Genomic DNA, 54650 nt, shown 5'->3' on the forward strand with positions numbered 1-54650 from the left:
GGGTTTGCTACAGCCTGGCAGTACGATCTATGCCATTGATACCAACAAAGATGCCCTAAAGGCTATTCCGGCTGTGTACAATCAGGTAAAGATTGAAACTCATGTCTTTCACTAGTTTATCAGGTTCGACTGTTGACGATTGACATGACACAATGGTGGGCCTGGGTTATTCTGTTCTTTGCGGAGGATTTCAGCTACTACTGGTTTCATCGAACCAGTCACAGCAGCCGGTATTTCTGGGCTTCGCACGTGGTTCATCACTCATCAATGAAATACAATCTGGGCACAGCGCTACGCCAAACCTGGACAGGCAACCTCTCAGGCGCCTTTATTTTCTGGCTTTGGTTACCACTGGTTGGGTTTTCACCAATAGCCATTATGACTATGATGTCCATTAGTCTACTTTATCAATTCTGGATTCATACCGAACTTATCAACAAGTTTCCAAAACCAATTGAGTTTATTTTCAACACCCCCTCGCATCATCGGGTACACCATGGCTCCGATCTGGATTATCTGGACAAAAATCACGCGGGTGTTTTAATCATCTGGGACCGTATGTTCGGCACGTTTGAACTTGAGCAGAAGCGACCTACCTATGGCCTCACCACCAATATTGATTCCCATAATCCAGTCCGAATTGCCTTTCATGAATGGGTATCTATTGGGCAGGATATTCGACGGGCAGGCTCAATCCGCGCGGCATTGGGCTATATTTTCGGGCCTCCTGGCTGGAGCCACGATGGATCACGGCAAACAACGAAGCAACTTCGGGCAACACAAAAAGGGCTGGCCAATCAGGAACACAAACAAGGCTCTGAAGTTACCCCTGTTTGATTTCTGATTAGCCAGCCCTGTATTCTGCCAGCGATGTGAGTTAAAAGAACCGTGTATTGGTCGTGAAGTTCAGCAACTGCTGTGACTGAAAAACGTTGTTTAGCAAGTTGATGTTATTCAACTGCGCCTGTTGATAGGTCCGAATTTTGTCTAAATAATCGAGCAAACCAATTGAACGGGCGTTGTAAGCCTTGGTTGCTTCTATTGAAATGTTCTGTATACGGTCCAGATAACCGTTGGGACGGGCGCTTAATTCACTATAGTATGTGTTGAGTTTGTCATAGGCATTCAGCACATCGCTTTGTACCACAGTCTGCTGATTTTCCAGTCCGCTCGTAACACTTTTCAGCGTTGTTTCTGCCGATCGGATAGCTCCCTGATTTCGATTTCGAACAGGCAAGTCCATGGCTAGTTGAAACCCGGTGAAATTATCGTAAGCGCTGCTATATTTCTCAAAATATAAGCCCGTTGTTAGGTCTGGTGTGCGCCGGGCCTGCTCAAGTGTCAGGCTGCGTTGGGCATTATTTATCTGTTCCTGCGACAATGCCAGATCGGGCCGATTAGCTTGTGCCGAGTCAAGGGCAACGGCTAGTGCAGGCGGATTCGTTGCAACAGTAGGCAAGTCGGTAGGCATTATAAATGTTCTGGCTGGCTGACGTAATAATATGCGTAAGGTGGCTTGCTCGTCGGCAATTTGGGTGCGATAATTTGCGCTGTTGGCCTGGAGATCCCGCAGAGCTACTTCAAGGCGAGTTACTTCATAAGGGGCCACTCCACCCGATTGCACCGCAATTCGATAGGATTCGAGCAGGCGTTGTTGCCGGGCAAGCTCATCCTCAAATAACTTTAGCCCCTGCAAATCATAATACAGATTGGCGTAGGTTGAATAAAGCTGGTAGTGCAGCGTCCGTAGTACTTCACGAAACGCTAATCGGGCCAGTGACCGATTACTTTCGGCGAGTGCCACTAACTTATTACGTTTACCAGCGAGCAGAATAACCTGTTGAATTTGTACTGCATAATAGCCGCTATTATATTGGCCCGCGTCTTTATCGGCTTGAGAGGGAGGAGCATATTGCAAAAAACGATGCGTTTGCGGGTTATATAAATTACCCTGAAACCACAGATTAGGGTTTGGTCGTAAACCCGCCTGCGTAATGGCTGCGTCGGCAATGTCAATCTGGTAACGCTGAGCCAGCAACTGAAAGTTACGATCCAGAAATTGCTGTTCAAGCTGAGGTAAACTTTGCCGAATGGTATCGGTTACAGAAACGGTAGGCTGCGCAAATACAGATACGGTTCCCAGCCAGAAAAGAAGGAAGCCGATCATGCAGCTAGTAACTAATCGAAAACGGAACATACGTTAAAAACAGAATAGCCTAAACTGGCTGATGTGCCCGCAAGTAGTTCCGCAATGGTTAAGGGGTTGTTAAAGGATTATTAATTCTTTCTTAAAAATCGATTGTTTGCACGGGCCGAATAGGGAATTCTAACCGTGAAGGCAATTTTCCGGTTAGTAGGCATTATGGTTGCTGCTTTTCTCGTTGCCTGTTCACTTTTGGTAGCCCAGCCCGACTCAACGGCTCCGATCGATTCAGTTCGGGCAAAACATCCGGCTTTGAAACCAGCGTTTAATCTCGATTTTCGGGATTCTTTTCTCGAAAGTCAGCATGTCAATGTATTGGGAGTAAATGCGGGGTTTACCTATGGTCGTAAACGCCATCAAGTAACGCTGGGTTATTATTGGATTAATTACGCTACCTACCTGCGACTTATCGACTGGCGACGAAATGCCGCCCAGCGCATTAATCTCGCCTACTATACACGTACCGATATGTGGTTTACGAGCCTTATGTATTGGTGGAATCTGACTAATAATAAACGATGGCTGGTCAGTCTACCTGTTGAACTCGGCGGTGGGGTTGCTTATGCGTTACCGCTTAATCTGAGCCAGAATGTTCAGGTTGATCGGTCACGACGGGATTTTTTCGTACCGCTCCAGATTGGTGCCTACGGACAATGGCGGGCAACGCGTTGGGTTGGCTTGAGCGCCCAGATCGGCTACCGGATTTCCGTCTTCCAAACGGCTATTAACCAGAATTTCAATGGGAGTTATTATAGCATTGGTGTATCAATTTACCCGGCATTGGCGACAGATATCTGGCGGTGGGTACGAAAAAAAGACCGAATTTCGCCTTTGCACCCACCCCAGCCCCGCAAACCATGAGTAGCCATAGAAAGCCTGGTTCACCCCGAATAACGCTGCATCAAGTTATCATGCTCGTGTTATCGGTCTATGTTGTTCTGGCCTTGCTTATTCGTGAACTGGTACCAATGCATGAGCAAACCCGGCAATTGCTCGACCAGATCGACACGGGTATCTGCCTGTATTTTCTCTACGATTTTTTCCTCCGGCTCTATCAGGCACCTAACAAATGGAAATTTCTTCAATGGGGCTGGATTGACTTACTAGCCAGCATTCCCGCTCTCGACTGGTTTCGGCTGGGGCAGTTGGTACGCGTATTCCGAATCCTGCGGATGGTTCGTTCGTTTCGATCTATCCGTGACTTCCTGAATTACCTTTTCCGCAACCGGGCCAATGGTACGTTGGCGGTTGTGCTACTGAGTTCAGTCCTGCTCATGATTTTTGGGGCGGTAGCCATTCTTTACGCCGAACGCGTACCCGAAGCCAACATAAAAACACCTTCCGATGCTCTCTGGTGGGCATTCGTAACCATCACTACAGTTGGCTATGGCGACAAATTCCCCGTCACAACATTCGGGCGACTCATTGCGGCTGTATTGATGGTTGCCGGCGTTGGGCTGTTTGGAACGTTTACTGGCTATGTAGCCAACTTTTTTGTGGAAGATGAGCAGGAACAAACCGACAACGACATGAAAATCCTGATCAGCGAAGTTCGGAAACTACGGAAGAAAATTGAAGAGCTGGAAAAGAAAGTATCGTAAGTTATTAGTGATGAATGACAAAGCAACTCTCACACTTTCATTAATTGTTTGATCCTTGACTGATAAGCCTGCAAATAATTTCTTTTCGTGGTACTGTTGAGAAAAGAAGCAGCTACTAATTTTTCTACCTTTTCTGACTGTGATAACATCAACGTCAACATATCATTAAATACCTTTTCACTAATTCCAGCGTGTTCTGAAAGTATAGCAAATTGTTTGCTGATTTTTCCCTGAGCTAATTTGGCAGGCAATAATCCATCATCCAAAGCAAAGTCTTTATCATCTATATGAATACGGCTATTCAATAGATCATAGGCTGGACTTAGTCTATAATCTCCCATTGGCGTTTCAAGCAACGAGAAGTTTTTCAAATGAGCATCGCCATTTGAAAATAAATAATTAAATAAAAGGATTTTTAACAGCTTCGGCACTTCCAGTTTATACGCCGGCAAATAAGCTTGCATTAATTGAAATAACTCTAAATAACTTCCCAAATATTTGTAATGTTCTCCATGAGTTTGTGGAGTTCTGGCAGCTAAAGATGCAAAATCATCCTGAGCTATTTTTGTGCCTCCTTCGTTTACATCAAAGCGCTTAGTGATGTAGGCGGGTGTGCCATTTTTAAAGAATATCAATGCATTTTCAGCCGTTTCAATACCATATACCTGACGGGCAATTTGCATGGTTAAGTGCTCGTTTGCAGGCATTTGGTCTGTTTTTTTTCCTGAGCTCGGAATTGGCTTTAGTATATATGTTCCCCGTTCTCCCTCGTTGATAAGTCTTAGCTTATTTTTTTCCAGCAACATAGAGAATTTTTCCTGTACTCCTGAAATAGATATGCGTTTTCGATTTTCGTCAAAAATCTCGCCTGTTTCTGGATTAGATGTGGGAGAATCGTAGGGCAATACATGATTCACTTTCCTACTATAAAAAACTCTATTCAAACAGGTCTTGCTGTATGTAGAAAAGCCTTCAGCCAATGTTCCCGGACAATAGTTTATTTGAGGGATAGTCATAGCTCTTCTAGTTTAATAACTCTAACTGCGCCAATTGTATCATTTTTTGCAGTCGCCATCAACAATCCAAAATAATCGTCTTTGTCTATTCTATTATACGTACAAACTACTCGTTTGTTAGATCCTTCTGGAAGCATATTATAGAAAAATGGAAACAAGTAGTTGGAATGATATTCTTGCTTATTTTTAGGTAAAGTAAGACTTATTCCTGGCTTATCGCTTTGTGTGTACCAAGCATCATAATAGCGAAATGTAAACGTACTATCATCGTGCTGGCTTAATATACCTGCTGCTTCATCTTTAAATAATACGTTTGCTTTCCTCATTTGCCAGTAAATACATTTTTAATCTTTAAGCAAACCTCCATGCCCAATACATCGGCTAACTTTTGTAAAGTCTGTAATGTAGGATTTCCTTTTCCACGTTCAAATTGTTTTAACGTTCTTAAGCCAACGCCCGATAACTCAGCCAAGGTTTCCTGCGTTACCTGAAGCAATTTCCTCCGCTCTTTTATAGTTTTTACTAACTCATCAATGTGCATTATAATGCTCTTTTTATCGCAAAAATACAAAAAGCATTACTATTTACAATAAAAAGAGCACTATAATACACATAAGGCGCTCTTTTTTAAGTTCAGCAGTTAACCTCGTTAAAGAATAAATTTAAAATCACCTTCCCTTCACCAAACTAGCTGGTAAATCATACAGCAGCCAGGTTTTGTTTTCGATGGCCGGTGATTTCTGGCGGATCAGATTTATGAAATCTGTAATGCCCAGGGGTTCGTTACCGTTGGCATGAATGAGGACTAAACTGCCCTGTTTGGGCTGCTGATTTTTGGCTAACCAGGCATCGCTGCCGATGGGCAATAACCCAAAAGCCAGTACCCGATCAAAGACAGCTTTATCGGAGACGAGGCCTGGGAAGCGGAAGAATATAGACGGCGTCAGGCCATTTTTGAGCATAGCCTGCTCGTTTAGCAACACTTCATCATTTAGATTAGTGGCTCCTTCGAGCAGGAAATTCATCGGCAGCGGCAACCGGGGATTATACCGATGATGGTACGAATGGTTGACCCACGTAATGTCCAGATCACCCCGACTAACCAGGTTTTTCAGGTAAGCTAAATCCGCCTGATGGCTCTCCATCCAGAGCCCTGTAATGGTAATGGTAACTGGAATCGGCTTCTCTTCGGGCTCAAACGCACGAATCAGTTGCTCAAATACCGAACGAGTTAATGGTTTGGTGGATGGACAAAGATCAATGGTCAGGCTGAAACCACGCTCGGTTGTATCGGCACGCTCGATGCCGGCATCCTGCAAATTGTAGTCCCGCGTCTGCTCTAGCTGAAGTATTCGCGCATAGGGCGTTTGGCTAAGTTGATCCAGCACACTCGTCCAGGGTAATGCTCGAACACTGGCTGGCGGAAGATTGACAACAGCCGTTTTGAGAGTATGCGGATTGAGCGTTAGGTAACGAGTTTGACCGCTCTGCTTCCACTGCCGCAGGATGACCTGATGCGGTTGCGGGTTGGTCAGCCCAAAAAATACGCGATAGTCTGTTAACTGTCCGAGCGCATGGAGGCTGCTCAACACGAACAAACTTAACACACACAAAAAACGATTCATCTCTCGTCTAGAACCCAGTAGCCGTGTACGATGTGGAGACAATCCGATTCCAGTCGGGGTGGCGTTTGAGGTAGGCCGAAACGAATGGGCAAAGCGGCACAATGGTCAGGTTGTGTTGCTCAACATACTCTAACACCCCTTCTACTAACGTCGAGCCAATACCGTGTCCTTCTAAACTTGGATCAACTTCCGTATGGACCAGTGCAAGCGTTTCATCATTTACCTGTTGGTATTCCACAAAGGAAATCTTACCCTCTGTTTCCAGTTCAAATCGGTGCCGGTGGGTGTTGTTATGAATGGTGCTCATGTTCATTGGGGTTTATGTTCTCTCTCTACGCAAAAAAAGGGCTAGTTGTTCAAATGAAGGATCGTAATTTGCGATTGACTTTCGTACAAATGCTGCCATGAACCGCCTTGACCGCCTGACTGCCATCCTGATTCATCTGCAAACCAAGCGGGTTGTTCGCGCCCAGGAGTTAGCTAAACGCTTCGATATCAGCCTTCGAACGGTGTACCGTGATATTCGATCGCTGGAAGAAGCCGGTGTTCCCATTGGGGCCGAAGCCGGTGTCGGCTATTTCCTGACCGACTACCACTTACCGCCCGTCATGTTTACCAGTGCCGAAGCCAGCGCACTCCTGTTAGGTGGCAAGTTAATTGAAAAATGGGCCGACGAGTCGATTCGTACCGAATTTGAGTCGGCACTTTTTAAAATAAAATCGGTATTGAAGCGCACGGATCAGGAGCGATTAGACGATTTGGAAGCGCATATTCACGTGGCAGCACCCAGAAGCCGCCAGCCGTATTCGGATGGATTATTGACGCACATTCAGCACGCCATCGCCCAGAATCAGGTTCTTTTACTCCAGTATCATTCACAATACAACGATACGGAAACAGAACGCGAAGTCGAGCCGGTTGGCCTGCATCACTACCGCATGGGCTGGCATCTGATCGCTTTTTGCCGTACTCGTCAGGATTACCGCGATTTTCGGGTGGATCGTATTCGTCAGCTTACTAATACAGGGCAGCGATTCGCTCGTCCCGAACGCCTGTCTTTACAGGAGTATATTGATCGGATGGGGGCAGACTGGCCGGTAGATAACGCGACCGTTTTATTCCCGAAGTCGGTTGCCCGGTTCATGCAGGAACAGAAATACGCCTATGGCTTTGTCAGCGAAGACGACCTCGGCGACTACTTTCGGGTAAATTTCCAAACGCCTTATATAGAAGGGCTGGCCCGTTGGCTGCTCATGTACGGCAACTCGATAACCATTGAGCATCCTGAATCACTACGAACGATGATGCAACAACTGGCCGATGAGCTACAAACGCATTATTCAGCTCACCCTGTCATTGGCTAGAACCTTACTGACATACTGTTGTCAGTAGACGCCCTGATCTTCGCTATCATTATCAGTCAACGACCATGCGCAACGACCTAATCGTATCTCAATCCATCGACATTACTGCCAGTGCATCCAGAGTCTGGGAAGTGCTGACAACCCCTGACCTGATCAAGGAATACCTGTTTGGTACCGAAACCGTCACCGACTGGAAAGTCGGCAGCGAGATCATCTTTCAGGGCGAATACGAAGAACAAACGTATCGGGACAAAGGTGTTATCCTCGAAAACGTACCCAATAAGCTCCTTAGTTACAGTTATTGGAGCGGCTTTTCCGGCGCAGAAGATAAGCCCGAAAACTATTCGACAATCACTTACACCCTAAGACCCGAGGGAGACCATCAAACCGAATTTACCTGGACGCAACAGGGCTACACCACCGAGGAAGGCTATAACCACTCGGTAAACGGCATGGGCGCGTTTCTGAAGCAGATCAAGGAACTAGCGGAGCGGTAAAACTTTTGTCATTAGTAGTCAGAAATGGTCATTGATTGTCAAGTATCGCTATCAAACAATCCTTGACAATCAATGACCATTTCTGACTACTAATGACAATTTATTTAAACGCTGGAATACCCGTAATTTCCGCCCCCAGAATCAACAGCTGAATGTCGTGCGTACCCTCATAGGTACTTACTGATTCGAGATTCATCAGGTGACGCATAATCGGGTACTCGCCCGAAATGCCCATGGCACCCAGAATCTGGCGTGCTTCACGAGCGGCCCGCAATGCGATTTCAACGTTATTGCGCTTAGCCAGCGAAATCTGTGCTACTGTCGCCCGGTCTTCGTTTTTGAGCGTACCCAATCGCCAGCAGAGCAGTTGCGCCTGCGTAATATCGGTCAACATCTCAGCGAGCTTCTTCTGCACTAATTGAAAGCTGGCAATTGGTTTATTGAACTGAATTCGTTCGAGGGCGTATCGTCGGGCAACTTCGTAGCATTCCATAGCGGCTCCCAAAGCACCCCAGCAAATACCGTAACGGGCTTGTTCCAGACATTTCAGGGCGCTCTTTAGACCGTAAGCCTCGGGCAGTATATTTTCCTTAGGCACCTGTACATCCCGAAAAACCAGTTCGCCCGTACTGCTCGCCCGTAGCGACCATTTGTTATTGATTTCGGCAGTTGTAAACCCTTCCATGCCCCGTTCCAGAATCAGGCCCCGGACTTTTCCGTGATCATTTCTGGCCCACACAATCGCGATATCGGCAATGTTGGCGTTGGTGATCCAAAGCTTTGACCCGTTGAGCAAATAGTAATCACTACGCTCGATAAAGCTGGTTTCCATTCCACCCGGATCAGATCCATGGTTCGGTTCTGTCAAGCCGAAGCAGCCTAACAATTCACCTTTCGCCAGTTTAGGCAGGTATTTTCTCTTTTGTTGCTCCGAGCCGAAGGTGAAAATCGGGTACATCACCAGCGAATTTTGCACCGACACGCACGAGCGCATACCCGAGTCGCCCCGTTCAATTTCCTGCGTCATCAGTCCGTACGAAATCTGGTCCAGTCCTCCCCCACCGTATTCAACGGGAATGGTAGCCCCAAAGGCACCAATCTGTCCAAACTTCTTGACGATATGCTCAGGAAATTCAGCCCGTTGGGCGCACTCTTCGACAATGGGCGTAATCTCACGTTTCACGAACGTACGAACGGCCGACCGAACTAATTTGTGTTCGGCCGTGAGCAGATCATCAATACAGTAGAAATCCGGCGACTCAAAGGAGTCAACCTTATTTCGGGGCGGAGTTAGGGAGGGGGCTTGCATAGGAGTTTAACAGTAAAAGGGCTCGCTTGTTGTAGGAATGGCTATTTTTGTCAATTTAAAGAGGATAGCTTAGAGGCACCAAGAGTAGTTTTCTTGCCCAATGACGGTATAAATTAGCACGTATGAAAATCCATATTTTCGGCGCTTCGGGTTCGGGGGTAACTACGTTAGGAAATGCCCTGGCTGATCAAACCAACTTGCCCTATTTTGACACGGATTATTTTTTCTGGGAACCATCCGATCCGCCGTTTACGGTTAAGCGAAATCCTACAGAACGCAACAATCAGTTGCGTAGCGAACTACAAAAACATAGTAGCTGGATCGTTGGTGGCTCGTTAGTAAGCTGGGGCGATGAGTGGATCTCCGCTTTCGATGTAGCCGTTTTTGTCTGGATACCACCCGATATTCGAATCGATCGGTTGCGAAAAAGAGAGTTTGCCCGGTACGGAAACGTGATTTATGAGAACGAACATCGACATAAATTATACGAAGAATTCATTGACTGGGCATCAGGCTACGACGATCCATCATCAAGCAGACGATCATTGGTCGTACATGAAAACTGGATGCAAAAATTGACCTGCCCAATTCTCGAATTGCGTGGAGATTATTCAGTTCAGGAGCGATTAGAAGCCGTGATAAAGCGACTGGCCGCATACGAATCATAGTTAAAAAGACTGGCCTCTACGCTTTAGCGTCTATGTCTACTCTGCTCATTGATAGTCGCAAAACCCGCACCTACGATGCCATTGTCATCGGCTCGGGTATGAGTGGCGGCTGGGCCGCTAAGGAACTTACTCAACGTGGACTTCGTACGCTGCTGCTGGAACGGGGTCGGGAGGTCAAGCACGTAACCGATTATCCGACCGCCAACCTGAACCTCTGGGAGTTAGAACACCGCGGGCAGGTACCACTCCACATTCGGCAGGAATACTCGATTGCCAGTCGAAACTATGCCTTCCATGAAGATACGATGCACTTTTTCGCCAAAGACAGCGATCAGCCCTATGTGCAGGAGAAGCCGTACGATTGGATTCATGGCTATCAGGTGGGTGGTCGGTCACTGACCTGGGGCCGACAAACGCAGCGGTGGAGCGATTTCGATTTTAGCGGTCCGGCCCGCGATGGTTTTGCCGTTGATTGGCCCATTCGCTACGCTGACATTGCGCCCTGGTATAGCCATGTTGAAAAATTTGTGGGTATTACGGGCAATAAAGACGGTCTGGCTACCCTACCCGATGGCGAGTTTCTGCGACCCCATGAAATGTCGTGCGTGGAGACCTATTTTAAGAAGCAGGTCGCGTCTCATTACACTGATCGGCATGTTATTATCGGCCGGGCAGCTCACCTCACAGATCCTCAACCGATTCATTATCAACAAGGTCGCGCAAGGTGCCAGCACCGAACCCTTTGTGAACGCGGTTGTCCATACGGTGGCTATTACAGTAGCAATGCCTCCACCATTCCATGGGCGCTTCGTACGGGAAAACTCACGCTCCAACCCGACTCAGTCGTCCATTCTATCATCTACGACGAGAAAACTAATAAGGCAACGGGCGTTCGGGTCATTGATGCCAAAACTCACCAGATGACCGAGTACTATGCCCGCATTATTTTCGTGAATGCATCGGCGCTGCACACCAACTTGATTCTGTTGAACTCGACCTCTAACCGGTTTCAAAACGGATTAGGGAATGACAGTGGGTTGCTCGGCACACACATGGCATTTCATAGTTATCGGGGACGGGTTACGGCAACCTACGATGGCAACCTTGACTCTACCACCGACGGTCGCCGACCGAATAGCAGTTATATTCCCCGTTTCCGAAATGTTCATAAGCAGGAAACCGATTTTCTGCGTGGCTATGCCGCTACGTTCTATTCGTCAAGAGCGGAGCTTCAAAATCAGGAAGGCGTTGGCGCATCCTTGAAACAGAATTTGCTCAATCCTACCCTGGGCGATTGGCAGGTGGGTTCGGCAATGATGGCCGAAACCATTCCCAAAGCCAGCAGTACCGTACGACTTGATTCGGTGTTGAAAGATAATTGGGGTATCCCGCAGTTGCGGGTGTCGGTAGGTTACGATGAGAACGACGAGAAAATTCTGAAGGATTTCTTCGGGCAGTTTACCGAGATGTACACGAAAGCAGGCTTCAAAAACATTCGCACGCAGGATACCGGACGATTACCCGGCAGCGAAAACCACGAGATGGGGGGCGTTCGGATGGGTCATGATCCAAAAACATCCTTACTGAATCGCTGGAATCAATTGCACCACTGCAAAAACGTTTTCGTGACCGACGGTGCCTGCATGACCTCAACCAGCACCCAGAACCCATCTTTGACCTACATGTACATGGCCCTCACCGCCAGAGCCGCTAACTACGCTGTGAAACAGATGAAAGCGTTAGCGTTGTAGAGTTTTGCGCAATGTATTGACTTGGTCCGACCAGCCCTGTAAGGGCGACCTGTCAATAGAAAACACAGAGCCAGCCTTTTTCAAAGCGCCGTAGGTGCGGCCTACATCAAGGCAAAATAGGTCGCACCTACGGCGCTTTGGGTAAAATTTAACGCCCATTTCCTATTAACAGATCGCCCTTACAGGGCTTCAATGTGCTCGAAAAGAGGTATATATACTCTTGGTGAGGACACAGACCATGGACCCACCACTAATCGTCTGTTTTTGAGATTTCTCCTGCGTCGAAATGACAAAAAATAACCTACCGCTTACTCGTAGCAGAACTTGCAGCCGACGAACCCTGGCGTAACAACCAGGTTGCCAAGTCTTTAGCGGCCTGGAAATTTTGGTAGATCGCCGGAATTTTACGCCCGTCGACATACTCGTTGTATAACCAGGGGTCGCCTACAGCAAAAACGGTTCCTTTCCCTACTTTGGCAACGCCCATAATTACATTACCCGCGTCGGTTACAGCAGCTTTAGCAGGAGCCTTGACATCAAGGGGCGATAATTCTTTAATATAGACCGTTCTGGTTTTCGGGAAGATTGCGTTTCCAGCCGGTATACTAATTTTGCCCTGCTCAAAATGATCTCCCTGAACCATGTTCCGGTTTTTGGGCAGGAATTGCATCCCAAATCGGGCTGCCAGTTGGTTAAAGTGCTTGTGCTCACAGTTTGAGGTATCGTTGGCCATCAGCACGAGTGTACCACCGGATTGCACCCAACTGGCGATGGCATTGATATCGGCCTCGCTCACGTAGTTAGGCTTTGGCGTTTCTTTAGGTGTATCGGGATCAACGATGATGTATACATCGGCACCTTTCAACGAAGCCGCCGTGGGAGCACCTTCTATCGTCGTCGTTTTAGCTCCCAGATTGTTAAAAATAGTCTTCCACCAGAAAAACCCTGAATGCTGATGGTCATCCCAGGTATAGTGAAATGGCTCCTGCTCAACCGATCCATCAGTATGGGTATAGCCCTTCCGGAATTCATGGTTAAAGTAGTTATCGACGGCAACTGTTTTCCCTTTACCAAGGCCGTTTTCGGCAGCTATCTCCATTTCAACGCTGGCCATAATAAACGGACCTACGCCTTTCAAATCATCCTGACGGATGGGTTCGCTCAGGTAATACTCGTAGCTACCATCGCGGTAAGGCGTGCCACCCAGTCCGCCAACAACAACGGTTTTCTCTAGGTGAATCAAGCCTTTCGCATCGGTTGAAATGAAGGTTTTCAGCATACCATCATAACCTTTGTGGGCGGCAGCCATCATCGAAGCAGGCAGATACCCCATCCGAACACCCTTTGCCAGGGCATACACGAACATGGCGGAACCCGAAGCTTCGAGGTAGTTCCCTTTGTCGCCCATGCGATCGGTTACCTGATACCAGCAGCCCGATTTGGGGTCCTGGTACTTCACCAGAGCGGGCATAAACCGTTGCAGAATAGCCACCAACTCGCCCCGACGTGGATTCGACTGCGGAATATAATCCAGCACATCGACCAGCGCCATAGCGTACCAACCCATAGCACGGCTCCAGAAATTAGGCGAGTTGCCCGTTTTGGGGTTGGCCCATTTCTGCTCCCGACTTTCGTCCCAACCGTGATAGATAAGGCCCGTTTTCTCGTCGCGGGCGTGTTTTTCCATCCATACAAACTCATTGATCACGTCATCATAATGCTTGGTACCCGAACCGTCGGACGGCCCATATAACGAGTTGTATTCGACAGCGAATGGCTCCGCCATATACAGGCCATCGAGCCACATTTGGTAGGGGTACCGTTTTTTGTGCCAGAAGCCCCCCTCTTTGGTGCGAGGCTGTTGCGTCAGTTGCTTATGCAGCAGATCAGCAGCTTTCCGATATTTTTCCTTACCCGGTAATGACTGCTGAGCAAGCAACAACAGCGACCGGCCGGGCGTAATGAAATCAAGGTTATAGTCCTCCAGTCGGTAGGTACGAATGTCGCCATCGGCAGTTACGTACCGGTCCATTTGTTTCTGGATGTAGTTGAAATAGCGATCGTCGGCGGTGCGGTACCAGACCTGCTTAACCCCCTCTAACAGAACGCCCGTTTCATATTCCCAATGAGCAACGCCTTTGGTACCATCTTCTCGTTTATACGAAATGGAGTCGGGGTTGCTGGCCATGATAGAGGCAACCATGCGCTGAGACCAGGGCGTCTGCGCCAGCAAACATTGGCTGAATAGCAGCAAAACGCCTAAGAAGCTTCCTTTTGTTGTCATGTTGTCTTTTTTGATACTAGTAATAGCGGGTTAAGTACTCAGCCTACGTTACGTAGCGTTTTAGTGGGTTACTGTTCAAAGCGATCGTCTAAACAGTCGGCCTCTTATCTTAATAAAGGAAATAGATAGTCAGACTAAACCTATACTCTTTTCCTGGCCAATAAATTTTCAACTAATCGAAAAGAACCCAAATCAGCCTACCCCTGTTACCAATGGAGCAATTTTAAGTACTTTCGCCTATTGTTCTGCCCGATAGCCATGACGGCTGGTAGAACAGTCCATTTTACCATGATTCATCAACTTTCGCTTGCTTTACCACCCGAGCTAGCCCTGAATGAGCAGGCTTTTCGGAATCAGGTATTGGCACAGCTTGATTTACCCGATACAGAAGACGTTGTTGTTCGGAAACGTCGACAGTCCATCGATGCCCGCAACCGACAGGTACGGGTGCAGGTGGAAGCTGATGTATTTGCCGGTGAAGCTCCTCCCCAACTCATTCAATACAAAAAACCACAAACTGACGTAAGCCGTGCCCCACAAGCGATTGTGGTAGGTGCCGGACCAGCTGGATTATTTGCCGCCCTTCGATTAATTGAACTAGGCATTAAGCCCATTGTGCTCGAACGGGGCAGCGATGTACGCGCCCGCCGACGCGATCTGGCAGCCATCAACAAAGACCATATCGTCAACCCTGAATCGAACTATTGCTTTGGAGAAGGGGGGGCAGGTACTTATTCCGACGGCAAGCTCTATACCCGATCCACCAAACGGGGCGATGTTAGGCGCATTCTAGAAATCTTCGTTGCACATGGAGCTACCGAGCAGATTCTGGTTGATGCGCACCCACACATTGGCACGAATAAACTCCCGAATGTTGTCGCCGATCTCCGCGAAAGCATCCTGCAAGCCGGGGGCGAAGTTCGGTTCGACACCAAGGTGACCGACCTAATTCTGACTGATCATGAATTAAAAGGTGTTGTTCTCGCGAATGGAGAAACCGTAACGGGCATTGGGGTTATTCTGGCAACGGGGCACTCGGCTCGCGATATTTTTTATCTGTTACACGACCGCAACGTTCGTATCGAAGCGAAGCCGTTTGCTATGGGCGTTCGCATTGAGCATCAGCAGTCGTTGATCGATCAGTTTCAATACCATCGGCCCGATCGGGGTGATTACCTACCGGCGGCTTCCTATAGTCTTGTTACCCAAACCCGGTTTAAAGGGGTAGAACGGGGCGTATTTTCGTTTTGTATGTGTCCGGGTGGCTTTATCGTTCCGGCGGCAACTGCCCCCGGCGAGTTGGTTGTCAATGGCATGTCGCCGTCCCGTCGCGATTCGCAGTACGCCAATTCGGGACTGGTTGTAGCTATTGCTGATGAGGATTTACGGCCTTATGCCGATGAAGGTCCTTTGGCAGGGTTGGCTCTACAGCAGGATCTTGAGCGATGGGCCTGTACGATGGGAAATTTAACGGCAGCAGAACATTCTCAGACGGCACCCGCGCAACGCATTGTCGACTTTGTGGATGGCCGCGTCTCGAATGAGTTACTGTCTACCTCCTACCAGCCGGGTCTGGCATCGGTCGATATGGTGGATGTGCTGCCCGATCACATTGCTCAACCGTTGCGACAGGGCCTGCGCGATTTTGGCAAAAAGATGCGCGGTTACCTCAGCAACGATGGCCAAATCATTGGTGTCGAAAGTCGAACGTCATCGCCCGTTCGTATTCCGCGTGATCGGGAAACCTGCGAGCATGTGGAGGTGAAGCGGTTATTTCCATGTGGCGAGGGTGCCGGTTACGCAGGCGGTATTGTATCGGCCGCCATGGATGGTGAACGATGTGCAGAGGAATTAGTTAAGCTGTATAAGTCACGTTAGTATGGGTTGTTTATTCCGAATAATTCTGGTAATCGTTTGTCTATATCCTTCCTTGTCAAGATCGCAATCTTTATCAGATTGGGCTGGACCGGCCCCACAGAAGCATAACTTGAAAGGCCAGGTCAAATTGATTACTCAGGTACAATCACCAATAAAAAACACAAAGGGAGACTGGTTTGACGGTCCTTCCGGACAGAATTATTCGGAAGAATACACGAAGCTGGGATTACTCCTGAAACGCATTTCCCGTGATGATTACAACAAACCAACTGTGGCTACTCATTACGAGTATAATGCCAAAGGGCAGATCACTGGTTTTTGGGAGGAAACGTTAGAATCAAACCCTCTGTGGGGACCTACAGGAGGGCGAATTGATTACGAATATGACCCAAAAAAGTACGGCTATATTATGCGGGATAAGCGAATCATTATGGGAAAACCCATGTATAGGCGAATTGAAACATCCATCGATTCATTGAATCGAATTGCCATACAGCGTGAATATAAACAGGATACCCTGCTCGTTAGAGAACAAAGGCATAAGTGGGATATACACGGAAATAGTACAGAAGATATAATACGTTCTCGTAATCAACCGGATGATCGAATCAATCCCCGAGATACATCACTCAATAATTTCTTACGGAATGAATTCAGTATCGAGTTGTCGGAGACAGAGAAGACGTTACTTGAGAGATCATTAGATAGCATGATGCACAAAAAAGATAGCCTGCAAAAGCTTCAGCCAGAATGGAGTAACTTCATAACAAACGTTAAGAATAAGTATGATAATCAGGGAAGGTTAATCCGTAGTGAATCCCATTCCACTAATCAATTCACCGAGATTGTTAGTTTTAGTTACGATACAACGGCTACCCAGGTAATACGGCAATCATATAACAAAACAGGAAACTTGATTTCAGAAACCATTAGCCGTCAACATCCCATCCATAAGTATATTTTATCAGATACCAGCCGTCATAAGAATGGAGATAAATGGGAAGAAAAAATATATAATTACAATTTCGATAACGTTAAAAGTCCAACCTACCAATTCAAGTATGACGATCATGGCAATTGGATCGAGCGAAAGCAAATTGATGCCAACGGCAAACAAATTGGAGTAGCTTTAGTACGTACAATCGAGTATTATCCATAAACTGTTGCGCTTACCAGATTTTCCTATTTCCTAAACACCCAAAATCGAGCTTATCCGAACCAGTCAATGTTGCAAACATCCTTCCATACTTTTGCTGAAGACCTTCACCAGCGGCTGCAAAAGCCACTTCCAGGCGAACCTGCCCACCAGAAAATGGCATCAGCAGCTCGGTATCGGCAGGGTGTTAAGCCCAATGAGCGAACGCGTCGGTCGGCAGTGTTGATTTGTTTTTATCCGTACCAGAACTCGATTTATTTACCCCTCATTCTTCGCCCTCAATACGATGGTGTTCATGCTGGCCAGATGGCGTTTCCAGGGGGACGCATGGAACGGATTGACGAAAACCTGACGCGCACAGCCCTGCGCGAGGCACAGGAGGAAGTGGGCATCAGGGTATCCGATGTGAAAGTGTTGGGGCTGCTGACGGAGTTATTTATTCCGCCGAGTAATTTTTATGTACAGCCTGTCGTCGGCATTCTCCCTTACCGTCCAGACTTTTACCCCGACCCACGCGAAGTCGAAGCGGTTGTAGAGGTAGACCTGGAAACCCTTGTCGACGAAACTATTGTTGGTGATAGCCAGATTGAAGTCCGTGGGATGCTAATAGACGCCCCATTTTATCAGATTCAAGGCTACCGGGTCTGGGGAGCCACAGCCATGATGATCAGCGAGTTGTTGGTAATACTGGACGCTTAATTAGTCTTTATGGCATTGGCGCTAGCCCCTCCCACTTTACATTCCAGCTACCGTCTTTAGGAAAACCGGGATTTGGATCGCCCTTGTAGCCATCCCAACCAGCACACATCATGGAAACTGCCATTAATAACCCTCCGTTTCCAGGCAGGTAAATCCGGAGGTTATTACGTTGATAATTATGCCCATTAGGCAGATATGTGTTTTTTGTTACCTTCATCAGCAGCACATCAACGGCATCTTTAGGTTTCCCTAAGCGCGCAGCTGTCATGGCAACCAGCGGGTAATCCCATCCCCAGGTTTCCTCCCAATGCCAGACTTTCATGATCTTATCGAAGGTACGCTGCATGGTTGGCAGGTCGAGCTGGGAGGATGCGGGCAGAAAGCCATACGTTCCCAATACAGTCGGATGGTCGGTCATGTACGGCTGGAAGGTGTACGAATCGGGAGCACTTTCGGCAGCCAGGTATAGGCCGTCCTGCACAGGCAAGGGCGAGAGTTTTGCCAGTACATCATCCCACTGTTGATTTCGGGGCAATCCCAGCCGCTGTCGCCACTGTTGCGCTACGGTCAGCCCCCAACGCCAATAGGCAAGCTCGTAGGTTGGGTTCATGGTCGTTTCCGCTTTGAATCGTTCCTGCGCTGGAATCAAGCCTGGCCCCAAAATGTAGGTCTTTTTTACGGGATCGAAGTAGGCGTAAGACGCCATGAAATCGGCCGTTTCGAAAACAAGATCTTTGTAGTTGTCCAGCACTGCCCGGTTATGATGATGGCGATAACACAACTCCGCAAAATACAGAAAATGCGGTTGTTGCCAGATCAAAAACGGCGCAATGGTCGACGGACTTTCGTTGCCATCCTGATCAACCATTTTAGGCCATCGAACCCCTTTAAACCCTTGCCGGGTGGCAATAGCCTGTGCTTTTTCCCGGATCGATTTATACCAGCCAAGGCTTTTCTCCAGCAAATCGATCCGGTTCCACTGCGCAAAATGGGCCGCATGCCACCAGTGCATTTCGAGGTGGGGCTTTCCATACCAGCTGTTATAGGTAAGACCTGTTTCCTGCGGTGGTGCGGAGCCAGCACATTGCAGTTTGGTCAGGTATTGCGATAACACAATCCGCCGTTCCAACTCAGCCGCACGCTTATCGGTACTACCCGACAAGTCGACTGCGCCACCCGATAACCAGAACTGCTCCCAGCTTTGGCGGCTATTGGCTAAGGTAGCCTCAAAGGTTGCCGGTGCCTGCTTGATCGTTCGGTTCGAAAACCGGCAGCTCATCGAAAATGAATCGCCCTGCCCCATTGGTTTTACAACAAAATGGTGCTTTTCGGGCTGCATCAGTGAGGCCCTTTCGCTCCAGCCAAGGCTAACCGAGTAGCGTGTGGTATCGAGCGTTCGTTCGATGAGCGCGCCACGCCCAGTTGTGTATTCAAGACGTGAGCTATGGCGCTGGGGTTTGGTCCAGTCACTCGCATTCTCCCAATCACCAGAACCATACGGAAAGCGAAGTGTAATGGTGATTCGTCCGGTTTTAACCAAAGGAGAGCGTACTTGCACAGCTAGTTGGTCCTGGCTCTGATGGCCCACCGTAATTACATCTACCGGCTGGCCTTCCAACTCAAAATGGCTGCGAATCTCGCCCGTCCACAAGTCCAGTTCCTGCCGGATGTTCCGCAAATCCAGAGGTTTCACCATCGAACCATCGGCTTTCGTCAATCCAAAACCGATTTGACCCAAATGTAGTCGATGCGGGTTTTCCCGAAACCAATCGGATGCGGCTTTTTTTCGCTCAGGTGCTGCATACGAATACGTATAGGACACACCGCGCCCATGCGACTGATACTCTTTGTACACCTCGTCAAGACGATACTGTTGCGTATTTGGAAAGCTGTGCCAACCCCATTGCGACTGGGTGCCAAGCGAAACACCCTGCTGATAAACATCAGGAAACGTTTGTAAGCCCGTTGGGTCGACCGTAACGGCAAATTCACCATTCCCGACCGATAAAGACTGCATTGAATCGAATCGGGTAACGATAACGTTATGCCGACTAACCAGCGCTTTTCGGTCAATGCGCGCTGGAGGATTAGTGTTGTGAAGGATTGGTCGAGTGGTAAGGCTCGTCGCCACGATAACAACACTCAGTAAAAAGAACCGATTAATCATACAACAAACGTGATTACCCTGGCAAAGAACCCAATAAACTACTACTTCCCAAATCATTACTTACTTACCTGATTTTAGACTTCAGTTTCGTTGCTCAACAAATGCCAGAAGCAGATTTTGTAGGGCAATACTTTTTTTCTAGCCAGGAAGTACTAAGTAAACTAAGTACTTCCTGAATGGTGCTATTAGAAATACAGGTTAATTTCTTACACCAACAACCCCTTATCTTGTTCATTACTAGCAATCAATGGTTGTTTAGTGCAAGCAAATCGGCTGAGTAACTCGTACATGAATAAGGATTTTTACGGGCAAATCAGCGTTATATAAGCTTCTATATATTCTACAAAAAACCACTCACTTTCAGATAGCTACGGTTGATAAAGTCGTCAACGTTAATAGCTTTGCAGTTTAAGAACCTTCGCGGACATTTAACCGTTAAAAATTAAGTTTTCTCTTGCAAATTATTACCCTGTGAAAAGATGGATTGCTCTCATTCTCGTTGCGGCTGTACTCGGCGGGATCATTTACTACAATAAAGTATTACATCCTGCTCCCGGAGCCGCTGGCGGTGGACCCGGAGGTGGCGGTAAAGGTGGAGCTGATGCCAAAGGAGGCCCTGGCGGTAAAGGTGGCCCCGGTGGTAGTGGGAGTCCCGCCAACATCAATGGCTTTGTGGTCATATCGAAACGTCTTCAGGAAGATATTGTATCCAGTGGCTCGTTGCTGGCTTCGGAACAGGTTGACATCTATCCTGAAATTTCGGCCCGGATTACACAATTGAATATCCATGAAGGTCAGCCGGTAACAAAAGGTGCGTTATTAGTTAAGCTCTTCGACGCCGACTTGCGGGCGCAGTTGTTAAAACTTCAGGCGCAGGCCGACAATGCCCAGCGTACTGAGGAACGTAACAAACAATTACTGGCTCGGGGTGGTATAAGCCAACAGGAATATGACATCGTGACGACCAATTTACGGTCGTCATTGGCTGACATCGAACTGGTGAAAGCCAACCTACAGAGAACCGAAATTCGGGCTCCGTTCTCGGGTGTTATTGGTTTACGTAATGTGAGTTCAGGAGCGGTTGTATCGCCAAGTACACTCATCGCGCGACTACAACAGATATCGTCGCTTAAACTCGACTTTTCAATTCCTGAAAAATATGGGCAGGCTGTACACAATGGCAGCCAGATTTCGTTTTTAGTGGATGGAAGCAAAGAGCCGAGCCAGGGAGTCGTCTACGCCATTGAGCCGGGGGTGGAAGAACAAACCCGTAACCTTCGCATTCGGGCGCGTGTTAATAATACGTCGGCCCGTTTTCGGCCGGGTACGTTTGCTCGTGTCACGCTTACGATTCAGAATAACCAAAGTCTAGTGGTTCCGACCCAGGCCGTTATTCCGCAAACCCGCACGAATCAGGTGGTGCTTGTCAAAAATGGCAAAGCAGTGTTTAAAGATGTTACAACGGGTCTCCGTACGGCTGGTACAATCCAGATTTTGTCGGGCTTACAGGTGGGGGATACCGTTGCAACTACAGGTCTGTTGTTTCTGAAACCTGATTCGCCCGTTAAGGTGAGTAAGGTTATCACACTATCGAATAGTGCCCGAATGTAGCAAGTAATTGATATTGTTTGAGGTTTGACGTGTACGGTTTGACGTTCTTTCTGTAGTAGCCAACCGTATACCTCAAACCGTAAACTGACAAGCAAACTCAACAAACATGAGTCTTCCCGAACTTAGTCTGAACCGACCTGTTTTTGCGATGGTGATGTCCATCGTTATTGTGTTGTTCGGCGTTATCGGCTTCACATTCCTGGGTGTTCGCGAATACCCGGCTATTGACCCTCCGGTGATTTCCGTGCGCACGAACTATACAGGGGCTAACCCCGAGATCGTCGAATCGCAGATTACCGAGCCTATCGAAAAATCGCTGAACAGCATTGAAGGCATCCGGACGATTTCCTCGAACAGCGCCCTGGGTGCCAGTACGATCACCGTTGAATTTAACCTGGATGCCAACCTGGAGCAGGCGGCTAACGACGTACGCGATAAGGTAGCTCAGGCTCAACGGCAACTACCGCAAGATATTGATGCACCACCTGTGGTAACAAAGGCGGATGCTAACTCCGATCCAATCATTTTCATGACGGTTCAGAGTACTACACGCAATCCGACGCAATTGTCGGACTATGCCGAGAATGTACTTCAGGAACGGTTACAAACCATTCCCGGCGTTAGTCAGGCCAATATTTATGGCCTTAAGCGCCAGGCCATGCGTCTCTGGATTGATCCTATTAAATTATCGGCCTACCGGCTAACGTCACAGGATATTCAGGCTGCACTAACGGCGCAAAATGTAGAACTACCTGGCGGAAAGGTATATGGCAACAATACAGAACTGACTGTAAAAGCGGTAGGCAGGCTGACTACGGAAGACGATTTCAACAATCTGATTCTGCGTCAGACGAGCAATCAGATTGTTCGGTTTAAAGATGTTGGTTATGCAACGCTTGGGGCCGAAAACGAAGAAACAATTTCGAAACAAAATGGCGCGGTCGGTGTAATTCTGGCGTTGATTCCGCAGCCGGGTGCCAACTATGTCAGCATTGCTGATGAATTCAACAAACGCTTCGAACAGCTAAAGAAAGATCTCCCCAGCGACATTATTGTCAGCATTGGTACCGACCGGAGTATTTTCATTCGGCGAGCCATTGAGGAAGTAGGTGAAACCCTGCTTATCTCGTTCGTACTGGTCGTATTGGTCATTTACTTCTTCTTCCGCGACTGGCTGATTGCGTTCCGCCCCCTGATTGACATTCCGGTATCGCTTATCGGTGCGTTTTTCATCATGTACCTGGCCGACTTCAGTATCAACGTACTGACGCTGCTTGGAATCGTTCTGGCTACGGGGCTCGTGGTGGATGATGGTATTGTGGTAACAGAGAATATCTTCAAGAAGATCGAGCAGGGAATGGATACCGAGGAGGCCGCACGAGAAGGCTCCAACGAGATTTTCTTCGCGGTAATTTCTACCTCTATTACCCTGGCTATCGTGTTCCTGCCGATCATCTTCCTGCAAGGTTTCGTGGGTCGATTGTTCCGAGAATTTGGGATTGTCGTTGCTGGAGCCGTACTGATTTCTGCCTTTGTATCACTCACCCTGACGCCGGTACTCAGCGTAAAATTGACCAGTAAAGATCACGGACAATCCTGGTTCTATCGAAAAACCGAACCGTTCTTTAACTGGCTCGATGATTCATACCGGGAGTCCCTTACGGGTTTCATGCGGAAGCGCGGTTGGGCATTCGTCATGATTGTTGCCTGTTTAGCACTGATTTTCGGATTAGGGTCAATGCTTAAATCCGAGCTGGCTCCCTTAGAAGATCGGGGCCGTACACGTATTTCGATCACCTCGCCCGAAGGCACCAGTTTTGAAGCGCAGTCTGCCATGACCGACCGGGTTATGCAGTTTGTGCTCGACTCCATACCTGAAACCCGTTTGGCATTTAGTGTGGTAGCACCTGGTTTTTCGGGAGCGGGGGCGGTTAACTCCTCCTTTGTGATGGTAAACATGGTTGACCCTTCCGAACGCAAACGGTCGCAGCAGGACATTGTTGACTTACTGACCAAAAACCTTAGAAGGTTCAATGAAGCCCGTATGTTTCCCAATCAGGATCAAACGATTCAGGTAGGCCGAGGGGGTGGACAGCCCGTTCAATTCGTGATTCAGAATCTGAATTTTGAGAAACTACGGGAGAAGCTACCCGTATTTCTGGAGGAGGTTCAGAAAGATCCTACATTCGTGAATCCTGATACGGACTTGAAATTCAACAAGCCCGAGCTGAACATTAGTATCGACCGCGAGAAAGCGACCAATCTTGGCATCTCAGTACAAGACGTAGCCCAGACGCTCCAGCTAGCCTTGAGTAATCGTCGCCTGGCCTACTTCCTGATGAATGGGAAACAGTATCAGGTAATCGGGCAGGTAGACCGGGCCGATCGTGACTCCCCTGTTGATTTAGCTTCGTTCTATGTCCGTTCGAATCAAGGTCAGTTAATTCAGCTAGACAATCTGGTGAAATTCCAGGAGGTGAGTAGTCCACCGCAGGTGTATCACTTTAACCGATTCAAATCAGCTACGGTGTCGGCCAATTTGGCTCCAGGCAAAACGGTTGGCGACGGCGTTGAGGCTATGCGGGCTATTGCCGCTCGAACCCTCGACCAAAGCTTCCAGACAGCACTTTCCGGCCCTTCACGCGATTTTGCTGAAAGCTCGTCTAACACGCTGTTCGCTTTTGGTCTGGCCCTGATTCTGGTTTATCTGGTATTGGCCGCCCAGTTCGATTCGTTTATCGATCCGCTTATTATTATGATTACCGTACCGCTAGCCCTCGCCGGAGCCGTATTCTCTCTGTGGATGTTTAACCAGACGTTGAATATTTTCAGTCAGATTGGTATCATCATGCTAGTGGGCTTAGTTACAAAAAATGGCATTCTGATTGTAGAGTTCGCCAACGAACAGCGATTGGAGGGTAAGAATAAATTTGAAGCGGCAGCCCAATCGGCAGCCATGCGGCTTCGTCCAATTCTAATGACTACGCTCGTAGCTGCCTTTGGGGCTTTACCACTAGCCATGGCTTTAGGGTCGGCATCGAAAAGTCGGGTTCCGCTGGGTATTGTGATTGTGGGCGGATTAATATTCTCCCTCATTTTGACACTCTATGTTGTACCCGTTATTTATACTTATCTGAGCCGCAGGAAGGATGTAACACCGGACGAGCCGCAAACAGACAATACGATGAAGCCTAAGCAGGTGGGCGTACCCGCTTAGATGCCATATTATTAACATATTTATCAGGGGTGAATCTGGCTTTACAGATTCACCCCTGATGCATTTAGTGCCTGTCTTCCTCACTTCTCAACAAAAACATTCCTTGTATCGGTTATAAATTTCCTTCTTTTTCCTTCTTTCCTTTTGGGCCATCTTTCACCAACCACTGGCTCTTCGCACGAATCTGCATGAAACGCTATTTCTATTTTTTCCTGTTATTACTTGGGCCGGTTGCCTTCGCTCAAACACCCTTAAACGTCGATAAAGAATTTGCCTTTGCTGCCAAACAATATGAGCTAATGCTTAAAAGTCACCCCGACACTACCAAATTCCCACAGTCTACGAAGCCCGACGGCACACCTGACAACCGTAAATCGGACTGGTGGTGCAGTGGCTTCTTTGGTGGCTCACTCTGGCATATCTATGAACGAACCAAAGCGCCAGTCTGGAAAGCTGCCGCTAACAAATGGACGATGGCTGTGGCCAAAGAGCAATACAATACGGGTACCCACGACTTAGGTTTCATGCTCTATTGCCCCTTCGGTAATGGGTATCGGCTGACTAAAAATGAGACGTACCCACCCATATTACTCACGGGTGCGAAGTCACTATCTACCCGCTTCGACCCAAAGGTTGGGGTAATTAAATCGTGGAATAAATTTCAGAACTATGATTATCCTGTTATCATCGATAATATGATGAACCTGGAGTTCTTGTTCTGGGCAGCAAAACGATCGGGAAATAAAGAATTTTATAACCTCTCTGTTACACATGCCGATAATACGATAAAAAACCATTATCGGCCCGATTATAGTAGCTACCACGTCGTTTGTTACAATCCTGACGGTACTGTGGCGGCTAAAAAAACTGCGCAGGGCTACGCCGATAATTCGGCCTGGGCGCGGGGACAGGCATGGGGCTTATACGGCTTCACAGTGATGTATCGTGAAACAAAAGACAAAAAGTACCTGGATTTCGCTCGTCACATTGCTGATTTTTACCTGAGTCATCCAAACTTACCCGCCGACAAGGTTCCGTACTGGGACTTTAATGCGCCTAATATTCCCAACGAAGAACGGGATGCCTCGGCCGCTGCCATTACAGCCTCAGCTTTACTTGAACTGTGCACCTACGGCGGTCCATCGGCCAAGACGTATTACCAATCAGCGGTGAAGATGCTGGAAAGCCTGTCCAGCCCAGCTTACAAAGCCAATTTGGGCGAGAATAATAACTTTATTCTGAAACACAGCGTAGGGCATAAACCCCAAAAGAGTGAAGTGGATACACCAATCATTTACGCTGATTATTACTATCTGGAAGCATTACTCCGCTATGATGCGCTCCAGAAAAAATCAGCGTTCCGGTCGTAATTTGGTATAAAAGAGTTTTGACAGGATGAACAGGATTAATAATCCTGTTCATCCTGTCAAAACTTTATCTAGTAATAGCGCCGAATAGCCTGAATTGTCACAATAGTTGGAGCCGACAAATAAAAGTCAAACAAGGAATGCCCTAATAGTTCATGGCTGATGGCATTAAGATGTTGTGGGTCATTTGCCAAAAAATACTCTTCTTCTGGGCGAATTACTAAATCGGAATCAAATACACTGAACAATTGATTTTCCGCTTCCTGTAACAATAAGTTGCGGCTGCGTTGCCGAACCCACTGGTTAATCCGATCCCGATTCGGAAATGGAGTCAGTATCAAAACATTATGACGGAAGGGGCGTAACTGTTTCAGCAAAACAGACAAGGCCATTTTGTCGCGCGACCGAACGAAAGAACGTAATAAGGTGCTCATTGCCTTGAATGGGCTAAGTTGCCCAGCCTCTGTTTCCCCAGATTGCAATGTCAGTGACTGTGGTAACGCCGGTGTCGCCAAACAGGGCACATTCACCGAGTCGAAGACGGCGGGCTGAATAATCCGATGGTCAAGTTGAAGAATAATTAAGTCGAAACGGCTGAGGGGTAGTTGCGCCAGCGTAGACGACATCTGCGCCATCGTTAAATGAGCATAGGCTTCTACCGACACGGGTTGCCCGGCTCGGCTAACCTGCCGAATAAAATGCCCTACGAAACTTAAGTTTCCTCCCGACAGGCCGAAGCCATAGGTATGTTCATCGCCAATTACCAACACGTTCATCAGTCAATAAAAACGGGGCGAATAAACCCGTTTCCTACCTTTACGTAACAGCCTGGCTAACTGTGGCAATGGACACAGAAAAATTATTAACAACCTAAACAATAATTGCAACGTTATACGTTGGGAACGCGTAGTCTATGTAGTGTCAGGTTGTTAACGTAAATCCGATCGAACTTTGTTTTTCCGAAAATCGTCTTCCTTCGCCGATAATGATCTGCTAAGCGTTATTCGGGCTTGTCGCGTAAACGACCCGCGAGCCCAACGAACGCTGTTCAAGCAGTTTTTTGGCTATGCAAAGAGTATCTGCCTGCGCTACACCTCAAGTAGTGAGGAAGCCGAAGATGTACTAAACGAAGGATTTCTGAAAGCATTTCAGCATTTAGATAGTTATGATGAAACATTACCATTTAAAGCCTGGCTGCGGACAATTCTGGTAAATACGGCGATTAGTCACTATCGCAAAAATCATCGGTTTGAGCAACACACATCGCTGGACGCGGGCGAACAGGTGGCCTTCGATGAGAATATTGTTGATCAGATTGCTGCTGAAGAGATTCTGGCCCTGGTTCAGCAACTAACACCAACTTACCGGACCGTATTTATGATGCACGTAGTGGATGGCTACACCCTCCACGAAATTGCCGGTATATTGAGCCATAACGAGGCTACTGTGCGTTCGAACTACGCCCGCGCCCGGCAGAAGTTACAGGTACTCATCAAACAAGCTTATCCATTTTACGAAAATTCTGGCCCTGGTGCCACCATTCCATATCATGAAAACTGACCGATTTTCCGATATTATCCGGCGAAAACTGGAAAGTATTCGGCCGGAATTTACCGAAAAAGACTGGACGAGGATGCAAGCCACGCTTCAGCAGGCTAGTCCGCCCCAACCCGGCTCAGGCGGCACAGGGCAACCCTTCAGTCAGAGTATCTGGTCATCGCACCCCTGGCTCATGGCGGCTGCAACTATCAGTACCGTTGTGTTGGTAGCCTTTAGCATCTGGCAACGGGCTGAAATTAACAACCTGCGTCAGGCGATAGGTCAACTCAAACAAAAGCCTGATTCAACGCAGGCAGCTCCTACCTTACCCGGACAGGAACAGTCGACACTATCCCAAACAGAGGGCGCTCGTCAGCCGTTGCCTGTGCAAAGCCGTGAATCAATGCCATCGTTGAATCAGAAACAAGGAATTTCTGGTGAACGGGATACTGTTTACATAACCCGCTATGTTACGCCACCTGCCCGTTCACGATCAGAGACTGTGGATGAACGGGCATTGCAGGGAACAGAAACTCCGCCTGATCAACGATATGCGGAAACAAGTCGATCGTCTGTTTCTACGAGCCCATCACGCCAACCTACTAACCTAACTAACAACCAGAAAACTGATTCATATGGCGTTTCCTCTACTCCCTTAACCAGTGAAAAAAATACCTCTATAACCAGTTCTGAAAACAACGTTACTCCTTCGGTTACGCTGGATAAATCGGCGAATCCACTTGCCAATACCAGCCGTGAACGTCGGCTCAGGAAAGGTCGGTATTCAAATACAAATGAAGTTTACCAGACCAATCCAGCTAGTGGCATGGTGACGAATAGTCGGAGTCCTAAAACTAACTATTCAGACAGGGCTACAAACCTAGTTAACTCGGTCGAGCAAACTCAGCAATCCAAAACCGAGCAGTTAGTTGCTATGAGTGGTACATCAGCCAGTTACGAACTGGCTACCAGTCGCCCTTTATCGGCAAAAACCGCTAACTGGAATGGCATGTTGGCTCAGCGAGCAAATCGAATAAGAAAGGCCTGGACTCCAGCGGTTATTGATGAGGTACAAACGGCTCCAGCCAGCCAGCCAGTTAAGCAACTACCGATCCAGTTCCGGCTAGGTGTAGGTGGTGAACTAGCCTCTGGTTTATGGAACGCAGGTGCATTTGGTGAAGTGCTTCTGGGCAAGCATCTGACCGTTGGTGTTGGATTTGTCCAGGCGACGTATACGAATAAGTTTACCAATGACGATGACTTCGAAGATCGTACACATCGTAATTTCAAAAAGGAATTTGGTCCAGGAATTGATCAATTCCGTGATATATTAAATATTGATACCCGTCAAACACGGTATCAGATCCCAGTAAGCCTTGGTTATCGGATTCCGCTTAACCAGTCGCTCTCATTACTACCAACCGTTAGTACCTATTTAAATCTGCAGAACACAGAAAATGTGACGTTTTATTGCCGGCTGCCCCTACCCCCTTTCCAGCAAAATCGCATTGATTTTGCTCAGGTAAATGTCAACAAAACCCAGTCGATTAATTTAATCAATACCCTATCGCTGGGAACTGGTATTGAATGGCACAGTAGACATTGGGCACTACAGGGAAGTCCTGTCCTTAATTTACCCCTGCAAAGCAATGCACAAACGATGCAGCCTGACCAAAATTGGCGGAATACAACAACTGTCAGTCTAAGGGCTAGATTACTGTACCAGTTTTAAATACGAATAGAGCGCTGATTTTTAGGATCTATCTATTACTCTAATTAGATAGACCCTAAAAATCAGCGCTCTATTTTATACTTACTTATCCGCTGATACCCGCCAAATACGCCCGGCAGCATCGTCGGCTACAAGCATTGATCCATCAGAAAGTACAGTCACGCCAACGGGTCGACCGTGTACGTCTTTGTTATTCCCCGCCAGAAAGCCGGTTAAAAAATCTTCAGGCTTGCCGGGTTTCCCGTCCTTAAACGGCACAAAAACGACTTTATAACCAACGAGTTGCGAACGATTCCAGGAGCCATGCTGTCCAATAAAGGCTCCGTTTTGATATTTTTCGGGGAATGTCGAGCGTGACCCCGTCGTTTTGTCATAAAAAGCTAATCCAAGCGAAGCCGTATGCGATCCAAGCGGCACATCGGGCACCAGGGCTTTCTTAACTAAATCTGGTCGTTCACCTTTCCGACGAGGGTCTTCATTTTGTCCGTAGTAAGAATAAGGCCAGCCATAAAACGCGCCCTCTTTCACGCTCGTCATATAATCTGGTACGAGGTCATCACCTAATTCGTCACGCTCGTTAACAGCCGTATAGAGCACCTTTGTTGTGGGTTGCCACCCCATACCAACGGGATTCCGTAAACCACTGGCGTAGATGAGTTCACCGGAACCATCGGGATTGATTTCCAAAATATTAGCCCGGCGGAGTTCATTCTCAGGCCCATGCTCCCCAACGTTACTACCTGACCCAACCGTAATATAAATCTTCTTCCCATCGGGGCCGGCCAGTAAATTTCGGGTCCAGTGGTTGTTGTAGCCGCCAACGGGTAGATCCAGGATTTTCTTACCGGGAGCCGTTATCTTGGTTTGTCCCGGTTTGTAATCATAGCGCATTAACGCACCTGTACCAGCAGCGTAGAAACTGTTACCAAGAACAAGCATGCCAAATGGCCGATCAACACCCGATAGAAATGGTTGTCGTAAATCAGGTTTCCCATCTTTATTCGTATCCCGGAAAATCGTGATACGATTGGCGCTAGTTCCTTCCCGCTCGGATTTATTCCGTCCGGTTACCGCATTAATGACCTTTTCTTTGGCCCCGTCTCGTTCTGTATTCGCTTCCGCTACAAAGATGTCGCCGTTAGGAGCCTCATATATCCAGCGGGGGCTATCCAAATCACGAGCGAACTCCGTAACTGTAAAGCCCGCTGGTGCCTGGGGAGTTTTGCCTTCGGGCCAGCCGGTAACATTACTAAAGTTTTTCGCCGATTTAGTCGCGAAAGGCGCAGGTAAGCTAATTGTTGTATCGACGGTATTAACCTTCTCACCAGTCTGGTTAGCGTCTTTTTTCTGATTGCAGCTCAGAAATAGCGCCGACAGCGCAACGCCTGTCAGCAGATATGTGGTTGTTTTCATTGTTGAGTAAATTGTACCTTTACTCAACTGCCTGTACATTCATTTGGTTATGGCTTGGCCTGTAAAGCTGTTATTCTCACAAGGCTCGGGAAAATTTAGCGTACGGAATAGGCCCTTTATAGAATACCTCACTCACAGCTTCCATACCAAATCGACGGTAGAAATCTGCCGCTTCAAGCCGGGCATCACACCAGAGAGTTGTAGCTCTCAACCGTTTTGCTTCATCAATGACATGGTTTAATAAAAGCGTACCAATTCCCTGCCGCTGACAATCAGACCGAGTAGCAAATTTTCTAAATCGGCTGTCTTTGTCGTTAACAAATAGTGAGATTACGGCAACCAGCTCATCTTCCAGAAATGCCCCAAAATGATAGCCATCCGCATCGTTTTCTACCTTCACATACTCAAAAGGTTTGTCGGGCCAGAGTACATTATGCCGCAACGGGTAGGTTTGCTCAGGCGTGATGGAACGAATTAAAATCATGTTTTACGAACAAAGTCAAAACGGCAATTTTCCTAAATCGACATTCCCTCCCGTTATAATAATGCCGACTTTTTGGCCGGCAAACTGCTCTTTGTAGTTCAGAACGGCTGCCAATGGAACGGCACTCGATGGCTCGATAACGATTTTCATCCGTTCCCAAACGAGTCGCATGGCCGCTATAATTTCAGCATCGGAAACAGTCAGAATATCCATAACATGCGACTGGATAATGGCCAGTGTTCGCTCACTCAGGGTTGTCATGAGCCCATCGGCAATGGTATTAATATAAGGTGCTTTCTCTACTCGTCCGCTTTGAAATGACAGTACGGCATCGGCGGCACCTTCGGGCTCTCCGGCAATAACACGGGTTTTTGGGGATAGGTAATGAGTGGTCAAAGCTGTACCACTAAGTAGCCCTCCCCCACCAACTGGTGCCATAATTATATCGAATGGTACAGACGTTCCGGCATCCTCTATCAACTCTTTGGCAGCCGTAGCCTGCCCGGCAATCACGCGGTCGTCGTCGAAGGGGTGAACCAATACGGCACCTGTTCGTTCCATCACCTCACGAACGCCAGCTTCGCGCGCTTCGAGGGTTGGTTCACATTCAATGATCTCTGCACCATAGCCATGAACCGCGTCTTTTTTCACTTGCGGTGCGGTGCGTGGCATCACAATGTACGCGGGAAGACCAACCTGGCGAGCGGCAAAGGCAACCGCCTGTGCATGATTACCCGACGAATGCGTTGTTATGGCGTTACCTTCCTTATTCTGAACAACTTGTAAAACTGCATTAAGACCACCACGGGCTTTGAAAGCTCCTATTTTCTGAAAGTTCTCGCATTTAAAGAACAGTTCGGCCCCGACCCGTTCATTAATCGTTTGATTCGTGAGCACGGCAGTGCGGTGAATATAAGGCCGAACTCGGTCGTGGGCCTCCCGTATAGTATCGAATGAAATCATCAGGCTTTAAGACTACAGATGCGGGCAAATTACGAACAAAAAAGCTTGGCCCCATATAAACCATTGCTCGCTCATTGCATCAAATGAGTAACTTCCAGCTAATTTAGTACTTTACCAACCGAAGTAGCCGTTTACTTCCCCAACCTTAATTCGCTAAATCTGTTACGTTATGACTACCAACCGTCGTTCGTTCCTGAAACAAGCTGCTGGCTCGCTGGCAGGTATGGCTGTTATGCCAGCTGTTTTTGCTGAAGCACCCACAAAAAAAATGTTCTTCGATATTTCACTGGCTGAGTGGTCATTACACAAAGCACTGTTCGGCAAGAAAATTACGAACCTGAATTTTCCAGGCATTGCGCGTAAAGAGTTCGATATCAGCATTGTTGAGTATGTGAACCAGTTCTTCAAAGACAAAGCACAGGACAAAACCTATCTCAACGACTTGCTAACCCGTTGCAAAGACAATGGGATTACGAACCACTTGATTATGATCGATGGAGAAGGAAACCTGGGCGCTTCCGATGCTGCTGAACGGATGAAAGCGGTTGAAAATCACCACAGATGGGTGGAATGTGCCAAGTACCTGGGTTGTAAAACCATCCGGGTTAATGCTGCCGGGCAAGGCACTGCCGAGGAAGTTTCTAAAGCTGCCGTTGAAGGCTTAAGCAAATTAGGTGAGTTCGCCAAAACCATGAATATCAACGTCATCGTTGAAAACCACGGTGGTTATTCATCAAATGGCCAATGGCTATCCGGTGTGATGAAACAGGTGGGCATGAAAAACGTGGGCACCCTTCCCGACTTTGGCAATTTCTGCATCAAACATGGCCAGGGGCACGCCTGCCTGGAAGAATACGATCGCTATAAGGGCACAGCCGAGCTAATGCCATTTGCGAAAGGTGCATCAGCTAAATTCTATGACTTCGACGCAAATGGTAACTGCGTTGAAACTGACTATAATCGCATCATGAAGATTGTGAAAGACAGCGGTTTTAAAGGAACCATTGGCATCGAATACGAAGGCGATGGTCTTGAGGAGTATGAAGGTATCCGTAAGGCAAAAGCAATACTCGAACGCGTAGGGCCAACGGTATAAAATAATTTGTCATTACTAGTCAGGCCTTGTCATTAGGTTGTCATTCGTTGTATATACAGGCATATGCTGTTTACAATAAATGGCAACCTATTGACAAGGCCTGACCAGTAATGACACTATCATTAAAGTCCTACACTTGGCTGAGCTACATACCGAAGCAATTCCTGCCGGGTGGCTTCCTGCTCAAACTTGCCGCTATAAGACGAGGTGATGGTTGTGCTATTCAGATCACGAACTCCACGGGTTGACACGCAAAGGTGTTTGGCATCAATAATGACGGCAACATCCTCTGTTTCCAGAACACGCTTCAGTTCATCGGCAATCTGTATCGTCAGACGCTCCTGAACCTGAGGACGCTTGCAGAAATACTCCACAATCCGGTTCAGTTTCGAAAGACCAATTACTTTCCCACTTGAAATATAAGCCACATGGGCTTTACCAATAATGGGCACAAAGTGGTGTTCGCAGTACGTTTGAACGGTGATGTCTTTTTCAACCAGCATCTCATTGTACTGAAACTTGTTGTCGAACAGCGTTGATTTGGGCTTATTTGCTGGATTCAGACCGCTGAAAATCTCCTTCACATACATTTTGGCAACGCGCCGGGGCGAGCCTTTCAAACTATCGTCCGTCAGATCCAGGCCCAGAATATTCATAATTTCGCGAAAATGCTCTTCAATTAACTCCATTTTCAGGTCATCATCAAGGGCAAACGCATCATCACGCATCGGTGTGTCAATAGAACTTGTTCCATGATCATCGCCGAGTTCATCCACTAATTCGTCGCTATGGTGTCCATGTCCATTTAGCGCATGGCCATTAGACGGGGTATTCGACGAAGTTCCGTTCAGTTTCATACAGTCTGATTTTAAGATCTAAGCCCTCGCTTAGCTGATTGCGTAAAATGGTATAGATAACGATGGCAATGTTCTCGGCCGACGGATTTAAATCGGCGAATTCATCGGTATCAAGATTAAGGTTCTTGTGATCGAAGCGATCAAGGACATGTTCCTTCATAAGGTCGCCAAGATGCTTCATGTCAATAACGTAGCCCGTTTCAGGATCAATCGGGCCAACAACCTGCACAATCAGCTCATAGTTATGACCATGAAAATGGGGATTGTTGCATTTACCATACACACGGGTATTTTTTTCATCTGACCAATTTGGGTTGTTCAGACGATGTGCCGCGTTAAAATGTTCTTTCCGAAATACGGCAACTCGCTGACCACTAGTGCTGAGCGTGTTGATTCGGGGAACTTCCGTTCCAGAAGTGTCCATAAAAATGAATTGAAAAATGGTTCAATCAACCTGTCGTTACAAAGTTTGTGTACAACACAGGCAGACAGCGGAGCGTGTAGCCAAGACGCCCTTTCGTATGCGATTGATGCTTTAATAACCGGTTCTCTTCTATTTTTGTTCAACCTTTTACATAAAAGATTAAACAAGAAAGGCTCCGATTCTGGATAATAACATCCGCTTATCCGCTAACGTTCCCACCCATAAAAACCTTCGGCTATCAGGAACCGGTCCAGGGCTGCACCCGTTGTGACCCCATGAAACGCTTTCGAACCATCATGATATTTACTGCATTTATATTGACTGGATTAGTGGTAGCAACGCTGCTTTTTATGCAACAAAGCACCTTCGGCCGCAATCCAGCCGAGACCCGATTAGACCGAATCAAACGCTCCCCGAACTACAAGGATGGTTCATTTCAGAATCTGGAACCAACCGAAGTGATGCGCGAAGATGCGTCGTATGCGGGGCTGATGCGTGATTTCTTTCAAAAAGATAAAAATAACATTCCACCCCTGCCTCTTCCATCCGTTAAAACAGATCTGAAAGCTTTGGGGGACTCAACACCAACAATCGTCTGGTTTGGCCATTCATCCTACCTGATCAAATCAAAAGGCGTGACCCTTCTGGTCGATCCTGTATTCAGCGGCCATGCGTCGCCCGTATCGTTTTTCGGCAAGTCGTTTCCGGGAACGGATGTGTATAGCGTCGACGATATGCCTGCTATTGATTATCTGGTTCTTTCCCACGACCACTACGATCACCTCGATTATGAGACCGTTACGAAATTGATTCATAAAGTCAAGAAATTCTACACCGCTTTGGGTGTGGGTGCCCACCTCGAACGCTGGGGTGTTCCGGCCGATCGGATCGTGGAATTTGATTGGTGGGAACATCAGCCCGTTGCACCCGGTATTGACCTGACAGCCACACCTGCCCGGCATTTTTCGGGGCGCAGTTTTGCACGGGGAAAAACCCTATGGACTTCCTTCGTGCTGAACCTTCACGGCTACAAGCTATTTCTGGGGGGCGATTCAGGCTACGGCAAACATTTTCAGACCATTGGCGATCAGTACGGCCCGTTCGATCTGGCTATTCTCGAATGCGGGCAGTATGGTAAAGACTGGCCAAACATCCATATGATGCCCGAAGAAGTCATTACTGCTGCCCAGGATCTACGGGCAAGAACTTTACTCCCTGTGCACTGGGCCAAATTTTCCCTAGCCATGCACGCCTGGAACGAACCCATTGAACGGCTACTCAAAAAAGCGGAGAAAGAAGGTTTTGACGTAACAACACCCAAAATTGGCGAACCCGTTGTTCTGAACGCGTCCTACCCAAGAGCCGTGTGGTGGAATTTCTAATACAGAAAATTGGGTAAAACGGCACTGGCGTATGTTTTTTGACCTGAAATCTCGTTCTTTGACAGGTCAATCGTTTTATACGCAACTGTCCCTTTATGCAATCGCCTACCCGTCGTGAATTTATTCGAACAGCCGCCCTTACGGGCGCAGCAACCTCTGTTTTTCCAACTATTTTAACAAATGCCGAGTCTCGTTCGGATAAATCAGCTGATCCAAAAGTTCGGCTGGCGTTTATCGGTGTTGGTGCACGGGGACGCAGTCACGTTGACCAGGCGCTGTTTCGTGATGATGTTGAGATTACGGCCATTTGCGATCCTGACCCCGAAGCCATCAGCCGCACGAATGCGATGATCGAGAAGAAGGGGCGGAAACTCCCGGTAGCCTATACAAAAGGCGACGAGGCTTTCAAAGAGATGCTCAAACGCGATGATATCGACGGCGTTGTCATTGCTACCCCCTGGGAGTGGCACGTGCCCATGGCCGTTGCTACCATGCAGGCTGGCAAATACGCCGGTGTTGAAGTATCGGCGACCGTAACGCTCAAAGAATCCTGGGATTTGGTCAATACGTTCGAGAAAACGGGTTCGCATTGCATGATTCTGGAGAATGTCTGCTACCGACGCGATGTGCTGTCGGTGCTGAACATGATTCGGAAGGGCATGTTTGGCGAGATGACCTATGCCCATTGCGGGTATCAGCATGATTTACGGAACATCAAATTCAACGATGGCAAATCGATTGGCGGTGTTGGTGCCGAGTTTGGCGCAAAAGGATACTCAGAAGCTCACTGGCGGACCCAGCACTCGGTTGATCGTAATGGCGATATTTACCCTACCCATGGACTCGGCCCAGTAGCTCATTGGCTCGATATTAACCGGGGTAACCGCTTTACCCACCTGACCAGTACAGCCACTAAAAGCCGGGGCCTTCACAAATACGTTGTCGACAAAGGGGGACCGGACCATCCGAACGCCAAGGTTAACTTTAAGCTGGGCGATGTGGTAACTACAGTAGTTCAATGTGCCAATGGTGAGAATATCGTTATCATTCACGACACAAACTCTCCTCGCCCCTACTCGCTTGGTTTCCGGGCGCAGGGTACAAATGGCATCTGGATGGACGACAACGATATGATTTACCTGGAAGGTGTCAGCCCGAAAGCCCATAGCTGGGAGCCATTTGCCCCCTATCAGGAAAAATATGATCACCCACTCTGGAAACGCCACGCTCAAACCGCCGAAAACGCAGGTCACGGTGGCATCGACTTTTTTGTACTTCGGGCCTTCATTGAGTCAATAAAAGCGAAGACCGCTCCACCTATAGATGTATATGACGCAGCAGTCTGGAGTGCCATTAGCCCATTGTCAGAACAGAGTATAGCTGGGGGTAGCAAACCCATTGAAATTCCTGATTTCACCCGTGGAAAGTGGAAAACCAACAAGCCGATTTTTGGTCTCGGCGACAACTATTAAAGCGTAGTTGACGATAAGTCAATTTCTCTTTATAATTTGTAAAAAATTTTAAAAATCAGTTCCCCTACCTGCTCTAACTTACGAATCAATCAATGACACCAACTACCGCTCCACCTAAACCCCAGAGTTACCTAGGCCCGCTGCTCATTATTGGCGCCCTTTTCTTCATTTTTGGCTTTGTTACCTGGGTAAACAGTGTACTGATTGCTTTTTTTAAACAAGCATTTAATCTGAGTACGGTTGGCTCTAATCTGGTAGCATTCGCTTTTTTCATTGCCTATACGCTCATGGCCATTCCGTCGTCGGCAGTGCTGAAGCGAACGGGCTTCAAGAACGGTATGTCCCTTGGGTTATTGGTGATGGCCGTGGGTACGCTCATTTTCGTTCCAGCAGCCAAATCAGTATCCTATCCGTTGTTCCTGGTAGGTCTGTTCCTGATTGGCATTGGCCTCACAGTTCTACAGACAGCATCCAACCCCTACGCTACTATTCTCGGTCCACGCGAAAGTGCCGCTCAACGAATCAGTTTTATGGGCGTTGCCAATAAAATGGCGGGCATTTTTAGTCAAATTATCTTTGGAGGGCTTTTTTTAACAGGGGCCAATGCTGTTTCGGGAGCCGCTTCGCTAGAAAAAGTAGTCACACCTTATCTAATCCTGACAGGTATACTGGTAGTACTAGCGGCCCTAATTCGGTATTCTAACTTACCGGAGGTATCCGAAGAACAGGATGATACAACATCGGAGGTCTCGGCTCATACCAGCGTTTGGCAATTTCCAAACCTTGTTCTGGGTGTTATAGCTCTGTTTTGTTACGTAGGTGCCGAGGTTATAGCGGGCGATACAATTATCAACTATGGTAAGGCGCTTGGTTTCCATAACGACGAAGCAAAATACTTTACAACCTATACTCTTTATGGCTTATTGGGTGGCTATGTACTCGGTATTGTCCTGATTCCCCGTTTTATATCACAGCAAACATCCCTTCGGTTTGGTGCTGCGTACGGACTTGTTCTCACAACGGCAACGCTCCTGACCAGTGGTTTTACATCTGTATTATGTGTAGCTCTCCTTGGCTTTGGCTTAGCTCCTATCTGGCCGGCACTTTGGCCACTGGCGCTAAATCGACTCGGTAAATTCACGAAACTTGGCTCGGCCCTACTCATTATGGGGATTTCGGGTGGTGCTTTGCTACCCTTGCTGCATGGTTACCTCACGGATAACGTTAGTCCTAAAATGGCCTATGGTATGCTATTGCCGCTGTTTGGCTTTATATTGTACTACGCTACCGTAGGCTACAAAAAATCGAGCTGGTAATGTTATTTAACCTTGAGCAGCTACGTCTAGCTGTTGAAAAAGGCAATATCAACTGGAGAAAACATACCCTTCAGCGATTAGCAGAACGTAATATTCTTCAACGTGATGTTCTGCAAATACTGCATTCGGGTGAGGTAATTAGATCTTACATTGATGATCGACCTTTTCCAAGCATATTAATGTTTGGATGGATACATGCCCGGCCTTTACATACAGTAGTTTCTTATGATAATGTAGAGGAGATGGTGTATATCATTACAGTTTACGAGCCATCACTTGAGGTGTTTGAGTCAGATTATAAGACAAAGAAGCAATGACAACATCTAAGATTTGCCCCATGTGTGGAGGTCACAAAGAAGCTGGTCGTACTACCTATAGTGTTGATTCGGGAGACGGATTAGTTGTTGTTCGTCATGTTCCAGCTATGATTTGCAATCAATGCGGAGAAGAATGGATCGATAATCAAACAGCGCAACAACTAGAAAATATTGTTCTGGAAGCGCGCCAGAAAAAACATCAATTAGAAGTATTGTCGCTTTGAATTTGTCAACAATCATATCTCCTACCGAAATACAGGAGCAAACCGTATCAACACCCGGACGCATCTGTCTCTTTGGTGAACATCAGGATTACTTAGGGCTGCCAGTTATTGCAGCTGCCATCTCGCGCCGAATTCAGATAAAGGCGTGCCAATCTGAGCAAACTGGCTTTCGGCTGAACCTTCCCGATATTGGTGAATCGGTTAGTATTCCGTTTGATGGGCAACCGCTTCCCTATCCGCAAATCCGTGATTATTTCCGATCGGCAGTTAATGTTTTGCTTCGGGAAGGCTTCTCCTTTTCAAAAGGAATTGAGGGCGAAGTACATGGGAATATTCCCATAAACTCCGGTACATCAAGTTCATCAGCCTTATTAGTTACCTGGCTCAATGTGCTTGCTCTCTTAGCAGATAAGCCCAGGCAGCTTTCTCAGGAGAAGTTGGCAGAACTGGCCTACGTAGCCGAAGTCTTGGAATTTGGTGAACCGGGTGGTATGATGGATCATTATTCTACTGCCGTTGGGCATGTGATTTACCTGGAATCGCAACCGAAAATTCGGCTTGAAAAACTTAGTCCAGCCTTAGGTACGTTTGTTCTGGGCGACTCGCAGGAACCCAAAGATACAATTGGCATTCTGAAGCGGGTGAAGTACGGCATGCTCGATATAGTAGCAAAATTAAAGGCTATCAACCCGACTTTTTCGTTGTTTGAGTCTGAGATTACCGAAGTTGTTGAGTTCAAAGACGTTTTGAGCAAAGACGACTACATTCTGCTCAAAGGCAATATTGAGAACCGAGATATTCTGCGCGATGCACTGACCGTTTTGAAATCTCCCACGGGTCTTGATCACGTACGATTCGGTCAGCTTCTGACCAACCACCAAACCAATCTACGCGAAGCCCAACGCATTAGCACACCTAAAATTGACCGTATGCTCGATGCAGCTCTGAACGCGGGTGCTCTCGGCGGGAAAATTAACGGTTCGGGAGGGGGAGGCTGTATGTTTGTTTATGCACCCAATGAGCCCGAAAAAGTTGCGGAAGCCATTGAGCGGGAAGGCGGAAAAGCCTACGTCATTTCAGTTGATGCCGGAACAACTGTTGAGCGTTGAGCTTGCTATACTACGCTATTACAAACATTACTGCTGGCTGTTCGCGGCACGTTGTGCAGGAAACCAGGAAGTGAGTACGGTCATCAGGACAACGAGAATACCGGTCAGGATAATGTCCCGAGTATCAAGACGTACTGGGTAGGCATCAATAATTGAACTGACCGTTCCCATCCGAATAAATCCGTATTTCTCTTGCGCTAAACAAATCAATACGCCCAGTACCAGTCCGGTAATTGCTCCTGTTAACGCTATAATCGCTCCTTCGGTCAGGAAAATCCGCCGAATCATGTTCCTTGTTGCCCCAAGAGCGAACAAAATCCGAATGTCAGCTTTTTTCTCAATCACCAACATGGATAGCGAAAAGAAGATATTGATCGAAGCCACCAGAATGATAAACGAAAGCGTTAGACCTACGAATAATTTTTCGACGTAAATAGCCCGATAGAGATCTACGTTCAAGTCATCGCGGGTTTGCACACTTAGTTTATCGCCAACTACGTTCTGCAACGCTTGCTTAACCAACTGTTCGTTGGCACCGGGCTGAAGTTGTAGTTCTAGGCTTGTTACTTCATCTGGTTTATAACTAAATAACGAACGGGCTACCGTCAGGGGAACCAAAACAAAATTATCGTAGCGCGATTCAATGAAAAATACACCCGCTACCGTTAGGGATTCCCGATTAAAGGCGTCGGGGTTTAATACGCTAAAATTTTGTCCGCTTTGGGGATACAGAATTTCCAGTGGTGTCAGAATATCAACTGGCGAAATACTCAAGTCTGTGCGCACCCCATCCGCCACAATAGCATAGTTGATACCATTCTGACGTAACAACAGTTTCCCTTCCAGCAAAGCCGAGTCGAGCTGCTCGCGCTGAAGGTAATTGTCATCCACCCCTTTAAGCTTCACAACGGTTGTGCCATTCGCATAGCGACCGAGCGCATTATCTTGTGCTACAGACGTCAGAAAATGCACACCCGGTACTTTCTGCAAACGGGTTACTAAGGCAGGGGGAGCCAGGAACCGCTTGCCTTGTTTGGGCGATATGGTCATATCGGCCTCAAACGTTTTAAATACTTCCCGATTCAACTCTTCCATCCCGTTTAAGACTGACAGTACCACAACCAGCGCCATTGTACCAATGCCCACACCGAGCATCGACAGAATAGACAACCAGCTAATGAAACTGCGTTTCTTACGGGAGAAAAAATACCGACGGGCAATCCAGGCAGGAAGATTCATAAGTAGTAGAAAGTAGAGTAACTGAAATAAGTGAAGTAAGTTGGTTAGAGTGCGCTTAAACGTACTCCACCCATTCACTTACTGCACAGCTTCACCAATTACTCATCCTCATCTTCCGCTGGTGCGGGTGGGATTTCCAGGCCAGAGAAGAGTTTATCCATTTTATCAGCGTATTCGGCCGTGTCATCTAAATAAAAATTCAGCTCGGGTACAATGCGGAGTTGATGACGAACACGCTCACCAAGATGCTGTCGTAGCACTTTTCCTTTTTCCTGAATAGTTTCCAGCAAAAGCTGTTTATTCTTAGTAGCCAGAAAACTCAGGTAAACCCGGGCTACGCTCAAATCGGGCGAAACGCGCACGCTGGTAACGGTTATAAAGGCTCCGTTGAATAAATGCGGCACATCGCGCTGAAAAATTTCACTCAAATCTCTCTGCAATTGCCGGGCTACTTTCTGCTGTCGTTTCGATTCCATACTACTCGGTACTTAAACTATTTTGCAAATATCCACCCATTTTTCCGTTCTGCCGAAATTGACTGTAATTTTACAGGCAGGAAGTTAGTAAGTTAATGAGTTAGTAAGTCGGTAAGTCGGTAAGTCGGTAAGTGGCTGACGCACGTTTTTGCTTTCGCTGGTGTGGTCAGCTACTTACCAACTTACTGACTTATCGACTTACTAACTCATTACGATCTTGCTTCGTTTTTTTCAATCGTATTTTCCTTACCAATACGTCAGCTTACTCGGGCTTCTGCTGGTAATCCGGTTGCCACTCCTGCTGCATCCATTCCCTCTGCTAATACCTGAACTGAACTGGATGATTGTGGGCGAGCAGATTAATCAGGGGAATTTGCTCTATCGCGACATTTGGGATAGTATTAGCCCACTTTCAGCGCTGGTTTATTGGGGAATCGATGGTCTGTTTGGCCGGTCGCCATTGGCATTACACGGGACTGCACTGTTGGTATCGGTATTCCAGATCGTTTATTTCAACTATCTGGCCAACAACCGCGATCTCTACCCCGACCGCTCATTCTGGCCGGGGCTGATATACATGCTGTTCATGCATATTTCATTCGATTGCCTGACGCTTTCTCCCGTACTCATGTCGACCAGCTTTTTGCTCCTGGCCTTTGGTACGCTCATCCGACAGATGGATCGGCGGGGGGCTACCGACGAAGTATTTGAAGTAGGCTTTTATATTGGTATCGCTGCGTTATTCTATTTACCCTCGGCCTTGTTCATTATCTGGGCTACGTTGTCGTTGCTTTTTTATACAGGAGCCACCTTTCGGCAGTATTCGCTTTCGTTATTTGGGTTCCTGTTTCCATTTGCCGCCACAGTCCTGTTCTATTACCTCTACGATAGCCTCGACGATTTCAATCGAAACCTGCTCTCGTCGGTATTCCGGGTACGGCAGTACTCCTTATCTGATTTCCAGTCGCTGCTGGCTTCGTTACTGATTCCATTGGGACTGGGCGTTTTAGGCTTCCTAAGTCTACTCAATCGAGGAGGCAGGTATGTAAATTTTCAGCAGCGGATACAGCAGATTATGGCCATCTGGTTTGTCATTGCCGTATTAACAATTGGGTTGATGCCCTTTCTGGCGCCGATGGTTTTTTTGAGCTTTGTGCCTCCTATGGCTTATTTTACCTATTTTTATTTTGAGGGTATCCGTAGAGCCTGGCTCGCGGAGATGACCTTTCTGACTGCGGTTATACTGATTCTGCTGTTATTTTATCAAGGCGCATTGGGGCTCATACCGGGGGGCGAACTAGGTCGGCTGAGTAGCTTACAGGTTCAGCCATCACCTCTCCCCGATGACATCAAGAACCGACATGTATTAATTATTGGTGAAGACCTTAGTGCTTACCGGCAAAACAAGTTGGCGACTCCGTACCTCAACTGGGATTTGGCAAAGTACGATCTAAAAAATTTAGACAATTACGAAGCCGTCATTAACGTATTCGACCATTTCCGAAAAGATCCACCCGACTATATTGTAGATCGAGAAAATGTAGTGGGGAAATTATTTCAGCGCGCTCCTGGTTTAGCAACGCAGTACGAAAAAACAGCGGTTGCAGACGTGTACAAACGAAAATGATGTACGATCTACGAATTACGATCTACGATTTGTTGCTGACGCAGGAAAAAAAATCGTAATTCGTAGATCGTACATCGAAAATCATTATGCCTTCCTACACATTTACCAATAAACGAACAAATCTGTACATCTTTCTGAGCGCCGTGTTTCTAACCAATGCGCTCATCGCCGAAATCATTGGCGTTAAAATCTTTTCGGTCGAAGCACTACTGGGCACCAAACCGGCGCAAATCCATCTCTTTGGCGACTTTATACTCGATTTTAACCTCACAGCGGGGGCCGTTATCTGGCCGTTTGTATTTATCACCTCCGATATTATCAACGAATATTTTGGTAAAGCGGGTGTTCGGCGAATTTCGTTTCTGACGGCCGGTTTCGTGGGGTATAGTTTCCTGATTATTTATGCCGTTACAACGCTTCCACCCGCTCAGTTCTGGCTTGATGTAAACGCCAAAGACGCGGCCGGAAACGCAATCAATATCAATAATGCGTTTCAGATGATCTTTCGGCAGGGGCTGGGGATTATCATTGGTTCGCTGACGGCCTTCCTGATCGGGCAAATCCTGGATGTATACGTATTTCATTCACTCCGAAAAATTACAGGTAGCCGAAAAATATGGCTTCGGGCAACAGGCTCAACATTAGTATCGCAGTTGGTCGATTCATTTGTGGTGCTAGGCATTGCCTTTTATATTTTCGGGAACTGGTCACTGACCCAGGTACTGGCAGTCGGTATTATCAACTACATCTACAAAGCCACATCGGCCATTGTGTTAACACCGCTGCTCTACGTAGCCCACCATTTTATTGATCGCTACCTGGGTAAAGAGCACGCCGAAGAATTAGCCAATGAGTCGGCCATGAGTTCATTTATGTAGGCCTCACTAATTTCAACTATCCACCCAAACCATCATTTATGTAAAAAAAACAGGCTAATCATCTAATCTTGTGAGAACGTTTTTCGTCTTGAGTTGCTTTTGGTTAATTAATAAAACGACTAGTGCACAAACGATTACGCGGGGGCCCTACCTGCAATCGGGAGCCCAAACCGCGGTTTCCATCCGTTGGCGAACCGATGTGCCAACCGTAGGACGAGTTGCTTACGGCTTATCATCGGATAACCTCTCTGCAAATGTTAGCGAATCAACCAGTACCACTGAGCATGAGATTCGTCTGTCTGGTTTAACACCTGATAGCCACTATTTCTACAGCGTGGGCACCACTACCCAAGTACTCCAGCAAGGAAATGACAACTACTTCCTTACGGCTCCTCTCACCAATACGAAGCGCAAAATCCGGGTAGCCTCCTTCGGCGACAGTGGGATGAATCCCAACAACAACCAGACAAACGTTCGGGATGCGTTTCTCAATTTTCGGGGCAATACGCCAACGGACCTCTGGATGCTGATTGGTGATAATTCCTATGATGGGGATGATCCGGCCTATCAGACGAATTTCTTCGAGCCGTATCAAACTAATATGATGAAAAATACGATGCTGTTTGCCGTGCCGGGGAACCACGATTACAACAATAGTGCAGCACTGGCAGCATCACATAATATTCCGTATTTCTCAATTTTCAGTTTACCAACCAACGCTGAAGCAGGTGGTGTGCCGTCAGGAACCAAAGAGTGGTATTCCTTTGATTATGGGCCCATTCATTTTATCATGCTGGATGGTTTTGGTACCCGAAACGTTAACGGCACCGAAAGGCGTTTTTTTGCCGATACCGTTAACCATCCACAAGTTGCCTGGTTAAAACAGGATCTAGCGGCAACTACCCAAAAATGGAAAATCGTTTACCAGCATTTTCCCCCTTACAGCCATGGAGCCCACAACTCGGATACTGATCCTGACCTAATTGCTGTTCGCCAGTTTATCAATCCCATTCTCGAACAGTATGGGGTCGATCTTGTCATGCTTGGCCACAGTCATAATTATGAGCGCTCGTACCCAATTCATGACCAGTACGGCCCTTCCAGTGATTTTACGTCAAATCCAGATGCATACCGCTTTCAGAAAGATAACAGCACCGGACGATATGATGGGTCAGCCAACTCCTGTCTCTACAAGAGTAGCTCGGCGAAAAAGAAACAGGGAACCGTTTATGTAGTGGCTGGTTCGGCCGGTGCACTGGGCTACAATCCATACGTTGGACCCCATCCTGTCATGGTCTCTACAGAACGGTTGGCAGGCGGTTCATTTTATTTTGACGTTGAAGATAATCGACTGGATGCTAAGTTTATACAGCCTAACCCGCCCTCATCTTACTCCATCAGCGACCAGTTTACTATTATGAAAGATGTGGGCCTGGCTCAAACCCTGACGGTACCTATCGGGCAGTCAATCACGCTTACGGCATCCTATATCAGCGACTACCAGTGGAGCAGTCCCACTAACGGAGGGTTTTCAGCATCGAGCCGTTCAGTAGTTGTCAATCCAGCGCCTGGCAGCACTAGTACTTACGTTGTACACGATAGTAAACATTGCGTGCAGGATGTATTCACCGTGATTAGTGCGGGGTCTATGTTCACCCTCAAGTCGGGCAACTGGAATGACCCCGCGATCTGGTCTGGCAATCGGGTACCGACTGGCAGCGATGCGCTTCAATTGAAACACATCGTGAGCATTCCTACGAATACGCAAGTTCATGCGCAAAAGGTTACCTACGATCCAGGCATTAAGTTGCAGCTTGGAGCTCAGGCTAAGTTATACCTGGCTAATTGAACACGACACAGCCTTCATTTTCGTTGACTTCTCCACGCTCTTTTTCAATATCGGCCACCGATTTTCCGCCGATTTAGCGTGTGGTTGTCATCTATGATTGGCAGTTTAAGAGGTCGGCTTGTCAGACCTGTGGTATCGGTTAATGATTGTATAAAAGCAACCAACGACTTTTGCTCGGGTAAAGTTAGGTCGAGTGGTTTATCGGCTAGTGTTTGCCCATTGAGCTGAATACCGATTCCCCGGCCCCCACCCCGGTTATAAAAATCAATAACCTGATCCAGGGTGCGGTAAACGCCATTATGCATGTAAGGGGCAGTGAGGGCACTATTTCGAACGGTGGGCGTTTTAAACGCAAATCGCTGAATATCCTTCTGGTATGTACTGAATTTTCCCGGATCTGAGTCGATTCGGGCGTTTTTCGTTTGCCGACGCTGGGGCACACCAATGATTTCGCTTTCCGTTTTCTCATAATGGGGTGGTACAAACCCGTTATAGATCGGGAAGAAATGACAGGTTGCACAACGAGCTTTCCCCAGAAACAGATTGAAGCCCAATCGCTCATCGGCTGATAAATTGGCAGATTCCCCTCGTAGATAGCGGTCTGGACGAGCGTTCAGGCTCGTCAGGCTACGGATGTAACACGCCAATGCGTTACGCACATTAGGAGCAGTTAGGCCGCTTGGGAAAGCCTCCGAAAACAGTTTTTTATATTCGCTGCTACCCGACAATTTATGGATCACTTCGTCGGGCGATGTACGCATCTCATGGGCATTTTTTAGTACATCATGGGCCTGATCTTCAAGATAAAACACCCTCGAATCATAAAACTGAACCGTTTGCAAACCCGCATTCAGCAGCGTAGGCGCATTCCGTAGCACTGATCTACGTCCTTTAAACGCCCTACTTTTAGCTCGTCCATCGGTAAAAGCCCGTTCCGGCTGGTGGCAGGAAGCACAACTTCGGGCATTATTGCCCGATAATAGGGGATCAAAGAACAGAACTTTTCCTAAGGCCACCTTTTGGGGAGTACTGCTAAAATCGCCAAAGTTGATCAGGTAATCAGGGCGAAACGCGCCGGAATCCGACAGTGTGGCCACGGTTGGCGAAAGAAATCGTCCACTGGCCGTTGACGCAATACCGAGTGATTGACGAGCTAGTTGCAATGTCCGGCAAAGTGGGTAGAGTTGATTCCGACTAAAGGCAACCCGATCGAACCGGTCAAAATCGGGAGCCGCTTCTATAGCCTGAATGGCTCCAGTCCAGCGTTGTTCCAACTGAGTCGCTAAGGGTTCAGGAAGCTTTTCGGCATACGGTCGAAACGTTTCTCGAAGAGTTTTCAGCGTAATGATCGCTTCGGGTAATCCGGTCTGGACTTCAGGTGAGTCGTAGCCCGTTATACCTAATACCTGCAGCCTGAAGAGTTCCTGTCGTATGGCATCCAGTATATCTACATCCGTTATCCGCCCGGCGGGTATTCCCTGCTCCAATCGGCCTGAGTACGATAGCAGGAACCCGATCTCCCGGATTAGGCTGTCTTTTTGAGTGGAGTTGTAAGTCGGAAATAAATACGGCTCCACCACTTGTAGGCCAGTGGGTTTACGGAGAACCTGTCCGGGTTCGTGTTCCTCAACCTCTACTACCGGTGGGCCATTAACACGGCTCGCCAAAACCGGCTGAAAGTATTCTAACAGCCATTCAATCCGCTTATAGGCTAATCGGCTCCGTTTGAAAGCAACCCGGAGAGCATCCGCAGGAACATCACGCTGCACATACTCAGCCAATTGCTGCACCTGCTCATGAAATCGGGCTTTATCAATCAGAAACTGGTTGTACACCCGCTCACCTTCAGGCGGAACCGCCTGTGGGAGAAATGCCGCAGTTGCCACCACCACGAAAAGCAGGACTAGTAGCCGGTACATAAGTACTTCTATTTCCAGAAGGCAAAGATCATCCCTACCCTTTGTAAGTAAACTCTTAACGGCTGTTTACTGCCCGGAATTGACCCGCCGGATGTTATCCAGTAAAACAGCTGTGGCAATTCCGACGTTTAAGGACTCAGCATCGCCATAGCGAGGAATCGTTACCCGCTGCGTAACAAATGACGCTAGTTCGGAGCGAATCCCGTTCGATTCGTTACCCATTACCAAATAACCCGACTTGCCGAAGGCTAATGTATGCACATCGTCGCCATCTAAAAACGCACCATAAACCGCTAATGAGTTACTCCTTTGTTGCCCAGATTGCCTTAAGACCTGCACAACATCGCCATACCACCACTGCACCCGGGTGAAGGAGCCCTTGCTGGCCGAAATAACTTTGGGGTTGTAGACATCGGCTGTGGTTTCGGAGCAAAGAATTTTTCGGACACCGTACCAGTCAGCAATGCGCAAAATGGTGCCCAGATTACCAGGGTCCCGGATATCGTCTAAAATTAAGGCGATCTCACCTGGTTCGGCCAATAGTGGGCGGTTCTCTTTCGTTCTGACCACAGCAAGTGCCGCGTTGTTGCTTTCGAGGGTACCAGCCCGTTCCAGATCAGTCACCGATGCAATTTCAACCGGTGTTCGTTGGTGGTCTGTTAAGTGAGCGTTTTCTTTGTAGAATGCTTCGGTTGCAACAACAAGTTCAATCTGGAAATCAGACTGTAGAACTTCCTGAACACTCTTGGCACCTTCGACCAAAAAGGCACCCTGCTGTTGCCGGTGTTTTTTCTGGTGCAGCGACTGAATATATTTAAGTTGATTTTTAGAAAGCATGGTTTTTATAATGAATAATGTAAAATGGATAATTGAGAATGGTAGGCGCTCAAATCGTCGTCATCATTATTCATTTTACATTATTCATTGTGCATTGATTTTCTCCTTATCTGGTTGCCTGAGTTCTAAGAAATTACGTACGAATGAGTACATTCTGACAGCTCAGACCGTACGTGGAAACCGCGCGATTCCAACAGAGTCTCTGGAGAGCCTGATTCCTCAGAAACCGAACCGCCGGATTCTGGCCCTGCCTATTACACCCCCGCTCTGGTTTTATCAGCTTGGCTTAAGTCGATACAACCGTGAAGAGGCTTTACGGGAGTTGCAGGCCAAAACTAACGAATTTGAACAGCAAAGCCAGCAATTGGCTGATCAGCCCCAAGCACTTAAAAAGCTAAATCGAAAGTATGGTCGTAAATTGAAACACCTCCGCCTGAAGGCCGAAGAAGGAAACTGGCTTATGCGTAACCTTGGCGAGCCCCCGTCCTATTTTGCGGAGAGCGATGCGAAAGCTAATGCAACAAAAATGCAGAAGTATTTGGCCGATAAAGGATTTTTCAATGCAAAAACGGCTTATTCGCTTGATACACTACGCAGACGACAGATTCGGGTGAATTACCTGATTACAGAAAACGAAGGATTTTACCTTCGGAATATCACCTACTCCATTGCCGATCCGCGGGTCGACTCCATTGTTCGGCAATCGTTCGACAAGTCCAGGCTTCAAACGGGCGAACGATTCGATTTTGACAACATGGCAGGTGAGCGGGTTCGGATCGAGTCGTTATTACGGGATCAAGGGTACTTTACCTTTTCGCGACAGTATATCCGGGCTACCGATGTCGATACGATCAGGCGCGGGAACGATCGGCGCTTTTACGACAAACTCGAACCCGGCGATTCAACCCGGCGCAATGTAGATATAGCCCTGCAAATTGTAAATCCTCCGGGAAAATCGGCCCACCCGATCTATCATATTGGCGATGTGGAAGTGCGTATTAGTCCCGATATCGATGCATCGGGGGCGTCTTTTGTGCAAGGTGTAGCCACTGCTCTTGACACGGTGCGTCGTAACGGTATTACGTATCTGCTGGGCGGTCGGGATATTTCAGCGCGATTGCTAGACTCGAAAATTCACATCCGTCAGGGTGAATTGTATAGTCAGACCAATTACCGGGAAACGCAGCGGCAACTGTTTTTACTAAACCAATTCAAATTTGTCAACCTCAATTTTACGGATACAACTCGTCGTCTACTAAGAACACTCATTACGGCCAGCCCCCTGGATAAATATGAGGCTACCGCCGAAGGAGGCTTAACGGGCTTACTCTATCAAGGACAAAGCTATCCAGGTGGCTTTGGTAGCCTGGTTTTCCGGGTGCGCAACATGTTTGGCGGTCTGGAAACCTTTGAAACATCGGTACGCTATGGGATTGAAGCACAGACTGGTTTCGTGAATGACCCCAATAATCCGGGTAGAGCTGTTTATTCATCTCAGGAACTAGGCATCAGTAGTTCACTGATTTTTCCGCAAATCTTGTTTCCGGGCGCTCTTCGATTTCGATTTAACCCATATGCTCCCCGGACACAAGTCAGTTTGAGTTTCAACAATACATTTCGGCCCGATTTCCGGCGATCGCTCCTGCGGGCTACCATGGCCTATAATTGGCAAACTACGCCGGCGAAACAGTTTAGCTTTTTAATTGCCGATATTAACCTGATCAATGCGGGACCTGGCAATAGTAAAATAATCAGTGATGTATTTCAGGCCCAACTCGACTCGCTGCGCAAGCAGGGCAGTACCGTTTATTTAAGCTTTCGGCGGTCAATCAGTTCAAGTTTCAGTTTTGCCTACACGTATAATACAAATACACCAGGGCAGAATCGACGCGCTAATTTTCTACGGGCAGTGGTTGAATCGGGTGGTACAACCTTAAATTTCTTTACCGATTCACAGTTACGCAAGTTTTTTAACACAACCGACTCCACCGGTTTACAATTCTACAAATACCTGCGTTTCAACGTCGATTATCGCCATTACATTCCTCTTCGAACGCGGATTACGCTGGCCTTTCGAGTCAACACGGGCTTGGTTTATGGGTATGGTTCGAACAGGACAGCACCCTATGAAAAATTATTTTTTGCGGGCGGCAGCAATAGTATTCGGGCGTGGCTTCCGCGCCGATTGGGTCCTGGTTCTGCCTGGCCACAAACAGCTGATGGAAAGCCTGTATTTAATCCTGATTACAAGGATCAAGAACAATTCTTGTACACCGTTGAGAAACCAGGCGATATGATTATTGAGGGTTCCGCCGAGCTTCGTGGGCGATTATTTCACCTTGGTGCCGATGTAAATGGAGCCATTTTTGTAGATGCGGGCAACGTTTGGACAATCAGTAACAACGCCAATCGCCCCGGTACCGCCTTCGCCTTAGGTTCATTCATTCCACAAATTGCGGTTGGTACAGGCGTTGGTCTACGCTTCGACTTCTCCTTTTTTGTTATCCGATTCGACGGTGGGATTAAAGTATGGGACCCTGCCCGTCAATACTTCAGTGAGGTAGACGGAAAAATAGTTGACAAGCGATTCATCCTACCCGAATTCTCTCTCAGTAAATTATCGAGTGGCCCCAATCCCCTGGTCATCAACTTTGGCATTGGCTATCCGTTCTAAGCATTACCCATATATACCCATACATAAACGAATGATTGCTACGTATTTCAAAGACGACGACCCTCAGGATGAGCGGCTCGTTTACTATGGCTTTACCTCATCAGGACCGGCACACTTACCTACAGATAGCCCCATTGGCCGCTGGAATGGAAACTTTGGTGTAGTCGTTACAGCTGATCTCCAAATCAATGATTACATAGGTAACGCCACCGCCTGTTGGGCCTATGCCGATAAAGTTACCATGATCCCGGCCTTATTTGCCTAATGGCCCCAGCTCTATTTCCAATCCGATCGTTTAAGAGAATTTAACGGCAAATCCTGCCAAAATGACAGCATAATCGGGGCTTTCTTCGTAATTTTGTGAAAATAGTCGTGGGTCGATAGCCCTAATTAGGTATTGGCTCACGACTGTTGACTATCAACTGACGAATAATAATGACGCTCATCCCCGAATTAACCATACTTCAACCGGCTGACAAGGAACAGATTGACCTCCCACGTACTTCTGAAGAGGAATTGGCAGTTGGTAAAAAGCGGCTATATATTGAAAGTTACGGCTGCCAGATGAATTTCGCCGATAGCGAAATCGTTGCGGCTGTAATGCGAAATGCAGGTTTTGCAACGACTTCATCGGCAGAAGAGGCCGATGTGATTTTTTTGAATACCTGCGCCATTCGTGATAATGCCGAGCAGAAAGTTCGCCATCGACTCAAACATTTAACGGGTCTTAAACGACAGAAACCCGAACTCCTCGTCGGAATGTTGGGCTGTATGGCTGAGCGCCTGAAAACCAAGCTTTTGGAAGAAGAAAAAGTGGTCGACATTGTGGCCGGTCCTGATGCATACCGCGACATTCCGAAACTGGTTGAAGAAGCCGAATCGGGCCAGAAAGCAGTAAACGTTTTTCTGTCACGTGAGGAAACCTACGCCGACATTTCGCCTATCCGCTTGAATTCCAATGGCGTAACCGCCTTTGTTTCCATCATGCGCGGTTGCGACAATATGTGCAGTTTCTGCGTGGTGCCGTTCACCCGTGGCCGCGAACGTAGCCGCGACCCATACAGCATTGTCCGCGAAGCGCAGGATCTCTTTGACCGGGGCTATCGTGAAGTGACACTGCTCGGCCAGAATGTGGATAGTTATAAATGGGTATTAGGAGCGGGGAGTGAGGAGCGAGAAGTAGAACCTGCGCCAGAAACTTCTCACTCCTCGCTCCTCGCTCCTACTACTACGTTCGCGCACCTCCTCGAAATGGTGGCGCTGATCCATCCTGACCTGCGGGTACGGTTCTCAACGTCGCACCCCAAAGACATTACGGATGATGTGCTACACACGATGGCGCGTTATGATAACATCTGTAACTATATCCACCTGCCCGCTCAGAGCGGTAACAGTCGGGTACTGAAACTGATGAACCGGACGTATGATCGGCCCTGGTACATTGGAAAAATTGACCGTATCCGGGAGATTTTAGGCGAAGGCTGCGGCATTTCAACGGATATGATTTCGGGCTTTTGTACCGAAACAGAAGACGAACATCAGGAATCGTTATCGCTGATGGATTACGTCCACTATGATTATGCCTATATGTTCGCCTATTCTGAACGGCCGGGCACGCTAGCTGCGAAGAAATACGCTGATGACATTCCGGAAGACGTAAAAAAACGGCGACTGAATGAGATCATCGCCCGGCAGTTATCGCACTCAGCCGAACGTAACCAACGCCACATTGGGCAGGTACAGCGCGTTCTGATCGAAGGTACATCCAAACGTTCCGACGACTTTTTATGTGGCCGGAATGACCAGAACAAAATGGTCGTGTTCCCAAAAGGAAATCATCAAAAAGGTGAATATGTCAACGTACTAGTCACCGAATGCACCTCCGCAACGCTGCGGGGACAAGTCGTTAATGAATAATGTACAATGAATAATGTATAATGGCCTGAAGCCGCAATTTCCTATACATTATTCATTGTACATTATCCATTATTCATTAAAAAGATGAATCAACAGGAAATTCAAAGCGTTAAACAGCGCTTCGGTATAATTGGTAATGCACCTGCGCTTAACTACGCAATCAACGTAGCTATGCAGGTAGCTGCTACCGACCTGACCGTGCTCATTACGGGCGAAAGTGGCAGTGGGAAAGAATCATTTTCCAAGATTATCCACAGCCTGAGTGCCCGAAAACACGGTCAGTTTATTGCCATCAACTGTGGAGCTATTCCCGAAGGTACCATTGACTCGGAGCTGTTTGGGCACGAAAAAGGCTCATTTACAGGCGCTGTTGACTCCCGAAAAGGCTATTTCGAAACCACCAATGGCGGTACGATCTTTTTAGATGAAATTGGCGAAATGCCACTTGGTACGCAAGCCCGACTCTTGCGTGTCCTCGAAAATGGCGAGTTCA

At 47.6% G+C, this 54650-nt stretch carries 48 protein-coding genes; 29 read left to right on the top strand and 19 right to left on the bottom strand.

What is annotated here, in order from left to right:
- Positions 1–144: 144 nt before the first annotated feature.
- Complete coding sequence (locus tag ACYVGO_RS17915) at positions 145–837, top strand: sterol desaturase family protein (protein ID WP_460970432.1); 693 nt, start codon at positions 145–147, stop codon at positions 835–837.
- 40 nt (positions 838–877) lie between these two features.
- Here ACYVGO_RS17915 and ACYVGO_RS17920 read toward each other — a convergent pair whose 3' ends face one another.
- Positions 878–2167: a TolC family protein gene (locus ACYVGO_RS17920; protein ID WP_460970433.1), complete on the bottom strand. Its 1290-nt coding sequence runs from the start codon at positions 2165–2167 to the stop codon at positions 878–880.
- Positions 2168–2332: 165 nt separating this feature from the next.
- Here ACYVGO_RS17920 and ACYVGO_RS17925 point away from each other — a divergent pair, with 165 nt between their 5' ends.
- Both ACYVGO_RS17925 and ACYVGO_RS17930 read left to right on the top strand, forming a co-directional pair.
- Positions 2333–3064 (top strand): hypothetical protein, encoded by a 732-nt coding sequence (locus tag ACYVGO_RS17925; protein ID WP_460970434.1) that lies wholly within the window; start codon positions 2333–2335, stop codon positions 3062–3064.
- Complete coding sequence (locus ACYVGO_RS17930; protein ID WP_460970435.1) at positions 3061–3804, top strand: ion transporter; 744 nt, start codon at positions 3061–3063, stop codon at positions 3802–3804. Before ACYVGO_RS17925 ends, ACYVGO_RS17930 begins: the two co-directional genes overlap by 4 nt.
- Positions 3805–3833: 29 nt before the next feature.
- Here the strand turns inward: ACYVGO_RS17930 and ACYVGO_RS17935 are convergent, their stop codons facing one another.
- The 5 genes from ACYVGO_RS17935 to ACYVGO_RS17955 all read right to left on the bottom strand — a co-directional run bounded on the left by ACYVGO_RS17935 (position 3834) and on the right by ACYVGO_RS17955 (position 6752).
- Positions 3834–4820 (bottom strand): type II toxin-antitoxin system HipA family toxin, encoded by a 987-nt coding sequence (locus ACYVGO_RS17935; RefSeq protein ID WP_460970436.1) that lies wholly within the window; start codon positions 4818–4820, stop codon positions 3834–3836.
- Positions 4817–5146: a HipA N-terminal domain-containing protein gene (locus ACYVGO_RS17940; protein ID WP_460970437.1), complete on the bottom strand. Its 330-nt coding sequence runs from the start codon at positions 5144–5146 to the stop codon at positions 4817–4819. The genes ACYVGO_RS17935 and ACYVGO_RS17940 overlap by 4 nt, the downstream gene beginning before the upstream one ends.
- Positions 5143–5361, bottom strand: a complete 219-nt coding sequence (locus tag ACYVGO_RS17945; RefSeq protein WP_460970438.1) for a helix-turn-helix domain-containing protein — start codon at positions 5359–5361, stop codon at positions 5143–5145. The genes ACYVGO_RS17940 and ACYVGO_RS17945 overlap by 4 nt, the downstream gene beginning before the upstream one ends.
- Positions 5362–5488: 127 nt before the next feature.
- On the bottom strand, positions 5489–6445 hold the full coding sequence (locus ACYVGO_RS17950; protein ID WP_460970439.1) for a polysaccharide deacetylase family protein: 957 nt from the start codon (positions 6443–6445) through the stop codon (positions 5489–5491).
- A gap of 7 nt (positions 6446–6452) precedes the next feature.
- Positions 6453–6752: a GNAT family N-acetyltransferase gene (locus ACYVGO_RS17955; protein ID WP_460970440.1), complete on the bottom strand. Its 300-nt coding sequence runs from the start codon at positions 6750–6752 to the stop codon at positions 6453–6455.
- A gap of 97 nt (positions 6753–6849) precedes the next feature.
- Between ACYVGO_RS17955 and ACYVGO_RS17960 the strand changes: the two genes are divergently transcribed.
- Positions 6850–7809 (top strand): helix-turn-helix transcriptional regulator, encoded by a 960-nt coding sequence (locus ACYVGO_RS17960; protein ID WP_460970441.1) that lies wholly within the window; start codon positions 6850–6852, stop codon positions 7807–7809.
- Positions 7810–7874: 65 nt separating this feature from the next.
- Positions 7875–8306 (top strand): SRPBCC family protein, encoded by a 432-nt coding sequence (locus ACYVGO_RS17965; protein ID WP_460970442.1) that lies wholly within the window; start codon positions 7875–7877, stop codon positions 8304–8306.
- A gap of 100 nt (positions 8307–8406) precedes the next feature.
- On the opposite strand, the gene ACYVGO_RS17970 is transcribed toward ACYVGO_RS17965, so the two are convergent.
- On the bottom strand, positions 8407–9615 hold the full coding sequence (locus ACYVGO_RS17970; RefSeq protein ID WP_142772158.1) for an acyl-CoA dehydrogenase family protein: 1209 nt from the start codon (positions 9613–9615) through the stop codon (positions 8407–8409).
- 122 nt (positions 9616–9737) lie between these two features.
- On the opposite strand from ACYVGO_RS17970, the gene ACYVGO_RS17975 reads away from it, so the two are divergent.
- Positions 9738–10283 (top strand): ATP-binding protein, encoded by a 546-nt coding sequence (locus ACYVGO_RS17975; RefSeq protein ID WP_460970443.1) that lies wholly within the window; start codon positions 9738–9740, stop codon positions 10281–10283.
- 32 nt (positions 10284–10315) lie between these two features.
- A complete protein-coding gene (locus ACYVGO_RS17980; protein WP_460970444.1) occupies positions 10316–12034 on the top strand; it encodes a GMC oxidoreductase in 1719 nt (572 codons plus the stop codon).
- Positions 12035–12335: 301 nt separating this feature from the next.
- Here ACYVGO_RS17980 and ACYVGO_RS17985 read toward each other — a convergent pair whose 3' ends face one another.
- Complete coding sequence (locus ACYVGO_RS17985) at positions 12336–14318, bottom strand: DUF4350 domain-containing protein (RefSeq protein ID WP_460970445.1); 1983 nt, start codon at positions 14316–14318, stop codon at positions 12336–12338.
- 288 nt (positions 14319–14606) lie between these two features.
- Between ACYVGO_RS17985 and ACYVGO_RS17990 the strand changes: the two genes are divergently transcribed.
- From ACYVGO_RS17990 to ACYVGO_RS18000, 3 genes are all read left to right on the top strand, one after another.
- Positions 14607–16196 (top strand): NAD(P)/FAD-dependent oxidoreductase, encoded by a 1590-nt coding sequence (locus ACYVGO_RS17990; protein WP_460970446.1) that lies wholly within the window; start codon positions 14607–14609, stop codon positions 16194–16196.
- Positions 16197–16323: 127 nt separating this feature from the next.
- On the top strand, positions 16324–17355 hold the full coding sequence (locus ACYVGO_RS17995) for a hypothetical protein (protein ID WP_460970447.1): 1032 nt from the start codon (positions 16324–16326) through the stop codon (positions 17353–17355).
- Between the two features lie 66 nt (positions 17356–17421).
- The gene (locus ACYVGO_RS18000) at positions 17422–18051 is read left to right on the top strand and encodes an NUDIX hydrolase (protein WP_460970448.1); all 630 of its coding nucleotides are present in this window, start codon (positions 17422–17424) and stop codon (positions 18049–18051) included.
- Positions 18052–18058: 7 nt separating this feature from the next.
- On the opposite strand, the gene ACYVGO_RS18005 is transcribed toward ACYVGO_RS18000, so the two are convergent.
- Complete coding sequence (locus ACYVGO_RS18005; protein ID WP_460970449.1) at positions 18059–20218, bottom strand: hypothetical protein; 2160 nt, start codon at positions 20216–20218, stop codon at positions 18059–18061.
- Positions 20219–20689: 471 nt separating this feature from the next.
- On the opposite strand from ACYVGO_RS18005, the gene ACYVGO_RS18010 reads away from it, so the two are divergent.
- The 3 genes from ACYVGO_RS18010 to ACYVGO_RS18020 all read left to right on the top strand — a co-directional run bounded on the left by ACYVGO_RS18010 (position 20690) and on the right by ACYVGO_RS18020 (position 26416).
- Complete coding sequence (locus ACYVGO_RS18010; RefSeq protein WP_142772151.1) at positions 20690–21829, top strand: efflux RND transporter periplasmic adaptor subunit; 1140 nt, start codon at positions 20690–20692, stop codon at positions 21827–21829.
- Positions 21830–21935: 106 nt separating this feature from the next.
- Entirely contained in the window at positions 21936–25046 is a 3111-nt protein-coding gene (locus ACYVGO_RS18015) for an efflux RND transporter permease subunit (RefSeq protein WP_142772150.1), read from the top strand.
- A 188-nt stretch (positions 25047–25234) separates the two neighbouring features.
- Positions 25235–26416, top strand: coding sequence for a glycoside hydrolase family 88 protein (locus ACYVGO_RS18020; RefSeq protein ID WP_460970450.1), 1182 nt, complete (start codon positions 25235–25237; stop codon positions 26414–26416).
- A 68-nt stretch (positions 26417–26484) separates the two neighbouring features.
- On the opposite strand, the gene ACYVGO_RS18025 is transcribed toward ACYVGO_RS18020, so the two are convergent.
- Positions 26485–27189, bottom strand: coding sequence for an SGNH/GDSL hydrolase family protein (locus ACYVGO_RS18025; RefSeq protein ID WP_460970451.1), 705 nt, complete (start codon positions 27187–27189; stop codon positions 26485–26487).
- A 175-nt stretch (positions 27190–27364) separates the two neighbouring features.
- Between ACYVGO_RS18025 and ACYVGO_RS18030 the strand changes: the two genes are divergently transcribed.
- Together ACYVGO_RS18030 and ACYVGO_RS18035 are read left to right on the top strand one after the other, a co-directional pair.
- Positions 27365–27973: an RNA polymerase sigma factor gene (locus ACYVGO_RS18030; RefSeq protein WP_142772145.1), complete on the top strand. Its 609-nt coding sequence runs from the start codon at positions 27365–27367 to the stop codon at positions 27971–27973.
- Positions 27963–29684, top strand: coding sequence for a hypothetical protein (locus ACYVGO_RS18035; RefSeq protein WP_460970452.1), 1722 nt, complete (start codon positions 27963–27965; stop codon positions 29682–29684). Before ACYVGO_RS18030 ends, ACYVGO_RS18035 begins: the two co-directional genes overlap by 11 nt.
- Positions 29685–29765: 81 nt before the next feature.
- Here ACYVGO_RS18035 and ACYVGO_RS18040 read toward each other — a convergent pair whose 3' ends face one another.
- The 3 genes from ACYVGO_RS18040 to ACYVGO_RS18050 form a co-directional block, all read right to left on the bottom strand.
- Positions 29766–31097, bottom strand: coding sequence for a PQQ-dependent sugar dehydrogenase (locus tag ACYVGO_RS18040; RefSeq protein ID WP_460970453.1), 1332 nt, complete (start codon positions 31095–31097; stop codon positions 29766–29768).
- 76 nt (positions 31098–31173) lie between these two features.
- Entirely contained in the window at positions 31174–31581 is a 408-nt protein-coding gene (locus tag ACYVGO_RS18045) for a GNAT family N-acetyltransferase (RefSeq protein WP_460970454.1), read from the bottom strand.
- Positions 31582–31596: 15 nt separating this feature from the next.
- Positions 31597–32544, bottom strand: a complete 948-nt coding sequence (locus ACYVGO_RS18050; protein WP_460970455.1) for a threonine ammonia-lyase — start codon at positions 32542–32544, stop codon at positions 31597–31599.
- A 169-nt stretch (positions 32545–32713) separates the two neighbouring features.
- Between ACYVGO_RS18050 and ACYVGO_RS18055 the strand changes: the two genes are divergently transcribed.
- The gene (locus ACYVGO_RS18055; RefSeq protein ID WP_460970456.1) at positions 32714–33640 is read left to right on the top strand and encodes a sugar phosphate isomerase/epimerase family protein; all 927 of its coding nucleotides are present in this window, start codon (positions 32714–32716) and stop codon (positions 33638–33640) included.
- 122 nt (positions 33641–33762) lie between these two features.
- Here ACYVGO_RS18055 and folE read toward each other — a convergent pair whose 3' ends face one another.
- Together folE and ACYVGO_RS18065 are read right to left on the bottom strand one after the other, a co-directional pair.
- A complete protein-coding gene (gene folE, locus ACYVGO_RS18060; protein WP_142772139.1) occupies positions 33763–34497 on the bottom strand; it encodes a GTP cyclohydrolase I FolE in 735 nt (244 codons plus the stop codon).
- Positions 34460–34921 carry a 6-pyruvoyl trahydropterin synthase family protein gene (locus ACYVGO_RS18065; protein WP_142772138.1) on the bottom strand — a complete coding sequence of 154 codons (462 nt, stop codon included), beginning with the start codon at positions 34919–34921 and terminating at the stop codon, positions 34460–34462. Before ACYVGO_RS18065 ends, folE begins: the two co-directional genes overlap by 38 nt.
- Positions 34922–35196: 275 nt before the next feature.
- On the opposite strand from ACYVGO_RS18065, the gene ACYVGO_RS18070 reads away from it, so the two are divergent.
- The 6 genes from ACYVGO_RS18070 to ACYVGO_RS18095 all read left to right on the top strand — a co-directional run bounded on the left by ACYVGO_RS18070 (position 35197) and on the right by ACYVGO_RS18095 (position 40741).
- Positions 35197–36303 carry an MBL fold metallo-hydrolase gene (locus ACYVGO_RS18070; RefSeq protein WP_460970457.1) on the top strand — a complete coding sequence of 369 codons (1107 nt, stop codon included), beginning with the start codon at positions 35197–35199 and terminating at the stop codon, positions 36301–36303.
- Positions 36304–36398: 95 nt separating this feature from the next.
- On the top strand, positions 36399–37775 hold the full coding sequence (locus ACYVGO_RS18075; protein WP_460970458.1) for a Gfo/Idh/MocA family protein: 1377 nt from the start codon (positions 36399–36401) through the stop codon (positions 37773–37775).
- 92 nt (positions 37776–37867) lie between these two features.
- Complete coding sequence (locus tag ACYVGO_RS18080) at positions 37868–39091, top strand: sugar MFS transporter (RefSeq protein ID WP_460970459.1); 1224 nt, start codon at positions 37868–37870, stop codon at positions 39089–39091.
- Positions 39091–39408 carry a DUF4258 domain-containing protein gene (locus ACYVGO_RS18085; protein WP_460970460.1) on the top strand — a complete coding sequence of 106 codons (318 nt, stop codon included), beginning with the start codon at positions 39091–39093 and terminating at the stop codon, positions 39406–39408. The genes ACYVGO_RS18080 and ACYVGO_RS18085 overlap by 1 nt, the downstream gene beginning before the upstream one ends.
- Entirely contained in the window at positions 39405–39632 is a 228-nt protein-coding gene (locus tag ACYVGO_RS18090) for a type II toxin-antitoxin system MqsA family antitoxin (protein ID WP_246859516.1), read from the top strand. The genes ACYVGO_RS18085 and ACYVGO_RS18090 overlap by 4 nt, the downstream gene beginning before the upstream one ends.
- A 2-nt stretch (positions 39633–39634) precedes the next feature.
- Positions 39635–40741 carry a mevalonate kinase family protein gene (locus tag ACYVGO_RS18095; RefSeq protein WP_460970461.1) on the top strand — a complete coding sequence of 369 codons (1107 nt, stop codon included), beginning with the start codon at positions 39635–39637 and terminating at the stop codon, positions 40739–40741.
- A 27-nt stretch (positions 40742–40768) separates the two neighbouring features.
- On the opposite strand, the gene ACYVGO_RS18100 is transcribed toward ACYVGO_RS18095, so the two are convergent.
- On the bottom strand, positions 40769–41980 hold the full coding sequence (locus ACYVGO_RS18100) for an ABC transporter permease (protein ID WP_460970462.1): 1212 nt from the start codon (positions 41978–41980) through the stop codon (positions 40769–40771).
- Between the two features lie 98 nt (positions 41981–42078).
- Entirely contained in the window at positions 42079–42456 is a 378-nt protein-coding gene (gene rbfA / locus ACYVGO_RS18105; RefSeq protein ID WP_142772132.1) for a 30S ribosome-binding factor RbfA, read from the bottom strand.
- Between the two features lie 217 nt (positions 42457–42673).
- On the opposite strand from rbfA, the gene ACYVGO_RS18110 reads away from it, so the two are divergent.
- From ACYVGO_RS18110 to ACYVGO_RS18120, 3 genes are all read left to right on the top strand, one after another.
- Positions 42674–44083, top strand: coding sequence for a hypothetical protein (locus ACYVGO_RS18110; RefSeq protein ID WP_142772131.1), 1410 nt, complete (start codon positions 42674–42676; stop codon positions 44081–44083).
- 86 nt (positions 44084–44169) lie between these two features.
- Positions 44170–44961, top strand: coding sequence for a queuosine precursor transporter (locus ACYVGO_RS18115; protein WP_142772130.1), 792 nt, complete (start codon positions 44170–44172; stop codon positions 44959–44961).
- A 70-nt stretch (positions 44962–45031) separates the two neighbouring features.
- Positions 45032–46810: a purple acid phosphatase family protein gene (locus ACYVGO_RS18120; RefSeq protein WP_460970463.1), complete on the top strand. Its 1779-nt coding sequence runs from the start codon at positions 45032–45034 to the stop codon at positions 46808–46810.
- A gap of 44 nt (positions 46811–46854) precedes the next feature.
- Here the strand turns inward: ACYVGO_RS18120 and ACYVGO_RS18125 are convergent, their stop codons facing one another.
- Both ACYVGO_RS18125 and ACYVGO_RS18130 read right to left on the bottom strand, forming a co-directional pair.
- Positions 46855–48729: a cytochrome-c peroxidase gene (locus tag ACYVGO_RS18125; protein ID WP_460970464.1), complete on the bottom strand. Its 1875-nt coding sequence runs from the start codon at positions 48727–48729 to the stop codon at positions 46855–46857.
- A gap of 66 nt (positions 48730–48795) precedes the next feature.
- Positions 48796–49566, bottom strand: a complete 771-nt coding sequence (locus ACYVGO_RS18130) for a TrmH family RNA methyltransferase (protein WP_460970465.1) — start codon at positions 49564–49566, stop codon at positions 48796–48798.
- Between the two features lie 10 nt (positions 49567–49576).
- Between ACYVGO_RS18130 and tamL the strand changes: the two genes are divergently transcribed.
- The 4 genes from tamL to ACYVGO_RS18150 form a co-directional block, all read left to right on the top strand.
- Positions 49577–52240 (top strand): translocation and assembly module lipoprotein TamL, encoded by a 2664-nt coding sequence (gene tamL, locus ACYVGO_RS18135; protein ID WP_460970466.1) that lies wholly within the window; start codon positions 49577–49579, stop codon positions 52238–52240.
- Positions 52241–52271: 31 nt separating this feature from the next.
- Positions 52272–52505 carry a hypothetical protein gene (locus ACYVGO_RS18140; protein WP_142772125.1) on the top strand — a complete coding sequence of 78 codons (234 nt, stop codon included), beginning with the start codon at positions 52272–52274 and terminating at the stop codon, positions 52503–52505.
- Positions 52506–52675: 170 nt separating this feature from the next.
- Complete coding sequence (gene miaB, locus ACYVGO_RS18145) at positions 52676–54157, top strand: tRNA (N6-isopentenyl adenosine(37)-C2)-methylthiotransferase MiaB (RefSeq protein ID WP_460970467.1); 1482 nt, start codon at positions 52676–52678, stop codon at positions 54155–54157.
- Between the two features lie 84 nt (positions 54158–54241).
- Positions 54242–54650 (top strand): sigma-54 factor interaction domain-containing protein (locus ACYVGO_RS18150; protein WP_460970468.1); only part of this gene is annotated, 409 nt, incomplete at its 3' end.

The sequence above is a fragment of the Spirosoma migulaei genome (genome assembly GCF_054776855.1).

What these genes read in the sequence shown, in the direction of transcription:
- ACYVGO_RS17915 (WP_460970432.1), top strand. Translation starts at nt 145, where the DNA reads ATGACACAATGGTGGGCCTGGGTTATTCTGTTCTTTGCGGAGGATTTC.
- ACYVGO_RS17920 (WP_460970433.1), bottom strand. Translation starts at nt 2,167, where the DNA reads ATGATCGGCTTCCTTCTTTTCTGGCTGGGAACCGTATCTGTATTTGCG.
- ACYVGO_RS17930 (WP_460970435.1), top strand. Translation starts at nt 3,061, where the DNA reads ATGAGTAGCCATAGAAAGCCTGGTTCACCCCGAATAACGCTGCATCAA.
- ACYVGO_RS17935 (WP_460970436.1), bottom strand. Translation starts at nt 4,820, where the DNA reads ATGACTATCCCTCAAATAAACTATTGTCCGGGAACATTGGCTGAAGGC.
- ACYVGO_RS17940 (WP_460970437.1), bottom strand. Translation starts at nt 5,146, where the DNA reads ATGAGGAAAGCAAACGTATTATTTAAAGATGAAGCAGCAGGTATATTA.
- ACYVGO_RS17945 (WP_460970438.1), bottom strand. Translation starts at nt 5,361, where the DNA reads ATGCACATTGATGAGTTAGTAAAAACTATAAAAGAGCGGAGGAAATTG.
- ACYVGO_RS17950 (WP_460970439.1), bottom strand. Translation starts at nt 6,445, where the DNA reads ATGAATCGTTTTTTGTGTGTGTTAAGTTTGTTCGTGTTGAGCAGCCTC.
- ACYVGO_RS17955 (WP_460970440.1), bottom strand. Translation starts at nt 6,752, where the DNA reads ATGAGCACCATTCATAACAACACCCACCGGCACCGATTTGAACTGGAA.
- ACYVGO_RS17960 (WP_460970441.1), top strand. Translation starts at nt 6,850, where the DNA reads ATGAACCGCCTTGACCGCCTGACTGCCATCCTGATTCATCTGCAAACC.
- ACYVGO_RS17965 (WP_460970442.1), top strand. Translation starts at nt 7,875, where the DNA reads ATGCGCAACGACCTAATCGTATCTCAATCCATCGACATTACTGCCAGT.
- ACYVGO_RS17970 (WP_142772158.1), bottom strand. Translation starts at nt 9,615, where the DNA reads ATGCAAGCCCCCTCCCTAACTCCGCCCCGAAATAAGGTTGACTCCTTT.
- ACYVGO_RS17975 (WP_460970443.1), top strand. Translation starts at nt 9,738, where the DNA reads ATGAAAATCCATATTTTCGGCGCTTCGGGTTCGGGGGTAACTACGTTA.
- ACYVGO_RS17980 (WP_460970444.1), top strand. Translation starts at nt 10,316, where the DNA reads ATGTCTACTCTGCTCATTGATAGTCGCAAAACCCGCACCTACGATGCC.
- ACYVGO_RS17985 (WP_460970445.1), bottom strand. Translation starts at nt 14,318, where the DNA reads ATGACAACAAAAGGAAGCTTCTTAGGCGTTTTGCTGCTATTCAGCCAA.
- ACYVGO_RS17990 (WP_460970446.1), top strand. Translation starts at nt 14,607, where the DNA reads ATGATTCATCAACTTTCGCTTGCTTTACCACCCGAGCTAGCCCTGAAT.
- ACYVGO_RS18000 (WP_460970448.1), top strand. Translation starts at nt 17,422, where the DNA reads ATGTTGCAAACATCCTTCCATACTTTTGCTGAAGACCTTCACCAGCGG.
- ACYVGO_RS18005 (WP_460970449.1), bottom strand. Translation starts at nt 20,218, where the DNA reads ATGATTAATCGGTTCTTTTTACTGAGTGTTGTTATCGTGGCGACGAGC.
- ACYVGO_RS18015 (WP_142772150.1), top strand. Translation starts at nt 21,936, where the DNA reads ATGAGTCTTCCCGAACTTAGTCTGAACCGACCTGTTTTTGCGATGGTG.
- ACYVGO_RS18020 (WP_460970450.1), top strand. Translation starts at nt 25,235, where the DNA reads ATGAAACGCTATTTCTATTTTTTCCTGTTATTACTTGGGCCGGTTGCC.
- ACYVGO_RS18025 (WP_460970451.1), bottom strand. Translation starts at nt 27,189, where the DNA reads ATGAACGTGTTGGTAATTGGCGATGAACATACCTATGGCTTCGGCCTG.
- ACYVGO_RS18035 (WP_460970452.1), top strand. Translation starts at nt 27,963, where the DNA reads ATGAAAACTGACCGATTTTCCGATATTATCCGGCGAAAACTGGAAAGT.
- ACYVGO_RS18040 (WP_460970453.1), bottom strand. Translation starts at nt 31,097, where the DNA reads ATGAAAACAACCACATATCTGCTGACAGGCGTTGCGCTGTCGGCGCTA.
- ACYVGO_RS18045 (WP_460970454.1), bottom strand. Translation starts at nt 31,581, where the DNA reads ATGATTTTAATTCGTTCCATCACGCCTGAGCAAACCTACCCGTTGCGG.
- ACYVGO_RS18050 (WP_460970455.1), bottom strand. Translation starts at nt 32,544, where the DNA reads ATGATTTCATTCGATACTATACGGGAGGCCCACGACCGAGTTCGGCCT.
- ACYVGO_RS18055 (WP_460970456.1), top strand. Translation starts at nt 32,714, where the DNA reads ATGACTACCAACCGTCGTTCGTTCCTGAAACAAGCTGCTGGCTCGCTG.
- folE (WP_142772139.1), bottom strand. Translation starts at nt 34,497, where the DNA reads ATGAAACTGAACGGAACTTCGTCGAATACCCCGTCTAATGGCCATGCG.
- ACYVGO_RS18065 (WP_142772138.1), bottom strand. Translation starts at nt 34,921, where the DNA reads ATGGACACTTCTGGAACGGAAGTTCCCCGAATCAACACGCTCAGCACT.
- ACYVGO_RS18070 (WP_460970457.1), top strand. Translation starts at nt 35,197, where the DNA reads ATGAAACGCTTTCGAACCATCATGATATTTACTGCATTTATATTGACT.
- ACYVGO_RS18075 (WP_460970458.1), top strand. Translation starts at nt 36,399, where the DNA reads ATGCAATCGCCTACCCGTCGTGAATTTATTCGAACAGCCGCCCTTACG.
- ACYVGO_RS18080 (WP_460970459.1), top strand. Translation starts at nt 37,868, where the DNA reads ATGACACCAACTACCGCTCCACCTAAACCCCAGAGTTACCTAGGCCCG.
- ACYVGO_RS18085 (WP_460970460.1), top strand. Translation starts at nt 39,091, where the DNA reads ATGTTATTTAACCTTGAGCAGCTACGTCTAGCTGTTGAAAAAGGCAAT.
- ACYVGO_RS18090 (WP_246859516.1), top strand. Translation starts at nt 39,405, where the DNA reads ATGACAACATCTAAGATTTGCCCCATGTGTGGAGGTCACAAAGAAGCT.
- ACYVGO_RS18100 (WP_460970462.1), bottom strand. Translation starts at nt 41,980, where the DNA reads ATGAATCTTCCTGCCTGGATTGCCCGTCGGTATTTTTTCTCCCGTAAG.
- rbfA (WP_142772132.1), bottom strand. Translation starts at nt 42,456, where the DNA reads ATGGAATCGAAACGACAGCAGAAAGTAGCCCGGCAATTGCAGAGAGAT.
- ACYVGO_RS18115 (WP_142772130.1), top strand. Translation starts at nt 44,170, where the DNA reads ATGCCTTCCTACACATTTACCAATAAACGAACAAATCTGTACATCTTT.
- ACYVGO_RS18125 (WP_460970464.1), bottom strand. Translation starts at nt 48,729, where the DNA reads ATGTACCGGCTACTAGTCCTGCTTTTCGTGGTGGTGGCAACTGCGGCA.
- ACYVGO_RS18130 (WP_460970465.1), bottom strand. Translation starts at nt 49,566, where the DNA reads ATGCTTTCTAAAAATCAACTTAAATATATTCAGTCGCTGCACCAGAAA.
- tamL (WP_460970466.1), top strand. Translation starts at nt 49,577, where the DNA reads ATGAATAATGTAAAATGGATAATTGAGAATGGTAGGCGCTCAAATCGT.
- ACYVGO_RS18140 (WP_142772125.1), top strand. Translation starts at nt 52,272, where the DNA reads ATGATTGCTACGTATTTCAAAGACGACGACCCTCAGGATGAGCGGCTC.
- miaB (WP_460970467.1), top strand. Translation starts at nt 52,676, where the DNA reads ATGACGCTCATCCCCGAATTAACCATACTTCAACCGGCTGACAAGGAA.